52 protein-coding genes, 1 tRNA gene and 1 pseudogene (2 of these 54 only partly in view) are annotated in these 56,864 nt (G+C 72.7%); 30 read left to right on the forward strand and 24 right to left on the reverse strand.

Annotated elements, in window-relative coordinates; genetic code table 11:
- On the reverse strand, positions 1-751 hold the 5' portion of the coding sequence (locus tag ACZ4MF_RS17885; protein WP_467492922.1) for a helix-turn-helix domain-containing protein. 233 nt of this gene lie to the left of the window's left edge; the window shows 751 of its 984 coding nt (coding positions 1-751); the start codon lies at positions 749-751; its stop codon lies off the left edge, out of view.
- Positions 752-997: 246 nt separating this feature from the next.
- Between ACZ4MF_RS17885 and ACZ4MF_RS17890 the strand changes: the two genes are divergently transcribed.
- Entirely contained in the window at positions 998-2,479 is a 1,482-nt protein-coding gene (locus ACZ4MF_RS17890; RefSeq protein ID WP_467492923.1) for an MFS transporter, read from the forward strand.
- A 113-nt stretch (positions 2,480-2,592) separates the two neighbouring features.
- Here the strand turns inward: ACZ4MF_RS17890 and ACZ4MF_RS17895 are convergent, their stop codons facing one another.
- From ACZ4MF_RS17895 to ACZ4MF_RS17910, 4 genes are all read right to left on the reverse strand, one after another.
- Positions 2,593-2,874, reverse strand: coding sequence for a hypothetical protein (locus ACZ4MF_RS17895; protein WP_467492924.1), 282 nt, complete (start codon positions 2,872-2,874; stop codon positions 2,593-2,595).
- Between the two features lie 58 nt (positions 2,875-2,932).
- A complete protein-coding gene (gene malQ / locus ACZ4MF_RS17900) occupies positions 2,933-5,032 on the reverse strand; it encodes a 4-alpha-glucanotransferase (protein WP_467492925.1) in 2,100 nt (699 codons plus the stop codon).
- Positions 5,033-5,275: a hypothetical protein gene (locus tag ACZ4MF_RS17905; protein ID WP_467492926.1), complete on the reverse strand. Its 243-nt coding sequence runs from the start codon at positions 5,273-5,275 to the stop codon at positions 5,033-5,035.
- 186 nt (positions 5,276-5,461) lie between these two features.
- The gene (locus ACZ4MF_RS17910) at positions 5,462-5,998 is read right to left on the reverse strand and encodes an HNH endonuclease (RefSeq protein ID WP_467492927.1); all 537 of its coding nucleotides are present in this window, start codon (positions 5,996-5,998) and stop codon (positions 5,462-5,464) included.
- A 334-nt stretch (positions 5,999-6,332) separates the two neighbouring features.
- Here ACZ4MF_RS17910 and ACZ4MF_RS17915 point away from each other — a divergent pair, with 334 nt between their 5' ends.
- From ACZ4MF_RS17915 to ACZ4MF_RS17985, 15 genes are all read left to right on the forward strand, one after another.
- The gene (locus tag ACZ4MF_RS17915) at positions 6,333-7,439 is read left to right on the forward strand and encodes a mechanosensitive ion channel family protein (protein ID WP_467492928.1); all 1,107 of its coding nucleotides are present in this window, start codon (positions 6,333-6,335) and stop codon (positions 7,437-7,439) included.
- Between the two features lie 88 nt (positions 7,440-7,527).
- A complete protein-coding gene (locus ACZ4MF_RS17920) occupies positions 7,528-8,127 on the forward strand; it encodes a Uma2 family endonuclease (RefSeq protein WP_467492929.1) in 600 nt (199 codons plus the stop codon).
- 210 nt (positions 8,128-8,337) lie between these two features.
- Positions 8,338-9,549 (forward strand): ROK family transcriptional regulator, encoded by a 1,212-nt coding sequence (locus tag ACZ4MF_RS17925; RefSeq protein ID WP_467492930.1) that lies wholly within the window; start codon positions 8,338-8,340, stop codon positions 9,547-9,549.
- Between the two features lie 51 nt (positions 9,550-9,600).
- On the forward strand, positions 9,601-10,944 hold the full coding sequence (locus ACZ4MF_RS17930) for an ABC transporter substrate-binding protein (protein WP_467492931.1): 1,344 nt from the start codon (positions 9,601-9,603) through the stop codon (positions 10,942-10,944).
- A 12-nt stretch (positions 10,945-10,956) separates the two neighbouring features.
- Positions 10,957-11,898, forward strand: a complete 942-nt coding sequence (locus ACZ4MF_RS17935) for a carbohydrate ABC transporter permease (RefSeq protein WP_467492932.1) — start codon at positions 10,957-10,959, stop codon at positions 11,896-11,898.
- A gap of 2 nt (positions 11,899-11,900) precedes the next feature.
- Entirely contained in the window at positions 11,901-12,794 is an 894-nt protein-coding gene (locus ACZ4MF_RS17940) for a carbohydrate ABC transporter permease (protein ID WP_467492933.1), read from the forward strand.
- Positions 12,795-12,801: 7 nt separating this feature from the next.
- Positions 12,802-14,067 carry a 6-phospho-beta-glucosidase gene (locus ACZ4MF_RS17945; RefSeq protein ID WP_467492934.1) on the forward strand — a complete coding sequence of 422 codons (1,266 nt, stop codon included), beginning with the start codon at positions 12,802-12,804 and terminating at the stop codon, positions 14,065-14,067.
- Positions 14,058-15,041: an N-acetylglucosamine kinase gene (locus tag ACZ4MF_RS17950; RefSeq protein ID WP_467492935.1), complete on the forward strand. Its 984-nt coding sequence runs from the start codon at positions 14,058-14,060 to the stop codon at positions 15,039-15,041. The genes ACZ4MF_RS17945 and ACZ4MF_RS17950 overlap by 10 nt, the downstream gene beginning before the upstream one ends.
- A 238-nt stretch (positions 15,042-15,279) precedes the next feature.
- Positions 15,280-16,665, forward strand: coding sequence for a hypothetical protein (locus ACZ4MF_RS17955; RefSeq protein ID WP_467492936.1), 1,386 nt, complete (start codon positions 15,280-15,282; stop codon positions 16,663-16,665).
- A gap of 14 nt (positions 16,666-16,679) precedes the next feature.
- A complete protein-coding gene (locus ACZ4MF_RS17960) occupies positions 16,680-17,711 on the forward strand; it encodes a glutamate ABC transporter substrate-binding protein (RefSeq protein ID WP_467492937.1) in 1,032 nt (343 codons plus the stop codon).
- Between the two features lie 52 nt (positions 17,712-17,763).
- Positions 17,764-19,038: a hypothetical protein gene (locus ACZ4MF_RS17965; protein ID WP_467492938.1), complete on the forward strand. Its 1,275-nt coding sequence runs from the start codon at positions 17,764-17,766 to the stop codon at positions 19,036-19,038.
- Entirely contained in the window at positions 19,035-21,494 is a 2,460-nt protein-coding gene (locus tag ACZ4MF_RS17970) for a serine/threonine-protein kinase (protein ID WP_467492939.1), read from the forward strand. Before ACZ4MF_RS17965 ends, ACZ4MF_RS17970 begins: the two co-directional genes overlap by 4 nt.
- A gap of 3 nt (positions 21,495-21,497) precedes the next feature.
- Positions 21,498-22,844: a PP2C family serine/threonine-protein phosphatase gene (locus tag ACZ4MF_RS17975; protein ID WP_467492940.1), complete on the forward strand. Its 1,347-nt coding sequence runs from the start codon at positions 21,498-21,500 to the stop codon at positions 22,842-22,844.
- Positions 22,845-22,938: 94 nt separating this feature from the next.
- On the forward strand, positions 22,939-24,279 hold the full coding sequence (locus tag ACZ4MF_RS17980) for a vWA domain-containing protein (protein ID WP_467492941.1): 1,341 nt from the start codon (positions 22,939-22,941) through the stop codon (positions 24,277-24,279).
- 33 nt (positions 24,280-24,312) lie between these two features.
- Positions 24,313-25,830, forward strand: coding sequence for an FHA domain-containing protein (locus ACZ4MF_RS17985; RefSeq protein WP_467492942.1), 1,518 nt, complete (start codon positions 24,313-24,315; stop codon positions 25,828-25,830).
- A gap of 21 nt (positions 25,831-25,851) precedes the next feature.
- On the opposite strand, the gene ACZ4MF_RS17990 is transcribed toward ACZ4MF_RS17985, so the two are convergent.
- Complete coding sequence (locus ACZ4MF_RS17990) at positions 25,852-26,829, reverse strand: methyltransferase domain-containing protein (protein WP_467492943.1); 978 nt, start codon at positions 26,827-26,829, stop codon at positions 25,852-25,854.
- A 78-nt stretch (positions 26,830-26,907) separates the two neighbouring features.
- Here ACZ4MF_RS17990 and ACZ4MF_RS17995 point away from each other — a divergent pair, with 78 nt between their 5' ends.
- On the forward strand, positions 26,908-27,312 hold the full coding sequence (locus ACZ4MF_RS17995) for a globin (RefSeq protein WP_467492944.1): 405 nt from the start codon (positions 26,908-26,910) through the stop codon (positions 27,310-27,312).
- 19 nt (positions 27,313-27,331) lie between these two features.
- On the opposite strand, the gene ACZ4MF_RS18000 is transcribed toward ACZ4MF_RS17995, so the two are convergent.
- The 4 genes from ACZ4MF_RS18000 to ACZ4MF_RS18015 form a co-directional block, all read right to left on the reverse strand.
- Positions 27,332-28,009 carry a DUF8185 domain-containing protein gene (locus tag ACZ4MF_RS18000; RefSeq protein WP_356022928.1) on the reverse strand — a complete coding sequence of 226 codons (678 nt, stop codon included), beginning with the start codon at positions 28,007-28,009 and terminating at the stop codon, positions 27,332-27,334.
- On the reverse strand, positions 28,006-28,434 hold the full coding sequence (locus ACZ4MF_RS18005) for an acyl-CoA thioesterase (RefSeq protein WP_467492945.1): 429 nt from the start codon (positions 28,432-28,434) through the stop codon (positions 28,006-28,008). Before ACZ4MF_RS18005 ends, ACZ4MF_RS18000 begins: the two co-directional genes overlap by 4 nt.
- A 6-nt stretch (positions 28,435-28,440) precedes the next feature.
- The gene (gene ettA, locus ACZ4MF_RS18010) at positions 28,441-30,105 is read right to left on the reverse strand and encodes an energy-dependent translational throttle protein EttA (RefSeq protein WP_356022932.1); all 1,665 of its coding nucleotides are present in this window, start codon (positions 30,103-30,105) and stop codon (positions 28,441-28,443) included.
- Positions 30,106-30,396: 291 nt separating this feature from the next.
- Positions 30,397-30,654 (reverse strand): hypothetical protein, encoded by a 258-nt coding sequence (locus tag ACZ4MF_RS18015; RefSeq protein WP_467492947.1) that lies wholly within the window; start codon positions 30,652-30,654, stop codon positions 30,397-30,399.
- 447 nt (positions 30,655-31,101) lie between these two features.
- On the opposite strand from ACZ4MF_RS18015, the gene ACZ4MF_RS18020 reads away from it, so the two are divergent.
- The 4 genes and pseudogenes from ACZ4MF_RS18020 (at position 31,102) to ACZ4MF_RS18035 (ending at position 33,572) form a co-directional block, all read left to right on the forward strand.
- Complete coding sequence (locus ACZ4MF_RS18020; RefSeq protein ID WP_467492948.1) at positions 31,102-31,326, forward strand: hypothetical protein; 225 nt, start codon at positions 31,102-31,104, stop codon at positions 31,324-31,326.
- 8 nt (positions 31,327-31,334) lie between these two features.
- Positions 31,335-31,589, forward strand: a pseudogene (locus ACZ4MF_RS18025) (GntR family transcriptional regulator); the annotation flags it as partial.
- A 677-nt stretch (positions 31,590-32,266) separates the two neighbouring features.
- The gene (locus ACZ4MF_RS18030; protein WP_467492949.1) at positions 32,267-32,680 is read left to right on the forward strand and encodes a hypothetical protein; all 414 of its coding nucleotides are present in this window, start codon (positions 32,267-32,269) and stop codon (positions 32,678-32,680) included.
- 334 nt (positions 32,681-33,014) lie between these two features.
- Positions 33,015-33,572, forward strand: a complete 558-nt coding sequence (locus tag ACZ4MF_RS18035; RefSeq protein WP_467492950.1) for a hypothetical protein — start codon at positions 33,015-33,017, stop codon at positions 33,570-33,572.
- A gap of 696 nt (positions 33,573-34,268) precedes the next feature.
- Here ACZ4MF_RS18035 and ACZ4MF_RS18040 read toward each other — a convergent pair.
- The gene (locus ACZ4MF_RS18040) at positions 34,269-34,673 is read right to left on the reverse strand and encodes a nuclear transport factor 2-like protein (protein WP_467492951.1); all 405 of its coding nucleotides are present in this window, start codon (positions 34,671-34,673) and stop codon (positions 34,269-34,271) included.
- Between the two features lie 443 nt (positions 34,674-35,116).
- A complete protein-coding gene (locus ACZ4MF_RS18045; RefSeq protein WP_467492952.1) occupies positions 35,117-35,407 on the reverse strand; it encodes a ribosomal protein L7/L12 in 291 nt (96 codons plus the stop codon).
- A 139-nt stretch (positions 35,408-35,546) separates the two neighbouring features.
- On the opposite strand from ACZ4MF_RS18045, the gene ACZ4MF_RS18050 reads away from it, so the two are divergent.
- Positions 35,547-37,592 carry a multicopper oxidase family protein gene (locus ACZ4MF_RS18050; RefSeq protein WP_467492953.1) on the forward strand — a complete coding sequence of 682 codons (2,046 nt, stop codon included), beginning with the start codon at positions 35,547-35,549 and terminating at the stop codon, positions 37,590-37,592.
- A 76-nt stretch (positions 37,593-37,668) separates the two neighbouring features.
- On the opposite strand, the gene ACZ4MF_RS18055 is transcribed toward ACZ4MF_RS18050, so the two are convergent.
- The 4 genes from ACZ4MF_RS18055 to ACZ4MF_RS18070 form a co-directional block, all read right to left on the reverse strand.
- A complete protein-coding gene (locus ACZ4MF_RS18055) occupies positions 37,669-39,075 on the reverse strand; it encodes a Cys-Gln thioester bond-forming surface protein (protein WP_467492954.1) in 1,407 nt (468 codons plus the stop codon).
- 262 nt (positions 39,076-39,337) lie between these two features.
- Complete coding sequence (locus ACZ4MF_RS18060; RefSeq protein ID WP_467492955.1) at positions 39,338-39,835, reverse strand: single-stranded DNA-binding protein; 498 nt, start codon at positions 39,833-39,835, stop codon at positions 39,338-39,340.
- Positions 39,836-40,141: 306 nt separating this feature from the next.
- Positions 40,142-42,427, reverse strand: a complete 2,286-nt coding sequence (locus ACZ4MF_RS18065; RefSeq protein ID WP_467492956.1) for a GTPase — start codon at positions 42,425-42,427, stop codon at positions 40,142-40,144.
- Between the two features lie 3 nt (positions 42,428-42,430).
- Positions 42,431-44,038 (reverse strand): dynamin family protein, encoded by a 1,608-nt coding sequence (locus tag ACZ4MF_RS18070; RefSeq protein ID WP_467492957.1) that lies wholly within the window; start codon positions 44,036-44,038, stop codon positions 42,431-42,433.
- Between the two features lie 273 nt (positions 44,039-44,311).
- Between ACZ4MF_RS18070 and ACZ4MF_RS18075 the strand changes: the two genes are divergently transcribed.
- The 3 genes from ACZ4MF_RS18075 (at position 44,312) to ACZ4MF_RS18085 (ending at position 46,156) form a co-directional block, all read left to right on the forward strand.
- A tRNA-Arg gene (locus tag ACZ4MF_RS18075) sits at positions 44,312-44,384 on the forward strand.
- Between the two features lie 380 nt (positions 44,385-44,764).
- On the forward strand, positions 44,765-45,724 hold the full coding sequence (locus ACZ4MF_RS18080) for a D-2-hydroxyacid dehydrogenase family protein (protein ID WP_467492958.1): 960 nt from the start codon (positions 44,765-44,767) through the stop codon (positions 45,722-45,724).
- Between the two features lie 138 nt (positions 45,725-45,862).
- Complete coding sequence (locus ACZ4MF_RS18085) at positions 45,863-46,156, forward strand: chaplin (RefSeq protein ID WP_467492959.1); 294 nt, start codon at positions 45,863-45,865, stop codon at positions 46,154-46,156.
- A 135-nt stretch (positions 46,157-46,291) separates the two neighbouring features.
- Here ACZ4MF_RS18085 and ACZ4MF_RS18090 read toward each other — a convergent pair whose 3' ends face one another.
- From ACZ4MF_RS18090 to ACZ4MF_RS18125, 8 genes are all read right to left on the reverse strand, one after another.
- Positions 46,292-47,089: a tyrosinase family protein gene (locus ACZ4MF_RS18090; protein ID WP_467492960.1), complete on the reverse strand. Its 798-nt coding sequence runs from the start codon at positions 47,087-47,089 to the stop codon at positions 46,292-46,294.
- Positions 47,086-47,610 (reverse strand): tyrosinase family oxidase copper chaperone, encoded by a 525-nt coding sequence (locus ACZ4MF_RS18095; RefSeq protein ID WP_467492961.1) that lies wholly within the window; start codon positions 47,608-47,610, stop codon positions 47,086-47,088. Before ACZ4MF_RS18095 ends, ACZ4MF_RS18090 begins: the two co-directional genes overlap by 4 nt.
- A gap of 193 nt (positions 47,611-47,803) precedes the next feature.
- On the reverse strand, positions 47,804-48,325 hold the full coding sequence (locus tag ACZ4MF_RS18100; protein ID WP_467492962.1) for a hypothetical protein: 522 nt from the start codon (positions 48,323-48,325) through the stop codon (positions 47,804-47,806).
- A gap of 126 nt (positions 48,326-48,451) precedes the next feature.
- Positions 48,452-49,036, reverse strand: coding sequence for a vitamin K epoxide reductase family protein (locus tag ACZ4MF_RS18105; RefSeq protein WP_467492963.1), 585 nt, complete (start codon positions 49,034-49,036; stop codon positions 48,452-48,454).
- A complete protein-coding gene (locus ACZ4MF_RS18110; protein WP_467492964.1) occupies positions 49,036-49,527 on the reverse strand; it encodes a DUF5949 family protein in 492 nt (163 codons plus the stop codon). The genes ACZ4MF_RS18105 and ACZ4MF_RS18110 overlap by 1 nt, the downstream gene beginning before the upstream one ends.
- Before the next feature lie 339 nt (positions 49,528-49,866).
- A complete protein-coding gene (locus tag ACZ4MF_RS18115) occupies positions 49,867-50,148 on the reverse strand; it encodes a hypothetical protein (RefSeq protein ID WP_467492965.1) in 282 nt (93 codons plus the stop codon).
- A 195-nt stretch (positions 50,149-50,343) separates the two neighbouring features.
- Complete coding sequence (locus tag ACZ4MF_RS18120) at positions 50,344-51,030, reverse strand: hypothetical protein (RefSeq protein WP_467492966.1); 687 nt, start codon at positions 51,028-51,030, stop codon at positions 50,344-50,346.
- Positions 51,031-51,225: 195 nt separating this feature from the next.
- On the reverse strand, positions 51,226-51,465 hold the full coding sequence (locus tag ACZ4MF_RS18125) for a chaplin (RefSeq protein ID WP_467493088.1): 240 nt from the start codon (positions 51,463-51,465) through the stop codon (positions 51,226-51,228).
- A gap of 229 nt (positions 51,466-51,694) precedes the next feature.
- Here ACZ4MF_RS18125 and ACZ4MF_RS18130 point away from each other — a divergent pair, with 229 nt between their 5' ends.
- The 5 genes from ACZ4MF_RS18130 to murJ form a co-directional block, all read left to right on the forward strand.
- Positions 51,695-52,018 (forward strand): hypothetical protein, encoded by a 324-nt coding sequence (locus ACZ4MF_RS18130; protein ID WP_467492967.1) that lies wholly within the window; start codon positions 51,695-51,697, stop codon positions 52,016-52,018.
- A gap of 54 nt (positions 52,019-52,072) precedes the next feature.
- Positions 52,073-53,239: a glycosyltransferase gene (locus ACZ4MF_RS18135; RefSeq protein ID WP_467492968.1), complete on the forward strand. Its 1,167-nt coding sequence runs from the start codon at positions 52,073-52,075 to the stop codon at positions 53,237-53,239.
- A complete protein-coding gene (locus ACZ4MF_RS18140) occupies positions 53,236-54,660 on the forward strand; it encodes a sugar transferase (protein WP_467492969.1) in 1,425 nt (474 codons plus the stop codon). Before ACZ4MF_RS18135 ends, ACZ4MF_RS18140 begins: the two co-directional genes overlap by 4 nt.
- Positions 54,661-54,663: 3 nt before the next feature.
- Positions 54,664-56,037 carry an O-antigen ligase family protein gene (locus ACZ4MF_RS18145; protein WP_467492970.1) on the forward strand — a complete coding sequence of 458 codons (1,374 nt, stop codon included), beginning with the start codon at positions 54,664-54,666 and terminating at the stop codon, positions 56,035-56,037.
- Between the two features lie 379 nt (positions 56,038-56,416).
- Positions 56,417-56,864, forward strand: the 5' end (the start) of a protein-coding gene (gene murJ / locus ACZ4MF_RS18150) for a murein biosynthesis integral membrane protein MurJ (RefSeq protein ID WP_467492971.1). The gene runs 1,574 nt beyond the window's last position; only the first 448 of its 2,022 coding nucleotides appear in the window; the start codon lies at positions 56,417-56,419; its stop codon lies off the right edge, out of view.

Consider the following 56,864-nt stretch of genomic DNA (forward strand, 5'->3'; position numbering starts at 1 on the left):
CCTCATACGTCAGGGTCATCGGGCCGGCCTTCGGATGCCGGAAGGTCTTCTGTCCGCCGCCGCGTTCACAGACGTCGTACCGTTCCCACAGCCGCGCGAACTCGGCTGACTTCAGCACCAGTTCGCCGACCAGCGCGGTCAGCTCGGGATCGTCCGGGTCGGCCCCCGCGACCGCCCGCAGGTGCGCCACCGACAGGGCGACGGTTTCCTCCCACGGCTCGTAGAGCGTCCGGCCCACGGGGTGGAGGAAGAGGTAGCGGGTCAGGTTGCGCTGGTCCTCCGGCCAGTCCCAGAGCCCGGGCAGCAGCCGCCGGCCGGGCGGGTTCGCGGCCAGCACGCGGTTGTAGCGGCTCACGACGTAGGCCGGCAGCGGGCGCACCGATTCCAGCATGCGCAGTACCGAGTCGCGGACGGTGTGGTCCGGGCAGACGGGCAGCTCCGAGACCCGGCCCGCGGCCAGCTCCGCGAGCTCGTGCAGGCGCTCGTAACCGTCGCCGCGCAGCCGCAGAGCGCGTCCGAGGGCGTCCACGACGGCGGGGGAAGGGTTGGTCTCCCGGCCGCGCTCCAGGCGGATGTAGTAGTCGACGCTCACCCCGGCCAGCGCGGCCAGCTCCTCCCGGCGCAGTCCGGGAGTGCGGCGCACGCCCGCGCCGGCCGGAAGGCCGACCTCCTCCGGGCGCACCTGCGCCCTGCGGGCCTTCAGATACCTGCCCAGCTCAGTGCCCCGGGTGTCCGCTGATGCTGCTGCCATCCGGCCATTGTCGCAGGCGGGCCGGGAACGTGGGGGGCCGTGTCAGGGCCTGGAACGCGGCACCCCCGGCACGACGCGGTCTGCCGGACGGCCGTGCGCGCAGCCACAGTTGGACCCGGAGCGGGCGGCCCGGCCGCCGGGGCCCAGGGGGTGCACGACACCGGACCGCGGCCCCGGCGGGCCGCCGCCGCCCGCCCCGTCACCACGGACAAGCCGTCAACCACCCGCAGATCAAAGGGAGTCACTGTGACCACCACCCCGCCCCGGTCCACCGCCACCGCTCACGGGCCCGCCCCCGAGGCATCGGCGCTCACGGTCCGGCGACGCCGGCCGGACCGGGCTCGACCAGCCGCGCCCGCCGCGCCACCGGGCGGTGCCCCGGCCGCGCCCCGGAGGAGCGGTCTCGCGCTGGTCGCCTCGCTGCTCGGGTTCACCGTGATCACCATCGACGTCTCGGCCGTGAACATCGCCCTGCCCGCGATCCGGAACTCCTTCAGCGGCGGGATGGCCGGGCTGCAGTGGGTGGTGGACGCGTACACCCTGATGTTCGCGGCCCTGATGCTGTCCGCCGGCGCCCTCGCCGACCGCACCGGCGCCCGCCGCGCCTATGCCTGGGGCGTCGCCCTGTTCACCCTCGCCTCGCTCGGCTGCGCGCTCGCGCCCGGCATCGGCGCGCTCGTCGGCGCGCGTGTGGCGCAGGGCGCCGCCGCCGCGGTCGTGATGCCGGCCTCGCTGTCGCTGATCCGGCAGGCGTACGACGACGTCCGGGCGCGCGCCCGCGCCATCGCGCTGTGGACGGTCGGCGGCTCGGTGGCGATGGCCGCGGGCCCGGTGCTGGGCGGGCTGCTCACCGACTCGGCAGGCTGGCGGGCGGTGTTCCTGCTCAACCTCCCGGTGGGCGCGGTGATCCTGGGTCTGCTGGTCCGGGTGCCGCGCTCCCCGCGCCGGCCCGCCGCGCTGGACGGCGGCGGGCAGCTCACCGCCGTACTGGCTCTGGCCGGGCTGGCCTTCGCGGTGATCGAGGGCGGCCACCGGGGCTGGACCAGCGGCCCCGTCCTGGCCGCCGCCGCGCTCGCCGTCGTCTCCGGTTACGCCTTCTACGCGACAGAGACCCGACACCGCCAGCCCATGGTCCCCCTCGGCATGCTGAGGAACCGCCGGGTGGCCGTCCCGCTCGCGGTCGGTTTCGCCGTCAACGCCGCCTTCTACGGCGGGATCTTCCTGCTCGGGCTGTACTACCAGCAGTTGCGCGGGATGTCGGGAACGGCGGCCGGGCTGATGTTCGTCCCGATGTCGGCGGTGGTGACGGCGACCAACCTGGTCTCGCCGCGCATGGCGGAGCGGATCGGGCGGCGTCCGGTGATCGTCACCGGTCAGCTGGTCTTCAGCGCGGCGATGCTGGCCATGCTGCCGCTGGCCGTGCACACCCCGGTGTGGCTGGTCCTGGTCCTGCTGCTGCCGCTGAGCATCGGCGGGGCGCTCGCGGTGCCCGCGCTGACCGCGCTGCTGATGGACGCGGTGCCCCGGGAACGCGCGGGGACGGCGTCGGGGCTGCTCAACTCCTTCCGCCAGACCGGCGGTGCGCTCGCCGTCGCCCTCTTCGGCAGCCTGCTCTCCGGCCCCGGCGGCGACTTCTCCCTCCCCGGCATGCGCGTCGGCCTCCTCGCCGTCGCCGCGCTCCTCCTCTGCACCGCCGCCCTCTCCCGCCTCCTGCTGCCGCGTGGCTGAGCGCCGGGGGTTCGCGGCGACAAGAACGCCGGGGGCGCCGCCCCCACCCGGACACGGCGATGCGCGCGTACGGCGGGAAGGCGGGCGCCCCCGGCGGAAGAACCGGTGTGCGGTCAGGCCTTGGCGTCGGCCCCGGACTTCACGGCGGTGTCGGACGACGGCTTGACGGTCCGGATCTTGGACTTGTCGAGCGCCATCACCAGGCCGGCGATGACGGCGAACAGGGCCAGCGGGATCAGCACGTAGAGGCCCAGCGTCTGGACGACGCTCAGGCCCTTGCCGGGGTCGTCACCGTCGTCGCGGGTCAGCGCGAGCGCGGGGGACGACATGAGCAGCATCATCAGCGTCGTACCGGAGGCCAGGGCGCCGGCGCGCAGGGCGTTCTTCTTGTCCACGTTCTCAAGTTAGCGAATCACCCGTGGCGGCGCGCGTCCGGGGTCCCGTACACGCCGTTCACTCGCGCCTGACCTGTGTGAATACATCGAGTAACGCCCGCAGTCGGGGCGCGGCCGTCAGTTCCTCCAGTGGCAGGGGGCGGCCGTCGCGGGCCGCGATCGGCAGCCGCCAGTTCGGGTACTGGTCCCAGGTGCCCGGCAGGTTCTGGGGGCGGCGGTCGCCGATGCCGTCCGGGAGCCAGACGCCGACCAGCCGGGCGGGGGTGCGCAGCAGGAAGCGGTGGACGGCGCGGATCTCCTCCTCCTCGTCGGAGCCGGGCGGTCCGGCGCCCGGCCGGTCCAGGAGGCCCAGGCTGCCGAGCAGGGCGAGCCACTCGGCGGTGTCGGCGTCGGCGTCGGCGCGCTCCTCGGCCGCCGGGCGGGTGAGGAGGCCGAGGCGGTCGCGCAGGCCGACGTGGTCGCCGGTGAGCCGGGCGGCGGTGGGCGGCAGGTCGTGGGTGGTGGCGGTGGCCAGGCAGTCGGCGCGCCAGCGCTCGGGGGGCAGCGGGCGGCCGTCGCCCTCCCAGTCCCGTTCGAACCACAGGACCGAGGTGCCGAGCACCCCGCGCCGCTGGAGCGCCTCGCGCACGCCCGGCTCGACGGTGCCCAGGTCCTCGCCGATGACGACCGCCCCGGCGCGGCCGGCCTCCAGGGCGAGGATCGCGAGCATGGCGTCGGCGTCGTAGCGGACGTACGTGCCCTCCGTGGGCGCGCTGCCCCGGGGCACCCACCACAGCCGGAACAGGCCCATGACGTGGTCGATGCGCAGGGCGCCGGCGTAGCGGAAGAGGGCGCGCAGCAGCTCGCGGTACGGGGCGTGGCCGCAGGCGGCGAGCCGGTCGGGGCGCCAGGGCGGCAGGCCCCAGTCCTGGCCGCGGGCGTTGAAGGCGTCGGGCGGGGCGCCGACGGACATGCCGGCGGCGAACACGTCCTGCTGCGCCCAGGCGTCGGCGCCCTGCGGATGCACGCCCACGGCGAGGTCGTGCACGATCCCGACGGACATCCCGGCCTCCGCCGCGACCCGCTGGGCGGCGCGCAGCTGGCCGTCGGTGAGCCAGGCGAGGCGGGTGTGGAACTCGACGCGGTCGGCGAGTTCGGCGCGGGCCCGGGCGGTGGCGGCCGAGCGGGGGTCGCGCAGTTCCTCGGGCCAGCCGTGCCAGTCGGCGCCGTGGGTCTCGGCGAGGGCGTACCAGGTGGCGTGGTCGGTGAGGGCCCGGCCGTGGGCGGCGCGGAAGGCGTCGTACGCCGCCTGCCGCCCCGGTCCGAGCGGTACGGCGAGGACGGTCTCCAGGGCCTCGCGCTTCAGCTCCCACACGGCGTCCCGGTCGATGAGCCCGCCCTTGTCGAGGACGTCGGCGCGCAGCCGGGCCGCCCGCTCCCGCAGCACCGCCAGCCGTTCCCGGCCCTCGGCGTCCTCGACGTACGCGTACTCGGGTACGTCCTCGATCCGCAGATGGACCGGGTCCGGGAAGCGGCGGGAGGACGGGCGGTAGGGCGAAGGATCGGTCGGGGCGCCGGGTACGGCCGAGTGCAACGGGTTGACCTGCACGAATCCGGCGCCTGCGGTGCGCCCGGCCCAGCCGGCCAGCTCGGCGAGGTCACCGAGGTCGCCCATGCCCCAGGAGCGGCGCGAGAGCAGCGAGTACAGCTGGACGAGCAGGCCGTGGGAGCGGCCGGCCGGGGCGGGCAGCCGGTCGGGAGCGACGACGAGATGGGCGCGGCCGGCCCGCCCGCCGGGCGCGACGGCGGTCAACTGGTGCACTCCCAGCGGCAGTTCCCCGCCCCCGTCCCACTCCCGGTCCTCCGTCGCACCCTCGGTGGTGACGGTGAGCCGGGTGCCGGGAGGCAGCGCGGCGAGGGCGGCAGGCCCCCTCGGATCACCGGCCCAGCGCACGACGGTCGGCGGCAGCAGGCGCTCGCGCAGCTCGCGTTCCCGGGCGGCGAGCGCGGCGCGGACGGCGTCGGGGCCGGCCGCGTCCACGCCGAGGGCGGTCAGGGCGGCGACCACGGCGGAGGCGGGCACGGCGACCGTTCGGTCCGGGGCGGGGCGGTAGGAGGTGGCGACCCCGTGCAGCTCGGCGAGCCGGGACAGGTCCGTGTCCGCAAGCGCCGCGGTCACCTACACCCCCGTACCGAAGGCGTCGGACTCGCTGGTCAGCGGGGCGGTCTCGGCGAGCGGCGGCTCACTGGTCAGGGGTTCGGCGTCGGGCAGGGGCGGCTCGCTGGTCAGCGGGGCCTGGGTGCAGGCGCTCTCCGCGCAGAAGACGGACACGGGGGCCTCCTTTCGGGTACGGCGACCTTGTGGGTTACCGCAGCCCCTACCCCGTGAGCGCGACGGCAGACGTACGGCGAGGAACAACATGCCATTCCGCACATTCGACTCAGCGCAACGACGCGGTGAACTCCGTCCAGGTCCGCGGTGCGAGGTGAGCGAGGCCGAGCCGGGCCGTACCGGTCGAAGAAGGCGCCGTGCGCCGTGCAGACGGTGCTCGTCCGGGCCGCATGCCGACGGCATGCGGCCCGGCAACGTACGCAGAAGCCCGGACCGTCAGGCGGAGATGCCGTCGATCCGGGCCAGGGCGTCGTCCGCGCCGTACGGCTGCAAGTAGGGCAACCAGCGCGGGTCCCTATGGCCCGTGCCGATGATGCGCCAGGCCAGGCCCGTCGGCGAGGCCGGCTTGTGGCGCAGGCGCCAGCCCAGCTCCACGAGGTGGCGGTCGGCCTTGACGTGGTTGCAGCGGCGGCAGGACGCCACCACGTTGTCCCAGACGTGCTTGCCCCCGCGGCTGCGCGGGATGACGTGGTCGACGCTGGTTGCGACGCCACCGCAGTACATGCACCGGCCCCCGTCGCGGGCGAAGAGCGCGCGGCGGGTGAGAGGAACGGGCCCCCGGTAGGGAACCCGTACGAATCGCTTGAGCCGGACCACGCTGGGTGCGGGGACTGTGACGGTCGCGCTGTGCATATAGGCGCCGGATTCCTCCAAGGAGACGGCCTTGTTCTCCAGGACGAGGATGAGCGCGCGGCGGAGCGGTACGACGCCGAGCGGCTCGTACGACGCGTTGAGGACCAGGACATGCGGCACGGGTGCCTCCTTGGGCGTCGGCGGCGCGTGGCTCGCGCCGGGACGATCTGAGGTCAGTCTCCCCTCATGCCTGGTGAACGCGCCACCATGTCCCGGTAACGGGCTGGGAGTGTTTTCGACCACACCGGATACATCCCCCGGATCATGGCCTGTTCAAGCCAGGGTGAGCCCCGTCTCTCCCGCGGCCCTCCTTGGCGTATTCGCGCGGGGCACACACAATGCCCCGTTAGTGTGGTGGTCAGTCCGTCCGGTGACCTTTCCGTGACCTTGAAGGTCCCTGGAACACCTGACCGCCCCGCCGGTACGGAACTCGCAGCACCTGGAGGTACCTGCCGTGTCGTCCTTGCCCGTCGTCCTCCTGGCCGCCGGTGCGTCGCCGTCCCCCGCACCTTCCGGGTCGACGGCACCGGCCGTCCCCTCTCTCCAGGATGCCCAGGAGAGCGCGACGAACGCGGCGAGCTGGGTCGAGCAGAACTGGTCGACGTGGCTCGCGATGGGTCTGCAGATCCTGCTGATCGTCGTGGTCGCGGTCGCGCTCAGAGCGGTGGTGCGGCGGGCGATCACCAAGCTGATCGACCGGATGGCCCGGACCGCGCAGGCCGTGGACGGCACCGCGCTGGGCGGGCTGCTGGTGAACACCGAGCGGCGCCGGCAGCGGTCGGCCGCGATCGGTTCCGTGCTCCGCTCGGTGGCGAGCTTCCTGATCATGGGTACGGCGGCGCTGATGGTGCTGTCGACCTTCAAGATCAACCTGGCGCCGCTGCTGGCGTCGGCCGGTGTCGCCGGCGTGGCGATCGGTTTCGGCGCGCGCAACCTGGTCACGGACTTCCTGTCCGGGGTGTTCATGATCCTGGAGGACCAGTACGGCGTCGGTGACGTGATCGACGCGGGCGTGGCCACCGGCGAGGTGATCGAGGTCGGGCTGCGCGTGACCAAGCTGCGCGGCTCGGACGGCGAGATCTGGTACGTGCGCAACGGCGAGGTCAAGCGGATAGGCAACCTCTCGCAGGGCTGGGCGACGGCCGGGGTCGACGTGACGGTGCGGTCGAGCGAGGACCTGGACAAGGTCAAGGACACGCTGGACGCGGTCGCCGAGCAGATGAGCAAGGAAGAGCCCTGGAACGAGCTGCTGTGGAGCCCGATCGAGGTGCTGGGCCTGGACTCGGTCCTGATCGACTCCATGGTCGTCCGGGTCTCGGCGAAGACGATGCCGGGCAAGGCGCTGTCGGTGGAGCGCGAGCTGCGCTGGCGGATCAAGCGGGCGTTCGACGCGGCGCAGATACGCATCGTGGGCGGCGCGACCGCGGCGGAGGACGCGGCGGACACCCCGGATCCGACGGCCTCGGTCGCGGCCCCCTCGGTCTTCTCCAACGCGGACTCCGCCCAGGTGAAGGCGACGACGCCGATAGTTCCGCAGCAGCCGGAGCCTCCGGCCAAGTAGCGAGCGGAACGGTTCAGCACGCTCGTTCGAGTGAACAGGTGGGGCATTCCGGCGCCGATGGCGTGCGGGGTGCCCCATCGTTCTGCGCGTGGACACCGAGCACCCTGTCGAGCCGGACCTCATGGCACGCATGGAGCCCGTCCGACTCCTGGCGGCATATGAAGAGGTCTCGCCCATGCCCGTGCGCCCGGAGTTCGTCGAGGGCCGGGCCTCCCCGGCGCTGCCACCACCCGATCTCCAGCACTGCGACACCGTCGCAGACCTGCTTTTCCAGCTCCACTCGGCGGGAATACCTCACACCGGCACGGGCAACGCATTCCGCTTCACCGACCGCACCGGCGCCACGACGGCGTTGCTCATCCCGGACTTCTACGCGATGCGCCGCAAGCCGACCAGCACGGACGAGTGTCACCGCGCCACCTATCCGGGCTGGTACCCCAGCGACCCGCTCGCCCTCGTGGGCGAGGTCACCTCGACCAACCACGAGATGGACACAGGCCCCAAACTGCGCACCTACGCGGCCGCCGAGATCCCCGTCCACGTCCTGATCGACAACCACTCCCCGACCGCCCACTGCTGCACCGGCCCCACCCGGACCCACTACGACACCGACCCCCGGGTCACCCTCGGCGACCCCCTCCCCGCCCCTTGCCCCACCCTCGACACCACCCCCTTCCTCGACGACTGAGCCCCCGGTCCCCGCCCCCGAGGTAACGACTCCGTCTCCTCGGGTCCGTTGTCTATTGACGCCCCCTTCGTCCTGGGCTTACGTTCCTCCCACCCGAATAGGAAACCTTCCTAACAGTGATCTACGGCGACCGGCAACCGGTGATCAAGACTGGACGTCCGGCCAGGTCACTGGGAAGCTGGGCGGCTGGAGAGGCAGGTGTGGACCCCCATGGCAGGAACCGCCGGTACGCCGGGCACCCCGCGCGTCCTGCGCGCCATGAACGACCGCGCCGCCCTGGACCTCCTCCTGGAGCACGGACCGCTGTCCCGCACCCGGATCGGCAAGCTCACCGGCCTGTCCAAGCCCACCGCCTCCCAGCTGCTGGCCCGACTGGAGGCGGCCGGACTGGTCCGGGTGACCGGGACCAGCGAGGGGCGGCCGGGGCCCAGCGCCCAGCTGTACGCGGTCCGTCCCGGTGCCGCCTACGCCGCCGGCCTCGACGTCGCCCCGCACCGCATCCGCGCCGCCGTCGCCGACATCACCGGCGACACCGTGGGCGAGTACGAACTGCCCACCCCCGGACGGCATCCCGCCCAGCCCGTCGTCCAGCAGGTCACCGACGCGCTCGACGGGGCCGTGAAGGCGGCCGGGCTCGCCAGGTCCGACGTGCACCGGCTCGTCATCGGCACCCCCGGCGCCTTCGACCCGGGCACGGGCCGGCTGCGCTACGCCTCCCACCTGCCCGGCTGGCACTCCCCCACCCTGCTCGACGAACTCGCCGCCGCCCTGCCGATGCCGGTGGAGTACGAGAACGACGTCAACCTCGTCGCCCTCGCCGAACAGCGGCTCGGCGCCGCCAAGGGCCACGAGGACTTCGTGCTGCTGTGGAGCGAGGAGGGGCTCGGCGCCGCCCTCGTCCTCGGCGGCCGGCTGCACCGGGGCTGGACCGGCGGCGCCGGCGAGGTCGGCTTCCTGCCGGTGCCGGGCACCCCCCTGGTGCGCCAGGTGACCAAGGCCAACAGCGGCGGCTACCAGGAGCTGGCCGGCTCCCAGGCCGTACCGAAGCTGGCCCGGGAACTCGGCATCGAGGACCTGCCGGCGGGCCCGCACGCCGAGGTCGCCGCCACGCTCGTCGCCCGCGCCGCCGATCACGCCACCGGCCCCTACCGCGAGCTGCTCCAGACCTACGCGACCCGGCTGGCCATCGGTCTCGCCTCGCTCGTCTCCGTCCTCGACCCCGAACTCGTCGTCCTCAGCGGCCCCGCCCTCGTGGCCGGCGGCGAGGTGCTGCGCGCCCTCGTCCAGGCCGAGCTGGAGGAGCTGGCGGCGGCCCGGCCCCGGCTGGTCGTCGGCGACGTCCACGAACACCCCGTACTGCGCGGCGCGTTGGAGTCCGCGCTCGTCACCACCCGCGACGAGGTCTTCGACACCTCGCGCTGAGCCCCACCTCGGAAGAACACCCCTTTTCCCGTCCCCCTGGGAGACCTCGCCATGCCCGAAGTCATACCCTGCGCCGCCCGAAAGGCGGCTTTTGCCGCCATCGCCTCCCTTGCCGTGCTCACCACCGCCTGTACGGGCCAGTCCGGTTCGGGCGCCACGGACGACGCCTCGAAGGACACGACGATCAACTTCTGGCACGCCTGGAGCGCGCCGAACGAGGTCAAGGCGGTCCGCACCCTCATCGCCGGATTCGAGAAGGCGCACCCCAACATCCACGTGAACGTCGTCGGCAACATGACCGACGACAAGATCAACCAGGCACTGCGCTCGGGCGGCGACAAGGCCCCCGACGTCATCTCCTCCTTCACCACCAACAACGTGGGCAAGTTCTGCTCCTCGGGCGCGCTGGTCGATCTGAACCCCTTCTTCAAGAAGTCGGGCATCGACCCCGCCGCGACCTTCCCGAAGACGATGAACGAGTACACCCAGTTCGACGGCGACCGCTGCACGGTGCCGCTGCTCGGTGACGCGTACGGGCTCTACTACAACAAGACGGAGTTCAAGAAGGCGGGCATCACCAGCCCGCCGAAGACCTGGTCCGAGTTCGAGGCCGACGCGAAGAAACTGACGATCCCGGACGGGGACTCGTACAAACAGCTCGGTTTCATGCCGGACTACCACGGCTGGGAGACCACCACCGAGCACTACTTCGCGCAGTTCTCGCCGACGTACTTCGGCACGGACGGAAAGTCGGACATCGCCAAGGACCCGGCCTTCGAGCAGGGGTTCGGCCTGCAGAAGCGGCTCGTGGACGAACTCGGCGGGTTCCAGAAGCTGGAGAAGTACCGCTCGACGCTCGGTGACGAGTGGGGCGCCAAGCACCCCTTCCACACCGGCCAGGTCGCCATGCAGCTCGACGGCGAGTGGCGGCTCGGGATGGCGCTCGCCGCCCAGCCGAACCTCGACATCGGCGTCGCCCCGCTGCCCGTCCCCGACGACCGGGCGGCGCAGTACGGCAAGGGCTACATCACCGGCACCATCACGGGCATCGCCGCCGCCAGCCACAAGCAGAACGCGGCCTGGGAGTTCGTCAAGTACATCAGCACGGACACCGACGCGGTGGTCGGCTTCTCCAACGACCTGCACAACGTGCCCTCCACGCTCGCCGCGCTGAAGTCCCCGAAGCTGACGTACGACCCCCGCTTCAGGACATTCCTCGACATCGCCGCCGACCCGGAATCGACCACCACGCCCGCCTCGGTCAACGGCGGCCAGTACCTGGTGACGATCCAGCAGTTCGGCTACGACTACGAGAGCGGCAAGGTCACCGATCTGAAGGCCGGCCTGAAGAAGACGGCCGCGCAGATCGACACGGACATCGCGCAGGCGAAGTAGGCGACGCGGCCCATGAGTACGGTCACTCTCGCGGCCAAGCGCCGCCGCTCGGCGCTGAGGACGCTCGCCTTCATGTCGCCCTGGCTGATCGGCTTCGCGGTCTTCTTCGCGTACCCGCTGATCTCGACGGTCTACTTCTCCTTCATGCACTACGACGGCTTCCGGCCGCCGACCTGGAGCGGGGGCAAGAACTGGACCTACGTCTTCGAGCACTACCCCCTCTTCTGGCCCGCCCTGCGCAACACCCTGTGGCTGGTCCTCGTGGTGGTGACCCTCCGGGTCGCCTTCGGGCTCGGCGTCGGCCTGCTCATCACGAAGATCAAGACCGGTACGGGGATCTTCCGCACCCTCTTCTACCTGCCCTACCTGGCCCCGCCGGTCGCCGCGACCATGGCGTTCGCGTTCCTGCTCAACCCGGGCACGGGCCCGGTCAACTCGATCCTGGAGAAGGCGGGCCTCCCGGCGCCGGGCTGGTTCAACGACCCCACCTGGTCCAAGCCCGCCCTGGCCCTGCTCGCGCTGTGGGGCGTCGGCGACCTCATGGTCATCTTCATGGCCGCCCTGCTCGACGTGCCGACGGAGCAGTACGAGGCGGCCGAGCTGGACGGCGCGTCGGCGTGGCAGCGCTTCCGGTACGTGACGCTGCCGAACATCTCGCCGATCATCATGTTCGCCGTCGTCACGGGCGTCATCCAGACGATGCAGTACTACACCCAGCCCCTGATCGCCGGAAAGGTCGCCTCGGGCGTGATCCAGGGCGCGGGCACCCAGTTCGAGCCCGGCTACCCCGACAAGTCCACGCTCACCCTCCCCCAGCTCGTCTACAACCTCGGCTTCCAGCGCTTCGACTACGGCTCCGCGTGTGTCGTCGCCCTCGTCCTCTTCGCCCTGTCGATGGTGTTCACCGCGTTCCTGATGCGGCGCCGGGGCGGTCTCATCCAGGCAGGTGACTGACCATGGCCCACGTACTGGACAAGCCGGTGGAGTTGACGGCGCCCGCCACGGCCGCCGCGCGCAGCGCCCGTCGCCGGGCGCTGCTGGAGTGGGTCGCGGTGCACTCCCTCGGCGTCGCCGCCGCGCTGTTCTTCACGCTGCCCTTCGTCTTCGTGTTCCTCACCTCGCTGATGAGCGACAGCCAGGCCCTCGGCCGGGACCTGGTACCGCACACCTGGGAGTGGGGCAACTACCGGCAGGTCTTCGACACGCCGGGCTTCCTGACCTGGTGGAAGAACACGCTGATCTACGCCGGTCTCGGCACCGTGCTGACCGTGGTGTCGTCGATCCCGGTGGCGTACGCGCTCGCCAAGTTCCGCTTCCGGGGCCGCAACCTGTCGCTCATGCTGGTGATCTCGATGATGATGCTGCCCCCGCAGGTGGTCATCATCCCGATGTACCTCTTCTGGGCGAAGCAGTTGGACCTGTCCGGCACGCTGTGGCCGCTGATCATCCCGATGGCGTTCGGCGACGCGTTCTCGATCTTCCTGCTCCGCCAGTTCCTCATGACGATCCCGAACGAGTACGTGGACGCGGCGAAGGTGGACGGCTGCGGGGACCTCAGGACGCTCGTGAAAGTCGTCCTGCCGATGGCGAAGCCGGGCATCGCGGCCGTCGCCCTCTTCCAGTTCTTCTACGCCTGGAACGACTACTTCGGCCCCCAGATCTACGCGTCCGAGAACCCCGGCGCCTGGACGCTGTCCTACGGCCTGGAGTCCTTCAAGGGCGCCCACCACACCGACTGGAACCTCACCATGGCCGCGACCGTGCTGGTCATGGCCCCCGTGATCCTCGTGTTCTTCTTCGCCCAGAAGGCGTTCGTCGAGGGCGTCACGCTCACCGGAGTGAAGGGTTAACCCGGATATGAAACTCACCGTGGTCGGCGGCGGCTCGACCTACACCCCCGAACTCATCGACGGCTTCGCCCGTCTGCGGGACACCCTGCCCATCGAGGAGCTGGTCCTCGTCGACCCGGCGGCGGAGCGGCTGGAGCTGGTCGGCGGGCTGGCCCGCCGGATCTTCGCCAAGCAGGGGCACGACGGGCGGATCGTCACGACCTCCGATCTGGACGCGGGCGTCGACGGCGCCGACGCCGTGCTGCTCCAGCTGCGCGTCGGCGGCCAGGCGGCCCGCGCGCAGGACGAGACCTGGCCGCTGGAGTGCGGCTGCGTCGGCCAGGAGACCACCGGCGCGGGCGGGCTGGCCAAGGCGCTGCGCACGGTCCCGGTGGTGCTGGACATCGCCGAACGGGTCCGCCGCGCCAACCCCCGCGCGTGGCTCATCGACTTCACCAACCCGGTCGGCATCGTCACCCGCGCCCTGCTCCAGGCCGGGCACCGGGCGGTCGGGCTGTGCAACGTGGCGATCGGCTTCCAGCGCACGTTCGCGAACCTGCTGGGCGTCGCCCCGGCCGACGTCCACCTGGGTCACGTGGGCCTGAACCACCTCACCTGGGAGACGGCCGTCCGGCTCGGCGGCCCGGAGGGCGAGAACGTCCTGCCCAGGCTGCTGGCCGAGCACGGTGAGGCGATCTGCGACGACGTCCGCCTGCCCCGCCCGCTCCTGGACCGCCTCGGCGTGGTCCCGTCCTACTACCTGCGCTACTACTACGCCCACGACGAGGTCGTCGGCGAACTGCGCACGAAGCCGTCGCGGGCCTCCGAAGTGGCGGCAATGGAGCGGGAGTTGCTGACGATGTACGGCGACCCGGCCCTGGACGAGAAGCCCGCGCTGCTCGCCAGGCGGGGCGGCGCCTTCTACTCGGAGGCGGCCGTGGACCTCGCGGCGGGGCTGCTCGGCGGGGGAGGCAGCCCGTACCAGGTGGTGAACACCCTCAACAAGGGCACGCTGCCGTTCCTGCCGGACGACGCCGTGATCGAGGTCCAGGCGGCGGTCGGCCCGCACGGCACGGCCCCGCTGCCGGTGCCGGACCTGGACCCGCTCTTCGCCGGGCTGGTCGCGAACGTGACGGCGTACGAGGAGCTGGCCCTTCAGGCGGCGCTGCGCGGCGGCCGCGACCGGGTCTTCCGGGCGCTGCTCGCCCACCCGCTGATCGGCCAGTACGCGTATGCCGAGACCCTCACCGACCAGCTGATCGCACACAACCGGGAGCACCTCGCGTGGGCCTGACCGCAACCGAGACCCCGACCGTCCTCGCCATCGACGCGGGCAACAGCAAGACCGACGTGGCCGTGGTCACCGCCGCCGGGGAGGTCCTCGCCACCGCCCGGGGCGGCGGCTTCCGGCCGCCCGTGGTGGGCGTGCCGGCCGCGCTGGACGCGCTGGCCGACCCGGTCGGGCTGGCCTTCGCCGAGGCAGGCGTGAGCTCCGTCGCGCATGTCTCGGCGTGCCTCGCCAACGCCGATCTCCCGGTGGAGGAGGCGCAGTTGGCGGCCGCGCTGCGGGCGCGCGGGTGGGGGGCGACGGTGGAGGTCCGCAACGACACCTTCGCGATCCTGCGGGCGGGCGTGGCCGAGCCCCGGGGCGTCGCGGTGGTGTGCGGCGCCGGCATCAACTGCGTCGGCATGCGCGCCGACGGCCGTACCGCCCGCTTCCCGGCCATCGGCCGGATCTCCGGTGACTGGGGCGGGGGGTGGGCCCTGGCCGAGGAGGCCCTGTGGCACGCGGCCCGCGCGGAGGACGGCCGGGGCGGGGCGACGGCCCTGGCCCGCACGCTCCCCGCCCACTTCGGCCTGCCGACGATGTACGCGCTCATCGAGGCCCTGCACCTGGACCGGCTCGACGACGACCGCCGGCACGAGCTGACCCCGGTGCTGTTCGCGACGGCCGCCGAGGGCGACCCGGTGGCCCGCGCGATCGTCACCCGGCTCGCCGAGGAGGTGACGGTGCTGGCGACCGTGGCCCTGACCCGTCTGGACCTCCTCGGCGAGCAGACCCCGGTGCTGCTCGGCGGCGGCGTCCTCAGGGCCGGTCACGCCCTGCTGGACGACGGCATCCGCGACCTGCTGTCCGCCCGCGCCCCCAAGGCCGACGTCCGGGTCGTGACGGCGAGCCCGGTGCTGGGCGCGGCCCTGCTGGGACTGGACCGGCTGGGGGCGGACGCGCGGGCCCAGGAGCGGGCACGGACCTACTGGGAGTCGTGACCGGCTCCACCCGGCGGAACCTCCACCCGAAGGAACCGAACAGCTGCACAGGGCGTGTTCATAGTGGGCGCACTCCCCTGTTCATGTGGGGCACACTGCGATCCAATCAAGATCCAGTGAAGGCCGGTGCGGATGCCGGTGCGTGCCGCGATACTGGGCGGCGACGAAGGACCCTGGGGGAGGTCGAGTGACACACCCGCCGAGAAGCAGCACGGCGCCGCCACCGGTGGGCCCCGGCATGCCCGCCGCCGCCCCGGGCGTTCCCCCGCAGCCCGGCCGGCCCGCGCCCGGCTCGCCCGCCACGCCCGCCCGGCGCACCGCCTTCGCCGAGGGCGTCGACCGGGTGCGCGCCGCGGCCACCACCGAGCCGGGCCGGCTGCGGATCATCGGGGCCGTACTGGCGCTGCTGGTCGTGGCGTTCGGGGCGAGCGCCGCCTGGCAGGCCGACACGCGCTCGGCCGCCGCCGACGACGTGCTGCACCGCAGCCAGCCGCTCAGCTCGGGCGCGGCCGACATCTACCGGTCGCTCGCCGACGCCAACACCGCCGCCTCCAGCGGGTTCCTGGCGGGCGGCCAGGAGACGCCGCAGTCCCGCACGCGGTACGAGAACGACATCAGCACGGCCGCGAAGGGCCTGGTGACGGCCGCCGCGAACGCCGAACCCGGCTCGGCCTCCGAGGCCACGATCGCCCGGCTGAACGGGCTGCTGCCCGAGTACAAGGGGCTCGTGGAGCGGGCCCGGACCTACAACCGGCAGGGCTATCCGGTCGGCGGCGCGTATCTGCGCTACGCCAACGAGAAGATGCAGCAGGAGATGCTCCCGGCGGCGGAGGACCTCTACACCACGGAGAACGCCCGGCTGGACGCCGACTACGGCGACGCGTCGCCGTACCCCTGGCTCGCGATCGGGCTCGGCGTGCTCGCCCTGGCCGGGCTCGGCTGGGCCCAGCACCGCACCTACCGGCGCACCAACCGCGTCCTCAACCACGGCCTGGTCGCGGCCTCCGCCGCCACCGCCGTCGCCCTGCTGTGGCTGGTCGTCGGGCACGCGGTGGCCCGCGCCGAGCTGAACGGCTCCTACGACCACGGGATCCGCTCGCTGACCGTGCTGCACGACGCCCGGATCGCCTCCCTGAAGGCGCGCGGCAACGAGAACCTGAGCCTGGTGGCGCGCGGCGCCGAGACCCTCACGGTGAACGGACAGCAGTACGACGCCTACTACTACGACTTCGACAAGGACATGGCCGCCCTCGGCAAGGGCCTGACCCGGGCGGCGCAGCTCGCCGACGACCGGGGCGGCAGCGCCCCGGTGCAGACGGCCGAGAGCAACATGGCGGTGTGGAAGCAGCGCCACGGCGCGGTCCGCGACGACGACGAGAACGGCAACTACCAGCAGGCGCTGGACAAGGTCATCGGCGCCAAGGGCACCACCGGCGAGTGCTTCGACGGCGTCGACACCTCGCTCGCCCGGGCCATCGACCACGAGCAGGGCGAGTTCCAGCGGGCCGCCGCCGACGGCCGGGGCGCCCTGGCACCGCTGCCGGCGGGCGCGGCCGTCCTCGCGCTGATCGGCGCGGCCGGTGCGGTGGCCGGCGTCGGGCGCAGACTCTCGGAGTACCGGTGACAGGGGGCGGGACGATGTACGCGAGCCGTGTACGGGCCGCCCTGCGGGGCTGGGGCGGGGTCGGCGCGATGGCGGTGCTGTGCGCGCTGGCGCTGGGCTTCGTCCTGCTGCTGCCGTGCACCCAGCGGGCGCCGCGGCAGACGCAGCACGCCGGTCCGTCCGTGGCCCACGGCATCCAGGCCGACGCCGGGTCGTGCGCGGACTCCGGGGCGCAGGACCGGACCCTGTCGCCGTCCGGCGCGGACGGGCCGACGATCGACGCGATCAAGGCCCGTACCGGCGAGCGGCGCAAGCTGATCGTCGGCGTCGACCAGAACAGCTACCGCTGGGGCTACCGCAATCCGAACACCGAGGGCGCGGAGCTGGAGGGCTTCGACATCGACCTGGTGCACCGGATCGCGCAGGACATCCTCGGCGACCCGGACGCCGTGCAGTTCAAGGCGATCCCGACCAACCAGCGGATCTCCGCGATCCAGGACGGGCGGGTCGACATGGTCGTGCGCACCATGACGATCACGTGCGAGCGGCTGGGACAGGTCGCGTTCTCCGCGCCCTACTTCAAGACCGGCCAGCAGGTCCTCGCGCCCAAGTCGTCGTCCGTCACCGGCTACAACTCCTCCCTGGCCCACAAGAAGGTGTGCACGGCGTCGGGTTCGACGGCGTACACCAAGCTGTCCGACGACAGGAAGTCCGGCGCCCTGCCCGCCTCCACCGACATCTCCACCACCGTCCCGAACCAGCTGGACTGCCTGGTCCGGCTGCAACTGGGCGAGGTGGACGCGGTGGTGACCGACGGCGCCCTCGCCGCCAGCCAGGCCGCGCAGGACCCGACGGTCGAGCTCAAGGGCGCGCCGTTCACGACCGAGTACTACGGAGTGGCGATGAAGAAGGACGCGGGCGATCTGGTGCGCCGGGTCAACCGCGTGCTCGTGGACTACCGCGCGAACGGCTGGCAGAACTCGTACGACACCTGGCTGTCGGCGACACTGGGTAAGGACTCGACGGCGTCGAAACCGCCCGCACCGCGCTACCTGCGCACCAGTTGACCCTGTTCGCCCCCCTACCCGACTTGGACCCCACAGCAGCGAGAGGTGATCGATGGGCGTCACGGACCCCGCCGGGCCGGTGATGGACCGGGACGAGGTGGACCGTGCGCTGGCGCGGCTCGGCCAGGAGCACGAGGCGATCGAGACCTCGCTGCTGGCCTTGCAGGACCACGCGGGCCGCAGACTCCTGGAGGGCGCCGAGCTGACCGGTGTCACGAAGGAGCGCTGGCAGGGCGCCGAGGACCGGATCACCCGGCTGTGGACGTACTTCGACGCCTACGCGGCCGCGCTGCGCTCCGCCCGTGACATCCGCGCCCGGCGCCGCTGGTCCAGCCGGGAGGACCTGGCCGAGCTGACCGAGCTGCTGCGCGGCGAGGGGGTGACGGTCGCCGGACAGGACAGGCTGAGCGAGTCCTTCTCGCTGGCCGCCCTGGTGGACCGGATGAACGAGCTGTACGCGACGAGCCTCGACCTGGTCGTCGCCGCCGACGCGGTGTGGTCGGCGCTGCCCGCCCGGATCGATTTACTCGCCGCCGAGCTCCGGCGCACCCGCGAGCTGGCGCACTCCGTGGGCGTGCGCCCCGGCGAGCATCCGGCGGGCGACGACCTGGAGCGGATCACGCGCACGCTGACGAAGCTGCGCGAGGACGTCGTCTCCGACCCGCTCGCGTTCTGGGTTCCGGCCGAGGGCAGTTCGGCGCCCGGCGGCGGCCGTCCGGACACCACGGTGTACGACCGTGAGGCGCGCGCCCTGGAGGACGTGCGCCGGGAGATCGACGCCGTGCTGACGGTCCGGCAGGACGCCGAGCAGCGGCTGATCCGGCTGCGGGACGTGCTCTCGCGCGCCGACCGCACGCTCGCCGAGGCCCGCACGGCGCGCGGCGAGGTGCTGGCGAAGATCGCGGCGACCGAGGTGCCGGTGGTCAGCGGCCCGCCGACGGTGCTCCAGGAGCAGTTGGCGGCGGCCGCCGAGTACCGCAGGCAGGCGCAGTGGCACCGGCTCTCCCCGCTGCTGGAGTCGCTGGAGGAGAAGGCCGAGGACGAACTGCTGCGCGCCCGCGAGTCGTTGACGGCGGTCACCGCGCCGCTCGCGGTCCGCGCCGAGCTGCGCGGCCGCCTCGACGCCTACAAGGCGAAGGTGGCCCGGCACGGGCTGGCCGAGGACCCGTTCCTCATCGAGCGGTACGACGCGGCCCGCCGGATGCTGTGGAGCGCGCCCTGCGACCTGCGGGTCGCCGAACAGGCCGTGCTGCGCTACCAGCGGCTGGCCGCCGATCTGCTGGGCGGGCCGGGCGCACCGCGGGACCGGGAGGGGGACCAGTCATGAGTCAGCCGGGACAGAGCTGTCAGCGGCCGGGCTGCGAGGGGTCGTACGACGACGTCGGCGGCGGCGAGCTGTACTGCGATACCTGCGGGCTCGCACCGGTCGTCTCCGCGAGCGGGATGGTCGGCTCGACGCCCACCGGGGTCACCAAGGGCGCGGTGGAGAGCGGCAGTTCGCGTTCGTCGTCCCGGTCGTCCCAGTCGTCGAAGTCTCGTCGCTCCGTGTCCGGGCGGCTGTCGCGGACCTCGTCGGGCCGCTCCACCGGCCGCTCGGTGTCGGTGCGCAGCTCCGGTTCCTCGTCGGGGACGCCCACGCGCGGGCGGCTCGGCGCCGGACTGGTCAGCGTGCCGCAGGTGCCGCGCCCCGACCCGCGCGCGATGGTGCTGGACAACCCGGAGGTGCCCGAGCGCAAGCGGTTCTGCTCGCGGGCCGACTGCGGGGTGCCGGTCGGGCGGGCCCGGGGCGATCGGCCGGGCCGCACGGAAGGTTTCTGCACCAAGTGCGGGCACCCGTACTCCTTCGTGCCGAAGCTGAAGGCCGGGGACGTGGTGCACGGCCAGTACGAGGTCGCGGGCTGTCTCGCGCACGGCGGCCTCGGCTGGATCTACCTCGCCGTGGACCGGGCGGTGTCCGACCGCTGGGTGGTGCTCAAGGGCCTGCTGGACACCGGCGACCAGGACGCGATGGCGGCGGCGATCTCCGAGCGGCGCTTCCTCGCGGAGATCGAGCACGCCAACATCGTGCGGATCTACAACTTCGTCGAGCACCTCGACCAGCGCACCGGCTCCCTCGACGGCTACATCGTCATGGAGTACGTCGGCGGCAAGTCCCTGAAGGAGATCGCCAACGCCCGCCGCACCCCGCAGGGCCGCCGCGACCCCCTGCCGGTGGAACAGGCCTGCGCCTACGGCATCGAGGCCCTCGAAGCCCTCGGCCATCTGCACAGCCGCCACCTCCTGTACTGCGACTTCAAGGTCGACAACGCCATCCAGTCCGAGGACCAGCTCAAGCTGATCGACATGGGCGCGGTGCGCAGGATGGACGACGAGGAGTCGGCCATCTACGGCACGGTCGGCTACCAGGCGCCGGAGGTCGCCGAGGTCGGCCCGTCGGTCGCCTCCGACCTCTACACGGTCGGCCGCACCCTCGCCGTGCTCACCTTCGACTTCCAGGGCTACACGAACGTCTACGTCGACTCGCTGCCCGACCCGGAGACCATCGACGTCTTCCGCCGCTACGAGTCCTTCTACCGGCTCCTGGTCCGCGCCACCGACCCGGACCCGGCCCGCCGCTTCGGCTCCGCCCAGGAGATGGCCGAGCAGCTGACCGGGGTGCTGCGCGAGGTCGTCTCCCTCCAGACGGGCCAGGCACGGCCCGCGCTGTCGACCCTGTTCGGGCCCGAAGTGAAGGTCACCGACCGGGAGTTGTTCCCCCGGCTGGACGCGGACGTGTCCCGGCTGGGTGCGCGGCAGCCGCGCAAGGCCGCGCCGGCCGCCCCCGCGCTGCCCCCGGCCTCCCTGGTGAAGCCCGTCGACACGCCCGCCGGCGCGCTCGCGCTGCCGGTGCCGCTGGTCGATCCCGGTGACCCGAACGCCGGTTTCCTGGCGGGCCTCATGGCCTCCGCGCCCGCCGAACTGCTCGGCGCCCTCGACACGGCGCCGACGCAGACCGTGGAGACCCGGCTGCGCCGGATCCGCGCACTGCTGGAGAGCGGCGAGCGGCACAGCGCGCTGACGAGCCTCGCCACGCTGGACGAGGAGCGGCCGGACGACTGGCGGGTGGTCTGGTACCGGGGGCTGGCCGCGCTGGTCACCGGCGACTTCGAGGGCGCCGCGCTCGCCTTCGACGCGATCTACGACGCCTTCCCCGGCGAGGCCGCGCCCAAGCTGGCGCTCGGCCTGTGCGCGGAGGTGCTGGGCCAGCTGGACAACGCGGCCGAGTACTACCGGCTGGTGTGGGCGACCGACCCGAGTTTCGTCAGCGCCGCCTTCGGGCTCGCCCGGGTGCGGCTCGCGGCCGGGGACCGGCACGGCGCCGTGCGGACCCTGGAGTCGGTGCCGGAGTCCTCCATCCACTTCACGGCCGCCCGGGTCGCCGCCGTCCGGGCCCGTCTCAGACACCGCTCGGCGGGCGCGGGCGACGTACCGTTCCTGGACGACCTGACCGCCGCCGCCGGGCAGGTCGAGGCGCTCGACGCGTACGGGCTGGATCCGGCGCGGCGCGAGCAGTTGGCGGCGGAAGTCCTCGGCTCGGCGCTGGACTGGATACTCTCCGGAGGCCAGGGCACCGCGCCGGCCGCCGGCGGGCGGGTGCTGCTGGGCAGCGGTCTGGACGAGCGGGGCCTCCGCTTCGGCCTGGAGCGCGCCTACCGCACGCTGGCCCGGCTGGCGCCCGGCGGCGAGGAGAGGATCGAACTGGTGGAACGGGCCAACCGTTACCGCCCCCGGACGTGGGTGTAGTTGATGTCGCAGATGCCCCAGCAGGCCGCACTGTCGAAGTGCCCGAGCTGCGCGGAGCCCGTGGAGCCGGGTGACCACTTCTGCGGGGCGTGCGGGTACGACCTCTCCGTCGTACCGGCGCCGCCGCCGGACCAGCCGACGCTGACCATGACCGGCGCCGCCGAGGACGACACAGGCGCGGGGGACGGCGGTGACGGCGTGGCCTGGCCCACCCCCGAGCCGGCGGGCTCCGGCGCCCCGGACGCGGTGCATCTGCCGAGTGACCTGCCGGGCACGGACTCCGGTGACACGCCCCTGCACGAGCACGGCGGCGAGGAGGCGCGGCCCGGTTCCGGGGTGCGCTTCGACCGGCCCGCCGAACCCGAGGAGTACCCGTTGCAGGCGCCCGACCCGCGCGTGGCCGCCGAGGCCGCCGCGGAGGAGGAGCCGGAGCCCGCGCAGGTGTGCGTGGCCTGCCGGGCGGGCCGGGTGGACAGCGACGGCTACTGCGAGAACTGCGGGCACGCCCAGCCCCGCGAACGCGACCACGTGGAGCGGGAGTCGGGCCCGATCGCCGCCGTCAGCGACCGCGGCCTGCGCCACCACCGCAACGAGGACGCCTTCTCCGTCGGCCGCACCGCGCTGCCCGACGGCACCCCGGCCGGCGTCGCGATCGTCTGCGACGGCGTCTCCTCGGCCACCCGGCCCGACGACGCCTCGCTGGCCGCCGCCGAGACGGCCGGGGACCTGCTGCTGGCCGCCCTGCCGCGCGGCACGCATCCGCAGGCGGCCATGCACGAGGCGATCGTCGCGGCCGCGCAGGCCGTCGACGCGCTCGCCGAGGAGCCGGCCACGGCCCGCGAGCACGCCCCGCACCAGAACGCGCCGGCCTGCACGATCGTCGGCGCGGTGGTCACCCCCGGGCTGCTGGTGGTCGGCTGGGTCGGCGACAGCCGCGCCTACTGGGTGCCGGACGACCGCAGCGCGCCCCCGGCCCGGCTCACCGAGGACGACTCCTGGGCCGCGCAGATGGTCGCCGCGGGCCTGATGAGCGAGGCCGAGGCGTACGCCGACGAGCGCGCCCACGCGATCACCGGATGGCTCGGCGCGGACGCCTACGAGCTGGAGCCGCACACCGCGTCCTTCAAGCCGGACCGGCCCGGTGTCGTCATCGTGTGCACCGACGGCCTGTGGAACTACGCCGAGACGGCCGGGGAGATGGCCGAGGCCGTGCCCGCGGACGCGGCCGAACGCCCGCTGCACAGCGCCCGGGTGCTGGTCGGCCACGCCCTGGACGGCGGGGGCCACGACAACGTAACAGTGGCCGTCGTACCGTTCCCGGCACCGGCCCAGGGGGCAGGATCGGCCTGAGGCCACGGGCCTGGGGCCACGGGCCGGAGGGGACCGGCCCGTTCACAGCCATCGCCCTGCGTCAGCAGGGCGTTCAAGGGGGATTTGAGTACGTATGGCCAATTTCTCGAAGTCGAACGTGCCGCAGTTCTCCATGGACGTCTACCAGAACGAATACCTGCCGGAGGGCGGCCGCGAGGTCAACGCGATCGTCACCGTGACCGCGACCGGCGGCGGCACGGTCGGCAGCGCCGCGGCAGCGGCGTACCCGCACGGCCGCGGCCCGTCCGCCGCCGTGGCGCTCATGGTCGACTGCTCCGGCTCCATGGACTATCCGCCGACCAAGATGCGGGGCGCCCGCGACGCCACGGCCGCCGCGATCGACACGCTGCGCGACGGCACGCACTTCGCGGTGATCGGCGGCACGCATGTCGCACAGGAGGTCTATCCGGGCGGCGGGCGGCTCGCGGTGGCCGACCGCGCCACCCGCGAGCAGGCCAAGCAGGCGCTGCGCAGGCTGAGCGCGGGCGGCGGTACGGCGATCGGCAGCTGGCTGCGGCTGGCCGACCGGCTGCTGAACTCGGCGGACGTCACCATCCGGCACGGCATCCTGCTCACCGACGGCCGCAACGAACACGAGTCTCCCGAGGACCTGCGGGCGACCCTGGAGGCCTGCGCGGGGCGGTTCACCTGTGACGCGCGGGGCGTGGGCACCGACTGGGAAGTGAAAGAAGTCACAGGGATCGCCTCCGCGCTCCTCGGCGGCGCCGACATCGTCGCCGATCCGGCGCATCTGGCCGCCGACTTCACGCGGATGATGGAGACGGCGATGGGCAAGGAGGTCGCCGACGTCTGTCTGCGGGTGTGGACGCCGGTCGGCACGACCATCCGGTTCGTCAAGCAAGTCGCGCCCGCCGTCGAGGACTTGACCGCCCGCCGCACCGAGGCGGGGCCGCGCGCCGGGGACTATCCGACCGGCTCCTGGGGCGACGAGTCCCGCGACTACCACCTGTGTGTCGAGGTCCCGGCGGCAGGCCTCGGCCAGGAGATGCTCGCCGCCCGGGTCTCGCTGGTCGTGCCACAAGGGGACAGTTCGGTACAGAGCCTCGGGGCACAGGGCCTCGTCCGGGCGGTGTGGACCGACGACATGACGGCCTCCACCTCGATCAACCCCCAAGTCGCCCACTACACCGGGCAGGCCGAACTGGCACACGTCATTCAAAAGGGCCTCGATCTCCGCAAAGCGGGCGATTTCGATGGCGCAACGGCCAAACTGGGGCGTGCCGTTCAGCTCGCCAGCATCTCCGGAAACGCGGATACTGCGAAACTGCTTGCGAAGGTGGTGGACGTGGTCGACGCCGCGACAGGTACTGTGCGGTTGAAGACGAGGGTGGCCGAGGCCGACGAGATGACTCTGGAAACCCGGTCCACAAAGACTGTTCGTGTAAAGAAGTAGCCCTGGAAACGTAGGAGAAGGGGAAGCGCCGACATGCCGACCTGCCCGAACGGACACCAGTCGGGTTCCGACGACTGGTGCGAGGTCTGCGGTCACCGCATGGCCGGTGCCGTACCTCCGCCCCCGCCGCCCCCGCCCGCCGGCGGCTACGGCTTCCCGCCGCCGCAGGGCGGCCCGGCCGGCGGCCGGCCACCGGCCGCGGCGGCCCCGGAGCCCGAGCTGTGCCCGCAGTGCCGTACGCCCCGCGAGGGCGGCGCGCCCTTCTGCGAGGAGTGCCGGTGGAACTTCCTCACCAACACGGCCACCTCGTACACCCCGGCCGCCCCGCGCCCGCCCCAGCCCCGCTTCGACCCGCCGAGCGCGACGTACGGCGGCGGTGACGGGTACGAGTACCAGGGCTCGCGGCCCTCGCAGGTGAACCGGCCCGCCGAGCCGATCCCGTCGTTCGGCAGCGAGCCGTCGGGACCGACGCCGTTCGGCGGCGAGCGCACGCCGCCCGGCCCGCCGAGGACTCCCGGCCCGCCCGGCCCGCCCGCGTTCGGCGGCGCACAGCTTCCGGGCCAGAGCCAGGGGCCGGGCCAGGGCCAGGGTCCGGCCGGTCCTCCCGGGTTCGGTGCCGGTCCCGGTCAGGTGCCGGGTCAGCGTCCCGGCGGACAAGGCGGCCCGGCTGGTCCGTCCGGCTTCGGCGCCGGCCCGGGTCAGGGCCCGGGCGGTCCCGGAGGCCCCGGTGGCCTCGGGGGTGCGCCGTCGTTCGGCGGTGGTCCCTCCGTTCCCGGTGCCCCCACTCCTCCCGGCGGCCCCTCGGGCTTCGGCGCCGACCCCTCGCGTCCGGTGCCCCCGCCGCCCGGTCCGACCCCGCCCGCCGCTCCCGGCGGCGCCCCGCAGGCGTTCCAGCAGTCCGGTCCGCCCGCCCCGCCCGCGTTCCCGGGCGAGACCGCCCGGCCCCCGGCCGGCGGCCCGCCCGGCGGCGGCCCCTCCTTCGGCGGCGGTGAGGACGACTGGGTGCTCTCCCCGCCGTCGTCCGCCGGTCCGGCCGGACCGGGACACGGTTCGGCTCCCGGCGGCCCCGGCGGCGGTTACGGCTACCCGCAGCCCGGCTCCCAGCCGCCCGCGCCCGGCGCCGGTTTCCCGCCGGCCGCCGGTCCGGCGACCTGGACGGCGACCATCGGTCCGGACCGCGAGTACTTCATGGCGATGATGCAGCGCTCGGGCCCCGAGGCCGCGGGGCTCAACCTGCCCGCGTACTCGCCCGAGCAGCAGCGCACGCTCAGTGGCAACCAGGTCACCATCGGCCGCCGCCGGCACTCCACCGGCGACACCCCCGACATCGACCTCGCGGTGCCCCCGGAGGACCCGGGCGTCTCGCACCAGCACGCGGTGCTGGTGCAGCAGCCGGACGGCACCTGGGCGGTCGTCGACCAGAACTCGACGAACGGCACCACGGTCAACCTCTCCGAGGAGCCGATCCAGCCGTTCGTGCCGGTCCCGTTGCAGGACGGCGACCGGGTGCACGTGGGCGCCTGGACGACGATCACCGTCCGCCGCGGCTGAGCCGGGCCAGCCGGGGCCGTGTCACGGCAGGGGCCAGCCGTACGGCCCTCGCGGGTCGTCCAGCCACGCCCAGGTGCGCTCGGCGCCGACCGTGACGCCGTAGCGCTCGCGCCCGGGCATGCCCTCGCGCTCCCACAGCGCGCAGGCCTCCCGCGGCTCCAGCACGCACCGGGTCAGGGCGAGCAGGAAGCGGAACGTGTCCTGCTCGCGGACCCGGCCCGGCAGCCCGGCGAGCGACGACTCCCGCGACTGTGCCCGCCGCCCGCCGCGCAGCGGTACGAAGGAGACGGCCGACGGCAGGAAACGGCCCTCGGCGTGGGCGCGGTCCCGGACCGTGAGGGTCAGCAGCCCGGTGGCCAGCGGGGTCAGGACGCGGGCGCCGGGGCGGCACTGGGCGAGCCAGGCGCGCGGGACCGTGGGCAGCGCGCAGGTGGCGATGATCCGGTCGAAGGGGGCGCGTTCGGGCACGCCGCGCGCGCCGTCGCCGGTGGCCACGAACGGACGGTGCCCGGCCGCCGCCAGATGCCGGCGGGCCGATTCGGCGATCTCCGGTTCCAGGTCGATCGTGGTGACGAGGTCGTCGTCGCCGAGCCGGTGGGCCAGCAGGGCCGCGTTGTAGCCGGTGCCGGCGCCCACCTCCAGCACCCGGTTCCCGTCCGCGACGCGCAGCGCGGCCAGCATCCGGGCCATCAGGGAGGGCCGGCTGCTGGAGGAGACCAGTTCGCCGTCGCGCAGCCGGGTGGCGAGCGGGGCGTCCGCGTAGGCGCCGCGCAGCCACTCCTCGCGGGCTCGCGGGTCGGGGCTCTCGCCCCAGCGGCGCCGGTGACCGCCTCGTCCGGCGACGTAGTAGTACGGCACGAACAGATGCCGGGGCACGGCGGCGAACGCCTCCCGCCACACCGGGTCCTCGGCGAAGGCCCCGCCGGCGTCGATCTCCCGCACCAGCGCGGCCCGCGCGGCGGCGGCCGGAGCGGCGGTCTCGGTGTCGTACGCGCCCATGCGACCACAGTAGGTGCGCAGCCCCCCGGAGGTCCTAAGCCTTGAGTCCTGGGTCACCGGGTCTGAGACGATGTACGGGTGAATGAGATTCGGCGCGGCACGCTTCAGGAGCAGACCTTCTACGAGCAGGTCGGCGGGGAGGAGACCTTCCGTCGGCTCGTCCACCGTTTCTACGCGGGAGTCGCCGAGGACCCGCAGCTCCGGGCGATGTACCCGGAGGAGGACCTGGGCCCCGCCGAGGAGCGCCTCACGCTGTTCCTGATGCAGTACTGGGGCGGCCCCACGACGTACAGCGCGAACCGCGGCCACCCCCGGCTGCGCATGCGGCACGCGCCGTTCCAGGTGGACCGCGCGGCGCACGACGCGTGGCTGCGGCACATGCGGGTGGCCGTCGACGAGCTCGGGCTGTCCGAGGAGCACGAGCGGACGCTGTGGAACTACCTGACGTACGCCGCCCAGTCGATGGTCAACACCCCGGACTGAGCCCGCTGGTTCCGTGGGATCAGCGGACGCTGACGCCGAGCGGGCCGAGCCCGGCCCTGCGGACGGCGACGGAGCCGTACGGCGTACGCAGCCGCAGCCACGCCCCGGACGAGAACAGCCCGGTGTCGGCGGCCTCGGTGCCCGGCCGCAGGAAGCCCAGGGACTGGGCGGCGTGCACCGCCCGCACCGGGAGGCCGGCCGGGCCGATCTCCCGGGACCAGATGTCCCGCCCGATCCGGTCCAGCTCCGCGCGGGTACGCCCCTCGGGCCCCAACTCCTCGGTACGGGACCGGAATTCGCTGACCGCGGCGGCGACGGTCGCCCGCAGCGCGTCCGGGACGGGCAGCCCCGGCTCGGGCCGCCAGCCGCCGCGCGGCGGCAGCACCCCGGCCCACGGCGGACCGGTGACCGCGGCCGGTACGGCGGCGGTGGCCGCGCGCTCGTCCACGGACTCCAGCAGCTCACCGGCGGAGACGGTCACGTCGAGGGTGACCTCCAGCCCGTCCTCGTACGGCTTCGCCAGCCGCACCGCGCGCACGGCCAGCACCTCGAAGGACGGGGGGCGGCCGAAGACGGCGAGTGCCGTGCCGGCCGCCTGGAGGCGCACCGCGGCTCCACGGTCGTAGTGGAGCAGCCGGGAGAGGAAGGCGGCGAGGTCCGCCGCCTCCGTCTCGTCGGCGAGGTGCAGCACGTTCATGCCGCGACGGCCTCCCCGCCATCACCTGTCTCGTCCGTGTCGTCCGTGTACTTCTTCAGGAACTCGCGCTCCTGTGGGGTGATCCGGCGCGGAGCCTGGTTCTCGAAGTCGAACGGGACGATCACGGTCGAGGCCTGGACGTAGACCGCGTCCGCGTCCTTCACCTCGTAGGCGACGGTGAAGGACGCGGCCCGGATGTGCGTGACCCACAGCTCGATGTCCACCGGCGTGGGCCGGTGGACGAGCTGGCGGCGGTAGTCGATCTCATGGCGTGCCACCACCGACCCGTCCTTCGACTCGTCGCCCCGGCGGGACATGAAGTCGATGCGGGCCTCCTCCAGGTAGCGGAGGAAGACGGCGTTGTTGACATGGCCGTAGGCGTCCATGTCCGACCAGCGCAGCGGGCAGCGGTAGATGTGCCGCAAGATCGATCAGCCCCGGGTCAGCTTCTTGTAGGTGGCACGGTGCGGACGCGCGGCGTCCGGGCCGAGCCGCTCGACCTTGTTCTTCTCGTACGACTCGAAGTTGCCCTCGAACCAGAACCACTTGGACTCGCCCTCGTAGGCGAGGATGTGGGTGGCGACCCGGTCCAGGAACCACCGGTCGTGGGAGACGACCACGGCGCAGCCGGGGAACTCCAGCAGCGCGTTCTCCAGGGAGGACAGGGTCTCCACGTCGAGGTCGTTGGTGGGCTCGTCGAGGAGCAGCAGGTTGCCGCCCTGCTTCAGGGTCAGCGCCAGGTTGAGCCGGTTGCGCTCACCGCCGGAGAGGACACCGGTCGGCTTCTGCTGGTCCGGGCCCTTGAACCCGAAGGCCGACACATACGCGCGGCTCGGCATCTCGACCTGGCCGACGTTGATGTAGTCGAGTCCGTCGGACACGACCTCCCACAGCGTCTTCTTGGGGTCGAGGTTCTCGCGGCTCTGGTCGACGTACGAGATCTTGACGGTCTCGCCGACCTTGATGTCGCCGGAGTCCGGGGTCTCCAGGCCCTGGATCATCTTGAACAGCGTGGTCTTGCCGGCGCCGTTCGGGCCGATCACACCGACGATGCCGTTGCGCGGCAGGGTGAAGGAGAGCCCGTCGACGAGCACCTTCTCCCCGAAGGCCTTGTTGAGCTTGTCGACCTCGACCACGATGTTGCCGAGCCGCGGGCCCGGCGGGATCTGGATCTCCTCGAAGTCCAGCTTCCGCATCTTGTCGGCCTCGGCGGCCATCTCCTCGTAGCGCGCGAGACGGGCCTTGGACTTGGCCTGACGCCCCTTGGCGTTCGACCGCACCCAGTCCAGCTCTTCCTTGAGCCGCTTCTGGCGCTTGGCGTCCTTCTGGCCCTCGACCTTGAGGCGGGTGGCCTTGGTCTCCAGGTACTTGGAGTAGTTGCCCTCGTAGCCGTGCAGGCGGCCGCGGTCGACCTCGCAGATCCAGCCCGCGACGTTGTCGAGGAAGTACCGGTCGTGGGTGACGGCCACGACGGTGCCGTCGTACTTGGCGAGGTGCTGCTCCAGCCAGTTCACCGACTCGGCGTCGAGGTGGTTGGTGGGCTCGTCGAGGAGCAGCAGGTCGGGCTGCTCCAGCAGCAGCTTGCAGAGCGCGACGCGGCGCTTCTCACCACCGGAGAGGTTGGTGACGGGCCAGTCGCCCGGGGGGCACCCGAGGGCGTCCATGGCCTGCTCCAGCTGGGCGTCGAGGTCCCAGGCGTTGGCGTGGTCGAGCTCCTCCTGGAGCTTGCCCATCTCGTCCATGAGGGCGTCGGTGTACTCGACCGCCATCTGCTCGGCGATCTCGTTGAACCGGTCGAGCTTGCCCTTGATCTCGGCGACACCGTCCTGGACGTTCTCCAGGACGGTCTTCGCCTCGTCGAGCGGGGGCTCCTGGAGCAGGATGCCGACGCTGTAGCCCGGCGTCAGGAAGGCGTCGCCGTTGGAGGGCTGCTCCAGCCCTGCCATGATCTTCAGCACGGTCGACTTACCGGCACCGTTCGGACCGACGACGCCGATCTTCGCCCCCGGCAGGAAGTTCAGGGTGACATCGTCGAGGATCACCTTGTCGCCGTGCGCCTTACGCGCCTTGCGCATGGTGTAAATGAACTCAGCCAAGAGAAACCGTCCGGCAGCTTGAAATCTGGCAGTGGGCAGATACAACCCATCTTGCCTGACTGCCAGCCCTGGGTGTTAACCCGTTTGATCCGGGTGCTCTGACCTGGGGTTTCTACGGTGACGACGGTAGCTCGTCTGTCACTGTCGGTCGCTGCCGAGTGGCCTCGGGCACCCTCGCACGGCCCAGGGACGGCCCGGGAAGCAGAGTCCCCTCGCCGCTCCGGGGCTACCGCGCCGCTGTGACAGGCACAGCAGAGCGCCCCATCCTCTTCCTCGACGTCGACGGTCCGTTCATCCCGTTCGGGGCGCCGTACGACCGCTGATGGCAGGTCCCCCGGCATCGCCCGTCGTGGGGACCGCTTTGCGTACGACCGACCAGAGAGTGCGGCCGTTCAGGCTGGTGGCGACGAGACCGAACCGATCGGCGTCCGCCACCGCTTCCAAGACCTCCCGCCATAAATCGGCGGACAGGAGCTGAGTAGCGTGCTCAACCGTATCCGCCGTGCCGTCTCGCTCACCAGAGCGCGGTACGGCCCCAAGGGCAGGCACCGCCGCCCCTTAACTCCTTCCCGACCACTGGCAGCCCCGGCCTTGCCTGCGTCCGCTGGCGCGTCGGCAGTCGCCCTGGGCCGGGCTACCGACACCGCGAACCATCGCCACCCGCTCAGGGGTGAGGAAAACGCGCTCGTCCGCCCGTACGCGCTGGCTTGGGAAGGACGAGTACGGCCGCGCCCGATGGTCGTCGCTTCCCATCTGCCGGCTGAAGCCCGGTCGGCCCTGGCGAGGGTCCGCTGATGCCTTCCCGTCAAAACAGCCCCACATCGAGGACGTCTCGGCTGCCTCCCACCGGTCGACCGCTTGCCGGATCGGTACGCACCGCGCTTGCGCGGAGTCCTCCCCCGCCCCGGCACCCGTCGACCTGCCGGTTGTCCACGGGACGTGCGACTGCCCATGTCACTCGACGTACGACCAGTCCACGACCAGGGAGGTGCAGCGGTGAACGCTCCTGTCCCCGGCGGCGCACTGGTATCCAACGTCGAGGTCACCACGACTACTGTTCAGTGCGGCGACATCATCCAGGTCGGCGGCCGGGCATGCCGTGTGGGCAACCTCTTCCAACTGCCCAACGGCGCCAAGCGACTCCTCTTCGAGTCGGGCGAGCTGCTGACCATGCACACGCGAACCCGGCTCGCCGCCGTGCGGGTATTGAGAAGGCGGTGATCGGGTCCATGGCCGCTCGCCATCACGACATCGCCGATGACCTCCGGCACCAGATCACGACCGGTCGCATCAAGCCCGGCGAACGCCTCCCGTCAGAGTCCGGACTGTCCAGCCGATACAAGGTCAGTACGACGACGCTGCGGAGCGCTCTCGCGGTGCTTCAGAGCGAAGGTCTCGTCGAGAAGATCCACGGCAAGGGGAACTTCGTTCGCCGCCCCCTCCGCAAGATCACATACATCGGCGGATGGGGCACGCTGGACCCGCCTGGCGGACAACATCGAGGCGGTGCAACTCGGGATGGCAGCCGAAAGCCGCGATCACCTCCTGGCGGCGACCGAGCCTCATCGCTTCCGTCCCGGGGCTTCTCTCCCTGCTGCGTCGTTTGCTGGCCAGAGCGATACGCCGCGCGCACCTGAGCCATCAGCTTGGGAAGCTGAGGTGATCTAGGGATCGCTGCCTCGCTGACCTGCGGCGAAGGTTGCCTACGCCAAGTGGGCGGGTCCGTTGATTCCCCGATGTTCCCCGTGGCTCCCCGCACGATTTGGCACGCGACTGGCACGGCCTCTTCGTGGACCATGAGCGCTGTGGCGGCTGAGGTCTCCAGCCTGGTCGAGACAGTGGGTTCCAGCAGATGAGGGGCATGTCCAGGATCTGCTCGTACCCCCGATAACGATCAAGACGCCGATTCATACAGGCTGCGCGGAGGCCTGTGAAGGCTGACGTGGGCTTGTGCGTCAAGCGTGTTTTGTTCGCCTGGTTGAGGAGCGCTGTCCGCGACGCGCCCCTTCCGCGTCACTCGTCTGCGCTGTCGGGGGCGACGGCGAGCAGCAGTCCGCCGAGGCTGGACGTGACACCAGTGCGGCGCGCTGTCGGTCCGTAAGCCCGACCGTATGTCGGAAGCGCGGCGCCACATTGCTGCCGGAGGGAAAGGGTGCCCCCCATGTCACAGCACACTGCGAGGGGGCCGGAGGCCACCTGGGCGGCCAGGCTGGCGGGAGCTCTGCTGTGCCTCGCGGTGGGCGCCATCCATGTCAAAGATCAAGGCGGCGTCACGACGACGAGGGACCCCCACTACATCGGTGTGGCCTATCACGTCCTGGAGATCGCTGCCGTCGTAGCTGCCGCGCTGCTTCTCGTCGGTCTCGTCCGACCGGGGTGGCTGCTGGCGGCCGGGGTCGCCGTGGGCCCCCTGCTGGGATACATCCTCTCCAGGGGCCCGGGACTGCCCGACTACAGCGACGACATCGGCAACTGGACGGAACCGCTCGGGCTGGTCAGTCTGGCCGTTGAAGGAGCCCTCCTGCTGCTGTCGGTGCCGCTCTTCGCGCAATGCCTGCGTCGGAGAAACTACTAGCACTGCGCCGAGCGACCTTGGTCAAGGCGGAGCGCCGGCCGACAGGGACGGTGCCCCCGCGAGGCCGAAGCTTTGAGGTCTGTGCCCATCCTTATCAGGTCGATCACGGGAAGCTGACGACACCGGCCAACTCGCTTCCGGCCCTCGTTGGGCGTCCGCTGAGAACCGGGTCTGACCGCCGCTGTCCCTGCCTGTCGGTGTCAGGCGCCAGGGCCCCTCTTGACACATCGGCCCGTCGCATCCGTGCAGCTTGTTCGGCCTTTCCATCACACCCGACGACGAGCGTTCGTAAGATCATCCGGTCATCGTGAGGTGTTCGAGGCTGGGGGACCAGATGGGGACAGGCGAGCAGTTTGTGACGATAGGGGCCGTCCTCGTTGGCGCGCTGTCTACCCATGTCACCAACCACCTGATGGAGCGGAGTAAGAATCGCTACCAACTCATGACTCGGTGGGACGACAAGAAGGTCGAGGCGTATGCGGCGTACATGGACGCAGTGAAGTGGCGCATCGCCGCCTGCGTCCGGGTGTACGAGGCCAAAGAAGGGTTGGCCGAAGAGCACAGGTCTGAGGAGGAGCTTCGCGCGGACCTATTTCAAGCGAGCCGACGATGGGGGTCTGCCTTCGAGCGGGTCATGCTCCTCGGCTGTGACGATGCGATCGAGGCCGGCCATGAACTGAACGTACTGCTCTCCGAGATCACTTGGCAGGCTACAGAGAAGATCACCGGGACCCTCAGCGAATGGCGGGAACGGCATCGCGCCGCGTTCCGAGCGATCAACACCTTCCATGAAGCGGCCCGACAAGATCTGGGCATCCAGGGGAAAGTCACCGGGGAGAAGCACCCGGAGCGCGACCTCTTGCTCCCACCCTCACGCGAGGCAGCAGACTGATCTTCCTCAACCCACCACTCACCCCGGCTCCCTTCCCGTCCGCCGTCGACCCACACACCGTGGAGCGGGCGTGGTTCCTGGCGTCCAGGTGGAGCGCGCCACTGTACGAACGACCTGGACGCCACGGACCGCGTCTGCTCGGCTCTGCCTGGGTCGACGGTGGACGGGATGGGAGCACCCCGCGCACGCCACTACGGACCCGCAGTCGGGAACGGCGCTCCCTCCCATCCCGGTGCCGGCCGATCCCCCGCCGGAGGCACTGTCCTGACCGTGGCCGCGATGTGCGGTGATCGACTCATGGCCCCGGCCCTGTCCACGCGTGGGCGCGCGTCGGCGCAGCGCGGGCGGAGCGGGCCGGAGGCAGGAGCGGCGCCCGCGGCGGAGCCGGGAGCGCGCCCGGCGGAGCGGAGCGCAGCCGGGTGCCTTGACGCCGGGGAGAACATCAAGGCCCTGAGTCTCTGCCTCGGCCACAGCGACCCAGGGTTCACCCTCCGCGTCTACACGCACCTCATGCCGTCCAGCGAGACCCGAACCCGGAAAGCCATCTCCGCGATGTACCGGACCGCCGGTCACGCTCATGACGGCCCGGAGACAGCCGAGGCTGCCTGAGTTGGCCCCTCATCGGCGGGAAACCTGCCGATGAGGGTCTTTGTGTCCTGACTCGGCGAACCCGCAATTGCCGAGCCAGGCCAAGAATCAGGCTCCGGCGATGGTCCGGCCCGGCATCGGCTCCGCGAGCGCGGCCCGCCAGGCCGGCGCGCCGAAGGGGTCGGCGAAGTACTGCGTCTCGTGCACCACGTGCTGGTCAGCGAATTCCATGATGCTGACCGAGTACGAAGGCACACCGTCATAGGTGATGACGCATTCACTCACCCACAGATTCGCATGGCCGGTGATCCGCTGGACGGTGAAGTGACGGTCGGCCGGATGTCCGCCGCGTTGCGTCAAGATCGTCGCTCGGCCCCGGAACCGCTCACCTGACTGCGGGTAGTCCAGAATTGCGTCTGTGGCGTAGATGGCGTGCTCGGCTTCGGTGTTCCCGCGTTCCGAGGCCCGCCAGTGCTCCTCAATCGCGGCCCTGGTCCGGGAGTCAGCATCCATGGCACCGTCCTTCCGTAGCGGTGCCAGCCTAGGCACTCCGGGCCGCAGCCAGGCTGGGGCCAGGCGGACATGAGCTGCGAAGTCCTCCCTTTGGCTGGATTGGGAAGGGCGGCCGACTTCCCTGGCAACGGCGTCGAGTCACCGTCACTCGCCCGTCATGCGCGCCGATCTCGGTCTCGGAAGCGTCGCGGGCGAGCCACCCGCGATCGGCCCCTGAAGCACCCCTCCCCGACCGACGGCCCAGGGACGGCCCAGGCCGCCTGACACGGCCCCTCATTGGCGACGAAACCGCTGGTGAGGGGCCTTTTCATGCCCTCCCCTGGCAAGGAACACCCCATCTTGCCTGACTGCCAGCCCTGGGTGTTAACCCGTTTGGTCCGGGGCTCTGACCTGGGATTTTACCGGCATCTGCCGATGGCGTGGCCGGGCGGGGCCGTGAGCGGCTAGCGGTCGGCCATCCGGTCCACCGCGTCCTTGGCCTCCTTCAGGTCGGCGCCGGTCATCTCGCGGTACGCCTTGATGGCCGCGACCTGCTTGCCCTCGCGCACCAGCGCCTCGACCCGATCTCGCTGCGCGCGCTCCTCGTCCGATTCCTCCAGTCCCAGCCGGTCGGCGACCAGAGCGAGCCGGCGCTCGATGCGCACCAGCCGCTTGTCCATGCCGGAGAGACGGCTCTGGACGGCCGCGATGCCGGCGAAGAGGCCCAGTACGAGGAAGAGTTCCACTATGTCCATGACAGACGATCCTAGATCGATCCGGGAAGCGGAGGGCGGCCGGCGACACACGGGACATCAGGGCATTACATAACGTATCCGCCGCATAGCATTGTGTGAGTAAGGGGTCGACGTCTTCGGAGCGCAGAAGGCGGGAGAAATGATCGGGCGAAGAGACCTGCTCAAGGCCGGGTCCGTCGGTGGGGCGGCCGCGCTCTTTCCGGCACCCGATGGGGCGGTGGCGCTGTCGGACGAATCCGCGGGGGCCCGGAGCGTCAAGAACGGCGGCGGGATCCTGGCTCCCGCCCTGGACCCCACGACCATCCCGAAATACGTCACGGAGCTGGTGATCCCGCCGGTGATACCGCAGGCTCGCCGCCCGAAGGGGCACGGCACCGGCACGATCGACACGTACGTCATCGGCGTGCGGCAGTTCGCCCAGCAGGTCCTGCCACCCCCCCTGCCGCCCACCACCGTGTGGGGATACGGCTCGCTGGAGGACGAAAGGACGTTCCACTACCCCTCGTTCACCATCGAGGCCACGGCCCACCGGCCTGTCCGCGTCACGTGGGTGAACGATCTCGTCGACGGTACGGGCCGGTTCCGCCCGCACGTACTGGCGGTCGATCCCACCCTGCACTGGGCGAACCCGCCGGGCGGCAGAACCGGGCGTGATTCCCGGCCGGTGTTCGCCTCGACGCCGGGGGTGTACACCGGTCCCGTGCCGATCGTCACTCATCTGCACGGCGGCCATTCCACCGAGGAGAGCGACGGCCACACGCAGGCGTGGTATCTGCCCCACGCGAACAACATCCCGTCCGGATTCGCCGCCGTGGGTTCGTTCTACGACGAGTTCCGCGAGGAGTCCGCCCGTGCGCACGGTGTGGCATGGGAGCCGGGCACCGCGACCTTCCAGTACGCCAACGACCAGCGGGCGACGACTCTCTGGTTCCATGATCACGCGCTGGGGATGACCCGGCTCAACGTCTACTCCGGACTCGCCGGGTTCTATCTGCTGCGCGACGGCGAGTGCGACCTGCCCGAGGGGGTCCTGCCCGGACCGGCTCCCGCCGCCGGTGATCCACCGGGCACCCGGTACCACGAGATCCCTCTGGCCATCCAGGACCGTTCCTTCCACTCGGACGGCTCGCTGTTCTACCCCGCGAGCCGGGAATTCTTCGACGGGTTCGCGGGGCCGTACCTCCCCACCACGGACGTGTCCCCCAGCTGGAACCCCGAGTTCTTCGCCGACACCATGGTGGTCAACGGCCGTACCTGGCCGAAGCTCACGGTCGAACCCCGTCGCTACAGGCTGCGCTTCCTCAACGGATGCAATGCCCGGTTCCTGATCCTGAAGATCGCGGACAGTCCGGCCGCCCGTCCGGCGCGTTCGGCCGTGCCGTTCTGGCAGATCGGCAACGAGGGCGGGTTCCTGCCCGCACCGGTACGGCTGGAGCGGCTGCTGCTGGCCAACGCGGAGCGGGCCGACGTCGTCGTCGACTTCACCGGGATCCCGGAAGGCACCGAGCTGTACCTCGTCAACGAGGGAGCGGACCAGCCCTTCGGACGGGGTGAGCCGGGAGTGGACTTCCCCGTGGCGGATCCGGCCACGACCGGGCAGGTGCTGAAGTTCGTGGTCGGCCCGCTGGTGGGCAGGGAAAGGAGCGTCCCGCCGGAGCGGCTCAGGCTGCCCGGGCGCGGGCCGCTCGGCCGGGCGAGCGTCACCCGTCGGCTGTCGCTCAACGAAGTGACCTCCAGCAGCCCCCTGGTGCCGCCGGACTCACCGGTCCACACCCTGCTCGGCACGCTCGACGCCGCCGGCGGTCCGGTGCTGCTCGGCTGGGCCGACCCGGTCACGGAGAACCCGAGGCTGAACGCGACCGAGATCTGGGAGCTGCACAACTTCACCGGAGACGCCCACCCGATCCACATCCACCAGGTGGCGTTCGAGGTGGTGAACCGGCAGCCCTTCAACGGATCACCGGTTCCGCCGGAGAGCTGGGAGTGCGGCTCCAAGGACACCGTGATCGCGTATCCGGGAGAAGTCACCCGGGTGAAGGCCCGGTTCGACATTCCTGGTCGCTTCGTCTGGCACTGCCACCTCGCCGAACACGAGGACAACGAGATGATGCGGCCGTTCCGCGTCGGAGGCCCGGGGCGGTCGCGGTTGACGGGTCGACGGGTTGACGGGGGCAGTCGAGGTTGACGAGGCGTGCGGAGTGATCCGAAGCCGACCCGAAGCCATCGCGCCGACCGGCTGCCGCCCTCTCGGGCGGCGGTGGTCATGATCCGTCGGTCTGTTCCCGCTTGCGCAGGACGACCAGGACCGCGCCGCCGATGACGACCAGGCCGATGGCCGCGCCGGCGATCAGCGGCGTGATCGCCGAACCGCCCGTCGTGGCGAGGTTGGTGTCGGGGGCCGTGGTGCCGCCCACCGTGGCCGGGCGGGGGGCGTTGTGGGCCTTGGCCTGCTGGGTCGTGATCGCGCCCTGGGTCTTGCAGTCGAGGACGCCGCTGAAGCGGTGGCTGAAGCCGTTCGGGCCGGTGATCGTGAAGTCGTAGGCCTGGTCCTCCTGGAGCGGGACCGACACCGTGCGGGTGGTGCCCGCGGGGATGGTGTGCTCGGCGCCCATCAGCTCGAAGGTGAAGGGCTTGTCGCCGTTGTTGGACGCGATGATGTCCACGGCGCTCTTGGCACAGTTCTTGTGCGCCGACACCGCCGGTATGGCACCTTCGGCCGCCCACGTGGCACTCGCCGTCGCCGAGACCGTGGACTCGCTGGAACCGGCCAGGATCTGGGTCTGGCTACGGCTGTCGGAGGCGAAGGCGCGGCCCACCGGCACGGTGGTCGACGCCTGCACGGTCAGCTGGGCGGTGCCCTCCGTCGCGGCCTCGGGGACGTCGAAGTACAGCCGGCTGCCGTTCTTCGCGGTGGTGACCGCCTTGCCGGTCTTGTCGGTGATCCGCACCCCGCTGATGGCCGCGTCCGCCGGCGGGCCGACCGCGACACTGGCCGCGTTGGTGTGCACGGTCACCGGTCCCAGCGGAACGCCGGGCCGGCCGGAGACGGCGGGCGGGTCCAGGGTGAGCGAGGCCTGCGGCTCGGCGAGGGCGCGGGCGCTCCGGTCCAGGTAGTCGGCGAGCTTCTCGGCCTGCGGATCGACGGCGTCGACCTTCACGCCGTCGGAGTACCGCCAGATGGCCACCTGGGTGCCGGCCGCCGCGTCCTGCTCGGTGAGGTTGCCCGCACCCGCCTTGCGGGCGAGCGTGACCAAGTCGTTGACCTGGGGATAGGAGTGCTGGAGGATCCAGCGGACCTTGCCCGCGTTCTTGTTGGTGCCCAGCGAGGTGCTGCTCCAGGACGTCTCCTGGTACGGGGCGTCGCGCTGGGTCGGGGTGCGCAGGTCGACGCAGTACGTCTGCAGGGTGCCGCCGCCGTCGACGGACATCTCGAACAGGCCCGCCTGCACCCGCTGGTCGCCGCCGGTCTCGTGGACCACGGCCTCGCCGTACGTCTTGAGGCCGTTGATCGTGGCCGTCGCGCCGCCCTGGGCCTGTGGTGTCCCCTCGGCCACGGCCGTACCGGCACCGGACAGCACACCGGCCGCCACGATGCCGGACACCGTCGCGGCGGCGGCCAGGCGCTCCGCGAGGGCGGACCGGTGGAACCCAGAGAACGCAGCAAGCACAGAATTCCCCTTCGAGCAGGACCCGTTGGACGTGGGGGGAGGTCCCACCAGCAGAATCGGCGCCCCGGGGGGGCATGCCCGGCATCCTATGGATCACATGGGGCCTCTCCTGCCGGTCGGATGTTCCGATGGTCGATCCGATCCGTAATCGTTATCGCCGGGACCGTCCATGAGCTGGTCATATCGACAAATCCACCGGTTCGTACGGGGTGTTGGGCGTCCGGGCGGAGCCGGGCCGCGCGACCTGTTTCGGCCACTGACGTCATGTCACCATGGCTGGTTCCAGGTCCTGTTGACGCTGCTCCTGCCCGGTCCCGGCCTCGGTCCCGGCCGGGGAGTCCGCGGGGCGCGGTGTCTCCCAGTTCGGCTCCGGCCTCGTCACCGCCGACTGTGCCTCCGGTTTGGCCGCGCGCACGAAGGCCGCCGTACCGCGCGCGAGGTCGTGGCCGATCGTCACGGCGTCGATGTCGGCCGAGGCCCACTGCTGCTGCCCGTCGCGCACCTCCGTGCGCACCTTCAGCCGGCCCTGGACGACGACGGGCTGGCCCACCTCCACCGACGCGACCACGTTGACCGCGAGCTGGCGATTGGCCCACACCGTGAAGAAGTTGGTGTGCCCGTCCGTCCAGGCGCTCTTCTCCCGGTCCCAGTAGCGGGAGGTCACCGCCAGCCGGAACCGGACCGACGGACCCGACGCCGGCTCCCGGTACACCGGCTGGGTCGCCACGTTGCCCACCACGCAGACCACGGTCTCGTTCATGTCCTCGCTCCCCTCCCCCGCCCTGCCTCCTGCGGCCGGCGGGCAGCACGCCTACGGGCCCGTCCCGTACGGCTGTGTCTCGGCGACCGCGCTGTGAACCGCGCCCGCCGAGACCCCAGACTGCCGCCGCCGGGCCGGGCCCGCTGAACGCTGTGGAGGACCACCCCGCCTGTGGAAAACGCCGCCACCCACACGGGTGACCGCACCTCGCCGGACCTTGCCCCGCCGGACCACCGGACCGCCGGACCGCCGCCCCGTCCTCGCCCCCCCCTGTCGGCCTCCTCGCCCCCCACCGCCCCCCTTCGCTCACCCTCTGGCCCGTGCCACCCGCCCGTACTGCTCCCGTACCTCCCGGTACCGCAACAGCTCCGCCGCCACCGGATCGAGCACCCGGCCCCGCCCGCAGCTCGCGGCCGCCTCGCGCAATCGCCGTTCCGCGTCCTGGCCGTAGCGCCGTGCCGGGCCTCTCGCGGCCATCCGGCAGCCCCACTCCACCAGCGGCCCGCCGACGATCCCGCACACCATCAGCAGCACCGGAACCCCCAGGTTGGGCGCCATGACACCGGCGATCTGGCCCACCAGCCACAGGCCGCCCACGACCTGCAACAGCGTCATCGCCGCCTGCACCAGCACCGCCGCGGGCCACCATCCCGGCCGCGGCGGCCGCCCCGGCGGCAGACCGGCCCGCTCGGCGAGTTCGTCCAGTGCCTCGGACAGCCCCTCGGACCCGCGTACGGCCGCCTCGCGCACCGCCAGCGCCCAGGGCGCCGGCAGCCCGGCCGAGGCCCGGTCGGACACCGTACGGACCGCCTGTTCCACGCGCTGGCGGGCCGTCGCCTCCTCGTCGGGCTGGGCCCGCACGAGGTGGCGGCCGGTGGTGGACTCACCGCGATGCTGGTACCAGCGCCACAGCCGCAGCCAGGGCGTGCCGCAGGCCCGGTTGGCGTTGCGCAGCCAGGCTCGCTCGGCGGCCTCGCCCGCCGCGGTGGCGCCCACCGCGTCCGCGAGCCGCGCGGCGAACTCCTCGCGCGCGTCCTCGCTGAGGCCCGTCCGCTGCCCGGCGGCGTAGACGGGCCGCAGCCCGGACGCGGTGGCGTCGACGTCGGCCGCGACCCGGCGGGCCGCCGCGCCGCGCTCGGCCACGAACTGGCCGAGCGAATCGCGCAGTTCATCGACGCCGTCGCCGGTCAGCGCGGACAGGGCGAGTACGGTGGCGCCGGGTTCGCCGTGCTCGCCGAGCGCGATGCCGTCGTCGTCGAGCAGCCGCCGCAGGTCGTCCAGGACCTGGTCGGCGGCGTCCCCGGGCAGCCGGTCGACCTGGTTGAGGACGACGAACATGACCTCCGCGTGGCCGGCCATGGGCCGCAGATAGCGCTCGTGCAGCACGGCGTCGGCGTACTTCTCCGGGTCGACCACCCAGATCACCGCGTCGACCAGCCTCAGGATCCGGTCGACCTGCTTACGGTGCTCCGGGGCGGCGGAGTCGTGGTCGGGAAGGTCGACCAGGACCAGCCCGCGCAACTGCGCCTCGCCCTCCGGGGTGTGCAGCGGACGGCGGCGCAGCCGGCCCGGGATGCCCAGCCGGTCGATGAGGCTCGCGGCGCCGTCGCTCCAGCTGCACGCGATGGGCGCGGCCGTGGTCGGACGCCGTACCCCGGTCTCCGAGATGGCCACTCCGGCGAGCACGTTGAACAGCTGCGACTTGCCGCTGCCGGTCGCGCCCGCGATGGCGACGACGGTGTGCCGGCCGGACAGCTTCCGGCGGGCGGCCGCCTCCTCCAGGACCCGGCCCGCTTCGGCAAGGGTGCTGCTGTCCAGCCGGGTCCGGGAGAGCCCGACCAGCTCGCGCAGCGCGTCCAGGCGGGAGCGCAGCGTGCCGTCGTAGGCCAGCGGGGCGGGGATCTGGCCGCCCGAGCCACGGCCGCCGCCGTCCAGCACGGAGGCGCGTTCGGCGGCGAAGGCGGCGGCGGTGGCCTCCGTGAGCCGCCGGGCGATCAGCCCGTCGCCCCACGGCTCCCCGGACTCCCCCGGCTCCCCCGGCCCCGCCGACCCGGCTGTTTTCGCCGACTCGGCCGGCCGTACCGCCTCGGGACCGGCGCCTGCGGCGGGGTCGCGGGGGGAGGGCGCGGTGAGGGTGGCGGGGGCGGTGGGTGCGGTGGGGACACGGGGGTGCGGCGGCGGGAGCCGGCGCTGGTACGGCGGGGCGCCGGCCGGGCCGCCCCTCTCGTGCGCCTCGCCCCGTTCGTCCTCGCCCTCGTCGTCTTCGTAGGCATCGCGATCGACGTGACCTGCACGGCTGCCGTGACCGCTGTGATTGTTGTGATTGCTGTGACGGGTGTCCTCGTACGTGTCGGCGAAGTCCGCCACGCGCGCGTACGGCTCACGTACGGCGGTCTCGACCGCCGTGTCCGCACCTCCGGCGCCCTTGATGCCGTCGGTGTCGCCGACGCCGGCCCGGCCGTCCGCGGCCCTCTCGATCGGCTCCCCGCGCGCGTTGCCGTCGTGCTCCGTGCGTTCCGTACGCCCCGTGCGCCCCGTGCGCCCCATGTGGTCGGTGTGATCCGTGTGGTCCTGGTCAGTGACGGCGGTCACCGGTCACCTCTCCTTCAGCAGTGCGGACAGCGCGGCAATGAGTTCGGCCTGGGGTTCGGGATGGACGTCGAGGGCGTCGAGCGGGGCGAGGCGCCGTTCGCGTTCGCGCTGCATGACGCGGTCCACGCGCTCGCCCAGCAGCCGTCCGGCCCGGTCGCGCAGCCGCAGCGCGCCATGGGCGCCGAGCCGCTCGGCGAGCCCTTCGCCCGCGGTCCGCGCCCGGCGTCCGCCCAGCAGCGCGGTGGCGACCAGGGCGGCGACGGCCTCCGGATCGGGAGCGGCGCTGCGTTCCAGGTCGCGCGACTCCTCCTCCGCGTACTCCTCCAGCTCGCGCCGCCAGCGCCGTACGGCGAGGCCGATCCGGTGCTCGGTGCTCTCCACGGTGGAATCCCCGGCGGCGAGGGCGGGGTCGTCTCCGGCGGGCTCGCGCCGCCAGGCCTCGTCGACGCGCTCGTCGGCCGCGGTGACGGAGCACAGCAGCAGAGCCGCCAGGCTCTCCACGAGCGCGTCGAGGAGTTCCCCGGCGCCGCAGTCCAGCGGGAAGGCCCGCCAGCGCTTGAGGGCGTCCCCGGCGAGTACGGCGCCCGCCTGCAGCCGGTCGCGTACGCGCGCGTGCTCGCTGTCGTAGGCGGCCTCCACGGCGGAGGTGAGCCGGAGCGCGGCGGCGTACTGGGCGGCGGCCTCACCGGCCAGCTCGGGCATGCGGGACTTGAGCGAGTTCAGCAGGCCGGACGCGGTACGGGTCATGGCCTGCTCGCGAGCGGCGGGGTCCTGGGCGTGATGGACGAGCCAGCTCTTCAGCTGCGCGACGGCGGTGGCGGGCAGCAGGCCCGCGCCCCAGGCCGACTCGGGCAGTTCCGGCACGGTGAAGCGGGGTACGTCGCCGAGCCCGGCCTTGGCGAGCAGGGCGCCGTACTGCCGGGAGACCTCGGAGACGACCTGGTGGGGCACCCGGTCCAGGACCGTCACGAGGGTGGCGTCGTACTCCTTGGCGGTGCGCAGCAGGTGCCAGGGGACGGCGTCCGCGTAGCGGGCGGCCGTCGTGACCATGATCCAGATGTCGGCGGCGCACATCAGCTCGGCGGCGAGGACACGGTTGTCGGCGACCAGCGAGTCGATGTCGGGGGCGTCGAGGAGGGCGATTCCGGGCGGGAGCGTCTCGGTGGTCTCGACACGCAGCACGCGCGCGGGATCCTCGCCGGGGAGCAGGAGATCGTCCGCGGCCTCCTGCCGGGGCTCCCACACGCGCGCGAGATCGGGCAGCACACGCATGCGGCGGAACCAGTGCTGATCCTCCGGATGGCAGACGAGGACCGGTGTCCGGGTCGTCGGCCGCAGTACGCCCGCCTCGCTGACCCTGCGGCCGACGAGGGAGTTGACGAGCGTCGACTTGCCGGCACCGGTGGACCCGCCGACGACCGCCAGCAGCGGCGCCTCGGGTTCCCGCAGGCGAGGAAGGAGATAGTCGTCGAGCTGGGCGAGGAGTTCGTCGCGGTTGGCACGCGCGCGTGGGGCCCCGGCCAGGGGCAGCGGAAAGCGTGCGGCGGCGACACGGTCGCGCAGCGCGGAGAGTGTGTCGAGCAGCTGAGGCCGAACGTCCAAGGTCACCACATGCGAAGAATGCCCAATTTTAGGGGAATTCTGAAGCATATGGACATGTCTGCGTGCCGACGGAACAGAACCGGCAGAAGGGACGACTGGGACGCGGGCGCAGTCCAGGCATAACGAGTGCACAACACCCGGTGCGTCGGACGCCAAAAGCGATGCACGATTCGTACCTGCCTGCGATTATCAGGACCGCTTCACCGAACCTCCACATCGAGCCACGGAGGCGAAGCGACAGGGTCGAGGAACAGGGAGCTTTATCCTTGATCCCGCCACCAGGCCCCCGTAGCTCAGTGGATAGAGCAGGCGCCTTCTAAGCGCTTGGCCGCAGGTTCGAGTCCTGCCGGGGGCGCCCGTGCCCTGCCCTCCCTCGGGAGGGCCTTTTGCTGGCCAGAGGCGGGGTGGGCGGATGTGGAGATCGTCTCCGCTTGCCGGCGGACAGAGGGCGGGACGGATTCGGCCGGTTCCGGGTCGCCCGTTCCGTCCCGGGTGGCCTCCTCCAGGCGGTGCTCGACGCGGTCCAGCAGCGCTTCCCGGCCAACCCGAACGATCTCGTCCGTGCTCGTGGGGTGCCGGCCGTCGGGGTGTGCCGGAACGCCTCACCTGCCGCACGCGCCACACATGCCCCACGCGGGTGCCGCCCGGTCGTCGCCCCCTCCGCCGCACCCACCCTCGCCTCCCTTCGAAGAACCGGTCGGGGATTACAGTCGCGGCGGGGAAAGGAGAGTCGACATGCGACTTCGCTGTGCGGTGCTGGACGACTTCCAGGGGGTGGCTGCCGCGCTGGCCGACTGGTCGGTGGTCGAGGAGGAGGTCGAGGTCGTCGCGCTGCGCGGGCATCTCGCCGGCGAGGACGAGCTCGCCGCGGCACTCGCCGAGTACGACATCGTCGTCACCCTGCGCGAACGCGTCGCGTTTCCCGGGTCGTTGCTCGCCCGGCTGCCCCGGCTGAAGCTGATCGTGGCCTCCGGGATGCGCAACAGCGTCATCGACTACGCCGCCGCCGAGCAGTACGGCGTCACCGTGTGCGGCACGCAGAGTTCGGGCATCCCGCCGGCCGAGCTGACCTGGGCGCTGCTGCTCGGCCTCGCCCGCGGGATCGTCGAGGAGAACACCGCGCTGCGCACGGTCGGCCCCTGGCAGTCCACCGTCGGCGTCGACCTGCACGGCGCCCGGCTCGGGGTGCTCGGCCTCGGCAGGATCGGCGGCCGGGTGGCCCGGGTCGGGCTCGCCTTCGGCATGCGCGTCAGCGCGTGGAGTCCGCGCCTGACCAAGGAGCGGGCCGCGGAGCACGGAGTCGAACTGGCCGCGTCCAAGGAGGAGTTGCTCGCCGAGAGCGACTTCGTGTCCGTCCAGGTGCCCGGCGGTGACAGCACCCGCGGCCTCATCGGCGCCGCCGAACTGGCCCTGATGAAGCCGACCGCCTACCTGGTCAACACCGCCCGGGCCTCGGTCGTCGACCAGGACGCGCTGCTGGCCGCGCTGCACGAGGGACGGATCGCGGGCGCGGGTGTCGACGTCTTCGACGTCGAGCCGCTGCCGGCGGACCATCCGATGCGCACGGCGCCCCGGCTGCTCGCCACGCCCCACCTCGGCTATGTCTCGCGGGCCAACTACACGACGTACTACGGCCAGGCCGTGGAGAACATCCAGGCGTATCTGGCCGGCTCACCGGTACGCCGGCTGCCCTGAGGCCACGAGGGAACCGGACGATAAAAGGGTGATCCCCGGACGATCACCGTGACCACCCTCACGCGGCGCCGTTGAACGGAGAGTGCGGCAGCTGGTCTGCCGCCGCACTCTTTCCGAGCAACGCATAAGGAGAACGTGATGTCTCGCATCGCGAAGGCAGCCGTCGTCGCTCTCGGCACCGGCGCCGTGGTGATCGGTGGGGCCGGCCTGGCCCTCGCCGACGCGGGAGCCGAGGGCGCGGCCGTCGGTTCCCCGGGTGTCGCGTCCGGCAACGCGATCCAGGTCCCCGTCCACGTCCCGGTCAACGTGTGCGGGAACACCGTCAACGTGATCGCCCTGCTGAACCCGGCCTTCGGCAACACCTGTGTCAACGTGAGCGAGACGGGCAAGCAGGGCGACCCCGGCTACGGCGACTCCAACGACGGCCACTGATCAGGCCGACGAGCAGGATCGTCCGACCGGCACGACCGTCCGGTCCGCGGACACCCAAGAGCCCCGGCACACACTCCGAGCGCCGGGGCTCTTCCCCTGCCCGCGGGCGGACGCATGCGTACCGGTGGATCCGGCTCAGGTCCTCCATCTGGTCCGGGGTCTCGTCCCACGGCGGGAGCTTCGCGTACCGGCCGACGGCCCGACCGTGCCGGTCGCCGGCCGCACCGGGCGGCTCGGCCGGGAGGCAGCGGTACTCGCGGTGCGCCCGCTGCCAGCTCTGCCCGCGCTGCCACCGCAGGACGATGAGAGCGTGGTGCGGCCAGAGCACCGGGGCGTGGACCGACGTGCCGCCGAGCATCGCGCCGCCGACCGAGCGGTGCGCCGGTTACGGGTGTGCAGGCAGGCGCTGCCGCCGCCCCGCCCCCGCCCCTCCCGCGCGTCGCGAAAGCCCCTGGTGACGGTCGAGTCGAGTCCCGGGGCGCACGTCGTGGACCGGACCGTCGAGCGCCCGTTGGATGTCCCTCCTGGTGGTCGATGGTCCAGCGGCCCGCCGCGTGCGCGAACGCCCCGGTCGTACGTCACCTGCCGGTCGGAGCACCGCCCGTTGCCGCCGGGCAGGTCCTTCGTCCGGGGCGCCGAGGCCGTCGTACGGTCGCGGGTCCAGTCCCGGTACGGCACCGTCACCGTCACCGAGGAGTCGACGCGGCGCAGCGCCCGCTCCGGCTTCAGCTGCCGTACGCAGCGGCGGTGCCGGGGCGGGAAGGACGGTGCCTTGTGCGCGATGCGCAGGCCGGTCTCGCCGATCGGGGGTGGAGCGGTCGATGCGTGTGCGCGAACTCGTCGCACTCGCCGCGCCGTTCGAGCTCCAGCACGGCGTTCACCGACCGGCGCCGCTCGCTCGCTCGCTCGCGCTGAGCCTGCTGACGTCCTCACCCGGGTACGCCATGCCAACCCCCCGCCACCGTGTCCTCCATGCCGCCCATGGCCCCCGTCCCCGCGTCGCCGGCGCCCATCGGGCCCGGCGCCACGTCCTCGCGCAGCCGCTGGCCGGGGCCCATCTCGTCCACGGCCGCCCGGGTCGCCTCCAGCGGCGTGCGGTACGACGTGTAGTGGTCGACCATGCTCAGCCAGGTGCCGTCCGCCCGCCGCATCAGATGCAGCGGGCGCCCGTCGATGACGATCCGCCAGTCGTCCTCGTCCGCCCCGCTCACCGCGGCCGGCACGAGCACCCCCTGGATGCGGCGGCCCCGGTACACCTCGTCGAAGGAGGTGCCGTCGAAGGCCCGCACCGGGGGTGTGGGCCGGGAGGCGGCGACGACCGGGGCGAGCGCCAGCGCGGCGGCGGAGGCCAGCAGCCCCCGGGCCGCCTCTCTGCGCGACGTTCTCGCCGGCCCCGCCTGCGCACTCGACCCCTGCCCCGCGCCCACCGCCACTGCGCCCGCATCGACGACCATCGCTCGCTCCCTGGGGATTCGGTTGTCCGTGTCCGGACAGCCATGACCGGATGTCCGTACCGGCTAACCGGCACGGGGCGCGGAGGGTCACCGCACTGGGGCCATCCGGTGGGGAGGAGCAGGGCCGGACGGGCACCGACGGTTGTGGCGCGTACGGGGATGCGGGGCGTGCGGGGGCCTCGGGACGGCGGCGCTACAGTCCCGGCCCGGTGGACAGGTCCCCGTTCGTGACCGTCTGGAGGACCGGGGCGATGACGCCGAGGGCGGGCTCCTGGAGGGACGGGAGGCCGTGGTTGGCGACGCTGGGCCGGGTCAGCGGGGCGTCCATGGCCACGCCGGGGGTCATGGTGCGCAGGGGGTTGGCGGGCAGGGTGACGCCGACGTGGTCGGCACCGCCGCCGAGGACGTCCGGGACCGGGGTGCGCAGGTGGGCACCGGGCAGGGCGCCGTTGAACGGCACCTCGGGCAGGGTGCGCTCGGGCATCAGGTGGCCGGGGACGAAGCGCGGGCCCTCGGGCGGGGTCGGCATCAGCAGCGGCACCGGCACCTCCAGGCCCGCCTGCGGCACCTCCGTGCCGAGGACCCTGGAGGCTCCGTCCAGTGGCACGGGGACGGGGACCGTGCCGACGGCGGCTGCGGGGGTGGCTGCGGCACCCACGGCGGCCGCGACGCCCGTGAGGACGGCGGCAAGGGTTCCTCGGGTGGTCGACTTCATGTCAGGTACGGTCCCTTCCAGGATGCGGGAGTTCGGCGTCCGTACCGCGTAACGAGCCCGAAAACCGCTTCTGTTCACAATTCGCCCGGCTGCCGTAATTGCCCTAACAGTCGACTTGTCCACTCTTCAGCTGGTCCAGAAGTCCCACCAGCGGGTCAGGATCAGCATGCCGATCACCCCGATGTGCAGCACCGGGAGCGGCCAGGTGAACTCGTCGAGGAACCGCTTCAGCCAGGCGGGCGCGGGCAGGTAACCGTGGGTGACGACCAGCGAGGTGGCGTACCAGAACATCAGGATCGTGGCGGCCCAGGCCAGGCAGCACCACAGGCACAGCGCGTCGATCCGGTACAGGGACTCGAACTGGAGCCAGGAGACGAACCCGACGCCGAACAGGCAGCCGGCCTCGAACAGCAGCCAGTACCAGCCGGGGAAGCGGGCCCCGGCGATCAGGCTCATGCCGACGCACACGACGACGCCGTAGGCCACCAGGCCCAGCATCGGGTTGGGGAACCCGAAGACCGAGGCCTGGGGGCTCTTCATCACGCTGCCGCAGGAGACCACCGGGTTGAGGCTGCATCCGGGGACGAAGCGCGGGTTCTGGAGCAGCTTGAACTTGTCGAGCGTGATGACCCAGGAGGCGAGCAGCCCGGCCGCCCCGGTGATCACCAGCAGCAGCCCGAGCCCCCTGTCGCCGGCCAGGGCCCTCGGCATCAGCGCCGCCTGCTGGTGGCCGGCAGCACGATGTGCGCGGCGGCGTTCAGGGTCTCGTCGGCGCCGGCGAAGGCGGCGAGGCCGGCCGCCTCGACGGTCCTGCCGGGCCGGCCCTCGGGCCAGGCACGGGTGGTGAACACGAGGCAGGCGCAGCCGCGCTCCTTGACGGCGGCGAGCCAGTCCGGCGGCGCGTCGGCCTGGGCGACCAGCTGCGGCATCCGTACGACGGCCTGGCCGGCCTCGACGTGCGGGCTGACGGGCAGTCCGGGCCGGTCGTTGCCGTCGACCAGATCGCCGCCGACCGGCAGTTCGTTGTCGGTCAGCAGGTGCTCGACCGCGGCCGCGGTGATCTGCGGGCCGCCCTCGGCGTCTCCGAGGGAGTAGGCCGGCAGATACGGCATGTCGCCGCGGTCGGGGGCCTCACCGCTCCAGGCGAGCAGGACGAGCGTGCCGAGGTCGGCGGGGCGGAGGGCGCTTGAGGCCGAGGTCACCGCGCGACCGTATCGACGCCTCCGCGGTCCGCCGGGCGGCTGCTCACCCGTCCGGACCACTGCCCCGCCCACCGCTCCACACGATCGGGGGAAGGCGGTGACAAGGGATCGGCGCCGTTCGCCGGCGATCGCCCGAGTCCGGGCGGCGACGTCCACCGCCCAGGCAGGAGCCCGGTGAGCACTCGGTGCGGAGGGGCACGGGCTGTCGACGCGGGCGGCGAGAGCGTGGCCGCGGGCACCGGGAAGTCGTCGCCAGACCCGGTCCAACGCCGAAGCCCCCGTTCCGCGCACCGGCCCGGACCTCACCGCACACGAACCGACGACCCGCGGGATACGGGTCTACTGGGGCAGGCCGCCGAGCAGCGGGGTGTGCTGGTTCACCGCGCCGGTGGCGCCCTTGACCGTGTGGAGCATGGAACCCTTGCTCTCGGTGTCGAGCGCGTCCGACTGGTGCTGGAGCGGCATCGAATCGTCGAGGGTGATCGAGCCCTTGGAGAGCTGGTTGACGGCGCCGTTGAGGGTGGGCGTCACGTCGGTGGCGGTGTAGGCGAACGCGGGCGCGGCGACGCCCACGAGGGCCACGGATCCGGCAACGACAGCGGCAGCCTTCAGGGACTTCATCGTGTTCCTTTCTTCGGCAACTCACGTCACCCGGGGATTTCTGACGCCGTGCCTAACGACATCCGGCCGGACCGGAAACCCCGCACCGAGAAGACATATGAGATCCCCCGGGATCCCCGGGGGACGACGCGTGGGAAAAGCGCTCGGCCGCCGCACCCGGAGGTACGGCGGCCGGGGTGTGTCCGTGCCCTGGACTCAGTGGGCCGAGGGCTGGGACTGCGCCAAACCCCCCACGGTGCCCAGGACGCCGCCGAGCGTGCCGGTCAGCAGGTTCACCAGGCCGGACACGACGCCGGAGGCAAGCGACACCACCGTGGACAGGCCGGAGGTGACCGCCTTCAGGAGCTTGGCGACTCCGCCCTGAAGGCCGTTCAGCTCATCGTCTCTGAGGTCGCGGGTCGAGGACGGCTTGGCGTCGGTGAGCTTCGCGGCGGCCGGATGGGCCGGGGCCGCGGGAGCCACAGGCGCCGCGGGGGCCGCGGGGGCCGCGGGGGTCACGGGAGCCGCCGGCTTCGCGGGCGCGCCGGGTGCGAGGGGCGTCGCGGGTGCCGTCGGTTTGACCGGAGGCAGCAGGGCCGGGTCGGCCTGCGCGGCGGAGATGGCCTGCTGGGCCGCCTCACCGAGCTTCTTGGCCTCGTCGGCGTCCAGCTTGCCCTTCGTCAGCGACTCCTTGACGAGGTCGATGACCGGCTGGAGGACGGTTCCTGTGCCGTCCAGGACTCTGACCTGGACGAGCAGTTGCTCCGCGCTCGGCGCGGGGGAGCCGGCGGTGCTGTGGGTGCGGCCCGTGTCGGCGGCGACGGCGGCGGGGCCGACGACACCGACCAGGACGGCGGCACAGAGGACAGTGGACGCTACGCGCAGCGTGGGCAGAGCACGCATGGGGTTCCTTTCGGCGGACATGAGGGAGCCCACAAGGGGGCCTGAGCTCACCGTCCGTGCGCCGATCGCGCTCTGCAACCGCGCGGACGCCATTCGTGATCACCTGTGATCCGTCCGGCGGAAGGCGAAAACCGGCCGTCCGTGCCGCGGCGGACGCGCGGGGCGGACGGCCGTCCGAAGGGGTGCGCCCCGGCGTCAGTCGTTGACGCAGATGTTGCCGGCCGCCGGGTTCAACGCACCGATGACGTTGACGGTGTTGCCGCAGAGGTTGATCGGCACGTGGATCGGGGCCTGGAGAAGATTGCCCGCCAGCACGCCCGGCGAGTTCTTGGCGATGCCGATCGCGCCGGCGTCGGCAGAGGCCGCGCCGGCGGCGCCGGCGACAGCCGCGACAGCGGCGCAGGTCAGGACCAGACCCTTCGCGATACGCGACATGGAGAGGTACTCCTTGGGAATCGAGACGAACATCCGGGCGGACACCCGGCCTTGTGTCAACGCGACCTGGACGCCGGGAGTTGTGCCGCCAATGGTGTGATGTAAGCAAAGGTACTTCCTTTCACACTTCCGACACACTTGTCCATTTTCTTCAGATTTCCCCGGATTAATACATATAGCGACTAGAGTTGCGGATCTCTCCAGCACATGCGAAAGGGCACCGCCGCTCATGCGCAAGTTCCTGGGTCCGCCGCTGTGCACGACGACGGGCGCCCGGCTCACGCCCCCCGCCGGGCCCCGGCGTACGCGGGTCGCACGCGGCGGCTCCGTCACGCCGGCGGACGACGCGACGAACGCCACGACCAGCGAACCGGGCACCGCACCCGCCCGGCGGACCTGCACCTACCCCAACGCGTTCGGCCACGGCAGCGACGTGTGCGATCCCGGACCGGCCCTGCCGGGCGGCGGTGACCCGCCGAGCTCACACCTCACCCCCCAGCCGGACGCGGCATGGGCCGGTGTGCTCCTCGCCGCCGCGGACGCGCAGGCGTGAGGCGCGTTCCCGACCACCGTCCCGAGCGCCCCCTGCGAACGAGGAATCCCACCCATGCACCAGTCAGCACCCGCCCCCCGGCCCCGGGTCCTGCACCTCGCACAACCCGTCGACGGCGGGGTCGCCCGGGTCGTCCTTGACCTGGCGCGCGTCCAGCTCGCGGCGGGCCTGCACGTCACGACGGCCTGTCCGGACGGCGAACTGGCCGACGGACTACGGGAGGTGGGCGCCGACGTCCGCCGTTGGCAGGCCGGCCGCGCCCCGGGCCCGGGGCTGCCGGGTGAGGTACGACGCCTCGTACGGCTGATCGACCGGGTGCGGCCCGAACTGGTGCACGCGCACAGCGCGAAGGCGGGCCTCGCGGGCCGGCTGGCCGTACGCGGCCGGATCCCGACCGTGTTCCAGCCGCACGCCTGGTCGTTCGAGGCGGTCGGCGGCACCACCGCGGCACTCGCGCTGCACTGGGAGCGGTGGGGGGCGCGCTGGGCCGACCGGGTGGTGTGCGTCAGCAAGGCGGAGCGCGAGACCGGGCTGCGCGCCGGTGTGCACGCCGCGTACACGGTCGTCCCGAACGGCATCGACACCGAGCGCTTCGCCCCGGGGCCCCGCACCGCGCCCCTCCCGGCGTCCGACCCCGCGGCGCCCGTCGTGGTCTGCGTCGGCCGGCTCTGCCAGCAGAAGGGCCAGGACGTCCTGCTCCGGGCCTGGGCGCGGGTGCTCGACGCGGTGCCGCGGGCGAGGCTCGTGCTCGTCGGAGACGGTCCGGACCGGGAGACGTTGAGGCACCGGGCGCATCCGTCCGTCCATTTCGCCGGTGCCGTCGGCGACGTGGTGCCCTGGTACCGCGCCGCCGACCTGGTCGTGCTCCCCTCCCGCTGGGAGGGCATGGCGCTGGCGCCGCTGGAGGCGCTGGGCTGTGGCCGGCCGGTCGTGGTCACCGACGTCGACGGCGCCCGCGAGAGCCTGCCGCCCGCCCTCGCCGCACGCTGTCTGGTCCCGCCGGAGGACCCCGCGGCACTGGCCGGGGCGATCGCCGCGCTGCTGTCCGACCCGCCGCTGCGCGCCGCGCTGGGCGAGTGGGGACGCCGGCACATCCTGTCCACGCACGACGTGCGGCACACCGCCGAGCGGATCTCGGACGTCTACCGCGAACTCCTCGACGCGCGCACGGAATCACGTCCGCGCGTGCCCTCCGAGTGCAGGGAGTCCATCCACCCGTGACCGCGGAAAGAACCGTCCCCTCCTCCGGGGCGCACCCCTGGGATCCCGGGCTCCCGGCCGTCTCCGTCCTGCCGGCCCGCGCCGCCGGCGGCTTCCGGTTCCCGCCGCGGCGCCCGCCCGCCCGGCCCGCCTCGCCGCTCCCGCTGCTCGCCGCCGACCTGCTCGCGGCGCTGGCCGGCACGGCCGCGCTGGACGCGGCCGCGCGCCGGCCGCTGCTGGTCACCGCGCTGGTCTCGGGCGCGCTGCTGCTGCGCCCGCACGCGGCTCGGCTCGTGCCCGGCGTCCTCGACGAACTGCCCGCGGTGTGCGGGCGGATCGCGGTGGCCTGGCTGGGCCTCGCCGCGCTGCTCGCCACCTACACCCCCGAGCTCGCGCTGAGCGCCCGCACGCTGCTGCTCTGCTGGGCGCTGCACGCGGCGGCGGCCTGCGCGGGCCGGGGCGCGGTGCACTGGCGCCGCCGCGTGGCGCTGCTGCGCCGCCCGCGCACCGCCCTGGTGATCGGGCCCGCCACGACCGCGCAGCGGGTGGCCGCCGCGCTGCTGCGGCACCCGCGCTGCGGGGTGCGGCCGGTGGGCGTCGTCACCGACCGGCCCGACGGCGGCCACGGCGGGCTGCCGGTGCTGACCAGCGGCGAGGAGGTGGAGCGGGCACTGATCCAGAACGGGGTGCGGACCGTGCTCACCGTCGACCCCGCCGTACGCACCGGGCAGGGGCCGCTGCTGCGGGCGCTCGCCGAGTCGGGGTGCACGGTGTGGGAGCTGGACGCGGACTCGCCGTCGTACGAGATGCGCGACCAGCTCGCCGGGTTCGGGCTGCGGCGCCTGGAGCTCGGCTCGCGGCGGCGCGGCAGTGCCGGCAAGCGGCTGCTGGACGTGGTGGTCGCCGGGACGATGCTGGTGCTGGCCGGCCCGGTGCTGCTGGCGTGCGCGGTCGTGCTCCGGGTCACCGACGGGCCCGGCGTGGTCTTCCGGCAGGAACGCATCGGCATGGACGGCCGCCCCTTCACGCTGCTGAAGTTCCGCACCCACCGCCCGGCCGACGAGCACGAGGCGGCCACCCGGTGGAGCGTGGCCGGTGAGCACCGGATGAGCCCCTTCTGCCGGTTCCTGCGCCAGACCTCGCTGGACGAGCTGCTCCAGCTGTGGAACGTGCTGCGGGGCGACATGAGCCTCGTCGGACCGCGCCCCGAACGGCCGTACTTCGTCACGCAGTTCAGCCAGACCTACCCGGGCTACGCGGCCCGTCACCGGATGCGCACCGGCATCACCGGGCTCGCCCAGATCCACGGGCTGCGCGGCGACACCTCCATCGAGGACCGGGCCCGCTTCGACAACGCCTACATCGACAACTGGTCGCTGTGGCGGGACGTCTGCGTCCTGCTGCGCACCGCGGCCGCGCTCGTGCGCTCGACGGGGAGCTGACCGATGGCCCTCGCTTCGCCGCTCGCCCGCCCCTGGCGCAGCGCTCCGGTGCTGCCCGTGACGGCCGTGGTCGCGCTGCTCGCGCTGCCGGCCGACCCCGGCGCCGAGGGCGGCGCGGGCCCCGCCGACGCGCTGTCCGCGCTGGTGGTCGCCTACTGCGCCGTACGACTGCTGCGCGACCGGGCCCGCCCGCTGTCCCGCCTGGCCGCCGTCCTGCTCGGCCTGCCCGTGTTCGGCGTCTCGCTCGCCGCGCTGCACGCGGTCACGCCGGGCACCGGCATCGCCGGGCTCGGCCGCTACCTCCAGATCTTCGTGCTGGTCCCGGCGGCCGTGGTGCTGCTCGTGCGGGACCGCCGGGACCTGCGGCTGCTGTCCTGGTCGTTCGTGGCCCTCGCGCTGTTCCAGGGCGCGATCGGCGTGCACCAGTACGTCACCGGCACCGGCGCCTCCTACCAGGGCCAGGACATCCGCGCGGTCGGCACGTTCGGGTCGTCGGACGTGATGGGCATGGCGACGGTGGTGTGCTACGGGCTGGTCTGCGCGACGGGCCTGGCGCTGGGCCGTGGCCCGGTGCGCGTCCGGGCCGCGGCCACGGCGTGCGCCCTGGCCCTGCTGCTCCCCCTCGCGCTGTCGTTCAGCCGGGGCGCCTGGATCGCCACGGCCGTCACACTCACCGCGCAGCTGGTGCTGGCCGGGCTGCGCAGGGCGCTGCGGGCGGGGGCGGTGGCCGCGGCCGCGTGCGTGGTCCTGGTGGGCGGGTTCGGGATGGGTACGACGATGCTCCAGGAGCGGTTCGACAGCATCACCCAGGTGGCCGACGCGCCGGACCAGTCGGTCACCGACCGGTACACGATGTGGGCGGCGGCCGTCGACATGTGGCGCGCGCACCCGCTGACCGGCGTCGGTCTGAAGGGCTTCCCCGAGTACCGCGACGGACACGCCTCCCTCGCGCTGTCCTCCGGCAGCGACACGGAGGGCGCGGGCGCGGCGTTCCGGCGTCAGCCGCTGCTGTCCCCGCACAACATGTACCTGCTGGTCCTCGCCGAACAGGGCCTGATCGGCCTGCTCTGCCTCGTAGGCGGCTGGCTGGCCCTGCTGGTGTGCGCGCTGCGCGGCCTCTCGCGCAGCCGGGCACCCGGCGGCCACGGCCTGGACTGCGCCCTGACCGCGTGCGGCCTGCTCGTCTGGCAGCTGGTCGACTTCGCCTACGCCGACATCGGCGGCCCCTCGACCGTCCTGACGGCGGTGTGCTTCGGCCTGGTCGCCTGGTGGGCGCTGGCCGGAACGGACGCCGCGGACGGCACCGCCGACGTACCGGGCGGGACCGGCACACCCACGAGGCGGGGAACGACGACGGGGAAGGCGGCCCTGCGATGACACCGACCACACGAATGCCCTGCGGGCCGCGATGCCGGGTACGGGGGGGAGTTCGGGTCCGGGTACGGGTACGGCACCGGGTGCTGGTTCGGGCTCGGCACGAGGGGCGGGTTCGGTGCCAGGGGCGGGGGCGGATCGGATGACGGCCCCGAGGATCGAGGACGCACCAGGCCCGGAGACCGGCCCGGGACCGGCGCCGGCACCGGGAACTGACGCGGGACCAGCGCCGGTAACGGACACGGGACCGGGACAGGGGACCGGTGCGGGGCCGGTGCCGGGGACCGGTGCGGGGCCGGTGCCGGGGACCGGTGCGGGGCCGGTGCCTGAGGTCGGACCAGGGCCGGTACCGGATCCAGCCACCGGCACACTCGCGCTGCCGGTGGCCCGGTCGGGCAACGCTGCCGGGCCGGAACCGGCGGCACCTGCCGCTCCCGGCCCGTCCGACGCTTCCGGCTCCGCCGATGCCCGATCCGCGGCATCCGCCGGCTCCGGGACCGCCGATGCCCGCCCCCCGGCACCCGCCGACTCCACGTCGGCCGACGCCGGATCCACCGCGTCCGCCAACCCCGGCTCCACCGACACCACCCCCACCGACACCGTCCCGTCAGCCGTACCCGACACACCGCCATCCGGCGGTTCCCCGGCCGCCGAGCCTGCGCAGCAGACCTGCGGGGGGCACGTTCCGCCCACTCGGCGGTTTCTCGCGCGGGCCGCGTTGGTCACCGCGTCCCTGTCCGTCGCGGCGGCGTTGCTCGGGCTGGTGCGGGATCAGGCGCTGGCGCGGTTGTTCGGGGCCGGGCGGGACACCGACGCGTTCCTGGTGGCCT

This window comes from Streptomyces sp. NPDC025793 (assembly GCF_055558375.1).

Bases quoted from the DNA above. Each gene is read 5' to 3' on its own strand.
- ACZ4MF_RS17975 (WP_467492940.1), top strand. From the start codon at position 21,498: ATGTCGCAGATGCCCCAGCAGGCCGCACTGTCGAAGTGCCCGAGCTGC.
- ACZ4MF_RS17990 (WP_467492943.1), bottom strand. From the start codon at position 26,829: ATGGGCGCGTACGACACCGAGACCGCCGCTCCGGCCGCCGCCGCGCGG.
- ACZ4MF_RS17985 (WP_467492942.1), top strand. From the start codon at position 24,313: ATGCCGACCTGCCCGAACGGACACCAGTCGGGTTCCGACGACTGGTGC.
- ACZ4MF_RS17905 (WP_467492926.1), bottom strand. From the start codon at position 5,275: ATGTTGTTCCTCGCCGTACGTCTGCCGTCGCGCTCACGGGGTAGGGGC.
- ACZ4MF_RS18000 (WP_356022928.1), bottom strand. From the start codon at position 28,009: ATGAACGTGCTGCACCTCGCCGACGAGACGGAGGCGGCGGACCTCGCC.
- ACZ4MF_RS17940 (WP_467492933.1), top strand. From the start codon at position 11,901: ATGGCCCACGTACTGGACAAGCCGGTGGAGTTGACGGCGCCCGCCACG.
- ACZ4MF_RS18050 (WP_467492953.1), top strand. From the start codon at position 35,547: ATGATCGGGCGAAGAGACCTGCTCAAGGCCGGGTCCGTCGGTGGGGCG.
- ACZ4MF_RS17945 (WP_467492934.1), top strand. From the start codon at position 12,802: ATGAAACTCACCGTGGTCGGCGGCGGCTCGACCTACACCCCCGAACTC.
- ACZ4MF_RS18085 (WP_467492959.1), top strand. From the start codon at position 45,863: ATGTCTCGCATCGCGAAGGCAGCCGTCGTCGCTCTCGGCACCGGCGCC.
- ACZ4MF_RS18045 (WP_467492952.1), bottom strand. From the start codon at position 35,407: ATGGACATAGTGGAACTCTTCCTCGTACTGGGCCTCTTCGCCGGCATC.
- ACZ4MF_RS18135 (WP_467492968.1), top strand. From the start codon at position 52,073: ATGCACCAGTCAGCACCCGCCCCCCGGCCCCGGGTCCTGCACCTCGCA.
- ACZ4MF_RS18115 (WP_467492965.1), bottom strand. From the start codon at position 50,148: ATGAAGTCCCTGAAGGCTGCCGCTGTCGTTGCCGGATCCGTGGCCCTC.
- ACZ4MF_RS18100 (WP_467492962.1), bottom strand. From the start codon at position 48,325: ATGAAGTCGACCACCCGAGGAACCCTTGCCGCCGTCCTCACGGGCGTC.
- ACZ4MF_RS18145 (WP_467492970.1), top strand. From the start codon at position 54,664: ATGGCCCTCGCTTCGCCGCTCGCCCGCCCCTGGCGCAGCGCTCCGGTG.
- ACZ4MF_RS17970 (WP_467492939.1), top strand. From the start codon at position 19,035: ATGAGTCAGCCGGGACAGAGCTGTCAGCGGCCGGGCTGCGAGGGGTCG.
- ACZ4MF_RS17930 (WP_467492931.1), top strand. From the start codon at position 9,601: ATGCCCGAAGTCATACCCTGCGCCGCCCGAAAGGCGGCTTTTGCCGCC.
- ACZ4MF_RS17965 (WP_467492938.1), top strand. From the start codon at position 17,764: ATGGGCGTCACGGACCCCGCCGGGCCGGTGATGGACCGGGACGAGGTG.
- ACZ4MF_RS18130 (WP_467492967.1), top strand. From the start codon at position 51,695: ATGCGCAAGTTCCTGGGTCCGCCGCTGTGCACGACGACGGGCGCCCGG.
- ACZ4MF_RS18040 (WP_467492951.1), bottom strand. From the start codon at position 34,673: ATGGATGCTGACTCCCGGACCAGGGCCGCGATTGAGGAGCACTGGCGG.
- ACZ4MF_RS17925 (WP_467492930.1), top strand. From the start codon at position 8,338: ATGGCAGGAACCGCCGGTACGCCGGGCACCCCGCGCGTCCTGCGCGCC.
- ACZ4MF_RS18080 (WP_467492958.1), top strand. From the start codon at position 44,765: ATGCGACTTCGCTGTGCGGTGCTGGACGACTTCCAGGGGGTGGCTGCC.
- ACZ4MF_RS18095 (WP_467492961.1), bottom strand. From the start codon at position 47,610: ATGGTCGTCGATGCGGGCGCAGTGGCGGTGGGCGCGGGGCAGGGGTCG.
- ACZ4MF_RS18105 (WP_467492963.1), bottom strand. From the start codon at position 49,036: ATGCCGAGGGCCCTGGCCGGCGACAGGGGGCTCGGGCTGCTGCTGGTG.
- ACZ4MF_RS18120 (WP_467492966.1), bottom strand. From the start codon at position 51,030: ATGCGTGCTCTGCCCACGCTGCGCGTAGCGTCCACTGTCCTCTGTGCC.
- ACZ4MF_RS18060 (WP_467492955.1), bottom strand. From the start codon at position 39,835: ATGAACGAGACCGTGGTCTGCGTGGTGGGCAACGTGGCGACCCAGCCG.
- ACZ4MF_RS17935 (WP_467492932.1), top strand. From the start codon at position 10,957: ATGAGTACGGTCACTCTCGCGGCCAAGCGCCGCCGCTCGGCGCTGAGG.
- ACZ4MF_RS18035 (WP_467492950.1), top strand. From the start codon at position 33,015: ATGGGGACAGGCGAGCAGTTTGTGACGATAGGGGCCGTCCTCGTTGGC.
- ACZ4MF_RS17980 (WP_467492941.1), top strand. From the start codon at position 22,939: ATGGCCAATTTCTCGAAGTCGAACGTGCCGCAGTTCTCCATGGACGTC.
- ACZ4MF_RS17955 (WP_467492936.1), top strand. From the start codon at position 15,280: ATGCCCGCCGCCGCCCCGGGCGTTCCCCCGCAGCCCGGCCGGCCCGCG.
- ACZ4MF_RS18125 (WP_467493088.1), bottom strand. From the start codon at position 51,465: ATGTCGCGTATCGCGAAGGGTCTGGTCCTGACCTGCGCCGCTGTCGCG.
- ACZ4MF_RS18030 (WP_467492949.1), top strand. From the start codon at position 32,267: ATGTCACAGCACACTGCGAGGGGGCCGGAGGCCACCTGGGCGGCCAGG.
- ACZ4MF_RS17960 (WP_467492937.1), top strand. From the start codon at position 16,680: ATGTACGCGAGCCGTGTACGGGCCGCCCTGCGGGGCTGGGGCGGGGTC.